This window comes from Edaphobacter aggregans DSM 19364 (assembly GCF_000745965.1).
Taxonomy (GTDB): domain Bacteria; phylum Acidobacteriota; class Terriglobia; order Terriglobales; family Acidobacteriaceae; genus Edaphobacter; species Edaphobacter aggregans.
Genome location: NZ_JQKI01000005.1, coordinates 172,020 through 229,690 on the forward strand (window position 1 = coordinate 172,020; position 57,671 = coordinate 229,690).

Annotated in this window: 50 protein-coding genes and 1 tRNA gene (2 of these 51 cut by a window edge); 20 read left to right on the plus strand and 31 right to left on the minus strand. The window is 62.4% G+C overall.

Features of this window, described 5'->3' with window-relative positions; genetic code table 11:
• The 9 genes from Q363_RS04655 to Q363_RS04695 form a co-directional block, all read left to right on the plus strand.
• A protein-coding gene (locus tag Q363_RS04655; protein ID WP_035348185.1) for a 4-(cytidine 5'-diphospho)-2-C-methyl-D-erythritol kinase crosses the window boundary here: on the plus strand, positions 1 to 135 show its 3' end. Its footprint begins 1,041 nt before the window's first position; only the last 135 of its 1,176 coding nucleotides appear in the window; the start codon falls outside the window, past its left edge; it ends in the stop codon at positions 133 to 135.
• Between the two features lie 28 nt (positions 136 to 163).
• Positions 164 to 237 (plus strand) — tRNA-Gln (locus tag Q363_RS04660).
• A 347-nt stretch (positions 238 to 584) separates the two neighbouring features.
• Positions 585 to 1,622: a ribose-phosphate diphosphokinase gene (locus Q363_RS04665; protein ID WP_483782884.1), complete on the plus strand. Its 1,038-nt coding sequence runs from the start codon at positions 585 to 587 to the stop codon at positions 1,620 to 1,622.
• A gap of 168 nt (positions 1,623 to 1,790) precedes the next feature.
• Positions 1,791 to 2,471: a 50S ribosomal protein L25 gene (locus tag Q363_RS04670; RefSeq protein ID WP_035348188.1), complete on the plus strand. Its 681-nt coding sequence runs from the start codon at positions 1,791 to 1,793 to the stop codon at positions 2,469 to 2,471.
• Between the two features lie 69 nt (positions 2,472 to 2,540).
• Complete coding sequence (pth, locus tag Q363_RS04675) at positions 2,541 to 3,161, plus strand: aminoacyl-tRNA hydrolase (protein ID WP_035348190.1); 621 nt, start codon at positions 2,541 to 2,543, stop codon at positions 3,159 to 3,161.
• 87 nt (positions 3,162 to 3,248) lie between these two features.
• Entirely contained in the window at positions 3,249 to 3,689 is a 441-nt protein-coding gene (gene rpsF / locus Q363_RS04680; RefSeq protein WP_035348194.1) for a 30S ribosomal protein S6, read from the plus strand.
• A gap of 162 nt (positions 3,690 to 3,851) precedes the next feature.
• Positions 3,852 to 4,199 carry a 30S ribosomal protein S18 gene (gene rpsR / locus Q363_RS45340; RefSeq protein ID WP_035348196.1) on the plus strand — a complete coding sequence of 116 codons (348 nt, stop codon included), beginning with the start codon at positions 3,852 to 3,854 and terminating at the stop codon, positions 4,197 to 4,199.
• Between the two features lie 51 nt (positions 4,200 to 4,250).
• On the plus strand, positions 4,251 to 4,736 hold the full coding sequence (gene rplI, locus Q363_RS04690; RefSeq protein ID WP_035348198.1) for a 50S ribosomal protein L9: 486 nt from the start codon (positions 4,251 to 4,253) through the stop codon (positions 4,734 to 4,736).
• 477 nt (positions 4,737 to 5,213) lie between these two features.
• The gene (locus tag Q363_RS04695) at positions 5,214 to 6,236 is read left to right on the plus strand and encodes a methyltransferase (protein WP_035348209.1); all 1,023 of its coding nucleotides are present in this window, start codon (positions 5,214 to 5,216) and stop codon (positions 6,234 to 6,236) included.
• Between the two features lie 15 nt (positions 6,237 to 6,251).
• On the opposite strand, the gene Q363_RS04700 is transcribed toward Q363_RS04695, so the two are convergent.
• From Q363_RS04700 to Q363_RS04740, 9 genes are all read right to left on the minus strand, one after another.
• Positions 6,252 to 6,782 (minus strand): hypothetical protein, encoded by a 531-nt coding sequence (locus tag Q363_RS04700; RefSeq protein WP_035348210.1) that lies wholly within the window; start codon positions 6,780 to 6,782, stop codon positions 6,252 to 6,254.
• A gap of 325 nt (positions 6,783 to 7,107) precedes the next feature.
• Positions 7,108 to 7,821 carry a hypothetical protein gene (locus Q363_RS04705; RefSeq protein ID WP_051978368.1) on the minus strand — a complete coding sequence of 238 codons (714 nt, stop codon included), beginning with the start codon at positions 7,819 to 7,821 and terminating at the stop codon, positions 7,108 to 7,110.
• A gap of 248 nt (positions 7,822 to 8,069) precedes the next feature.
• Positions 8,070 to 9,371 carry an ABC transporter permease gene (locus Q363_RS04710; RefSeq protein ID WP_035348211.1) on the minus strand — a complete coding sequence of 434 codons (1,302 nt, stop codon included), beginning with the start codon at positions 9,369 to 9,371 and terminating at the stop codon, positions 8,070 to 8,072.
• Positions 9,372 to 9,467: 96 nt separating this feature from the next.
• Positions 9,468 to 11,957: an MFS transporter gene (locus tag Q363_RS35705; RefSeq protein ID WP_051978369.1), complete on the minus strand. Its 2,490-nt coding sequence runs from the start codon at positions 11,955 to 11,957 to the stop codon at positions 9,468 to 9,470.
• A gap of 4 nt (positions 11,958 to 11,961) precedes the next feature.
• Entirely contained in the window at positions 11,962 to 13,023 is a 1,062-nt protein-coding gene (locus Q363_RS04720; RefSeq protein WP_157466535.1) for an HPr kinase/phosphorylase, read from the minus strand.
• The gene (locus Q363_RS04725) at positions 13,023 to 13,514 is read right to left on the minus strand and encodes a c-type cytochrome (RefSeq protein ID WP_051978370.1); all 492 of its coding nucleotides are present in this window, start codon (positions 13,512 to 13,514) and stop codon (positions 13,023 to 13,025) included. The genes Q363_RS04720 and Q363_RS04725 overlap by 1 nt, the downstream gene beginning before the upstream one ends.
• A 5-nt stretch (positions 13,515 to 13,519) precedes the next feature.
• On the minus strand, positions 13,520 to 13,873 hold the full coding sequence (locus tag Q363_RS04730) for a cupredoxin domain-containing protein (protein ID WP_035348212.1): 354 nt from the start codon (positions 13,871 to 13,873) through the stop codon (positions 13,520 to 13,522).
• Between the two features lie 55 nt (positions 13,874 to 13,928).
• Positions 13,929 to 14,225: a hypothetical protein gene (locus Q363_RS04735; RefSeq protein WP_035348213.1), complete on the minus strand. Its 297-nt coding sequence runs from the start codon at positions 14,223 to 14,225 to the stop codon at positions 13,929 to 13,931.
• Positions 14,222 to 15,196: a hypothetical protein gene (locus Q363_RS04740; protein ID WP_035348214.1), complete on the minus strand. Its 975-nt coding sequence runs from the start codon at positions 15,194 to 15,196 to the stop codon at positions 14,222 to 14,224. Before Q363_RS04740 ends, Q363_RS04735 begins: the two co-directional genes overlap by 4 nt.
• A gap of 288 nt (positions 15,197 to 15,484) precedes the next feature.
• Between Q363_RS04740 and Q363_RS04745 the strand changes: the two genes are divergently transcribed.
• Positions 15,485 to 18,934 carry a TonB-dependent receptor gene (locus Q363_RS04745; protein ID WP_084080021.1) on the plus strand — a complete coding sequence of 1,150 codons (3,450 nt, stop codon included), beginning with the start codon at positions 15,485 to 15,487 and terminating at the stop codon, positions 18,932 to 18,934.
• Here the strand turns inward: Q363_RS04745 and Q363_RS04750 are convergent.
• The 4 genes from Q363_RS04750 to Q363_RS04765 all read right to left on the minus strand — a co-directional run bounded on the left by Q363_RS04750 (position 18,931) and on the right by Q363_RS04765 (position 23,211).
• Positions 18,931 to 20,265, minus strand: coding sequence for an enolase C-terminal domain-like protein (locus tag Q363_RS04750; protein ID WP_035348215.1), 1,335 nt, complete (start codon positions 20,263 to 20,265; stop codon positions 18,931 to 18,933). The two genes, Q363_RS04745 and Q363_RS04750, sit on opposite strands and share 4 nt — an antisense overlap.
• Positions 20,262 to 21,629, minus strand: a complete 1,368-nt coding sequence (locus Q363_RS04755) for an MFS transporter (protein ID WP_051978371.1) — start codon at positions 21,627 to 21,629, stop codon at positions 20,262 to 20,264. Before Q363_RS04755 ends, Q363_RS04750 begins: the two co-directional genes overlap by 4 nt.
• Positions 21,629 to 22,543, minus strand: coding sequence for a 5-dehydro-4-deoxyglucarate dehydratase (kdgD, locus tag Q363_RS04760; RefSeq protein ID WP_035348216.1), 915 nt, complete (start codon positions 22,541 to 22,543; stop codon positions 21,629 to 21,631). Before kdgD ends, Q363_RS04755 begins: the two co-directional genes overlap by 1 nt.
• Before the next feature lie 125 nt (positions 22,544 to 22,668).
• Complete coding sequence (locus Q363_RS04765) at positions 22,669 to 23,211, minus strand: DinB family protein (protein WP_035348217.1); 543 nt, start codon at positions 23,209 to 23,211, stop codon at positions 22,669 to 22,671.
• Between the two features lie 172 nt (positions 23,212 to 23,383).
• Between Q363_RS04765 and Q363_RS04770 the strand changes: the two genes are divergently transcribed.
• Complete coding sequence (locus Q363_RS04770) at positions 23,384 to 24,340, plus strand: heme-binding domain-containing protein (RefSeq protein ID WP_035348218.1); 957 nt, start codon at positions 23,384 to 23,386, stop codon at positions 24,338 to 24,340.
• Entirely contained in the window at positions 24,337 to 24,825 is a 489-nt protein-coding gene (locus Q363_RS04775; protein ID WP_035348219.1) for a cytochrome P460 family protein, read from the plus strand. The genes Q363_RS04770 and Q363_RS04775 overlap by 4 nt, the downstream gene beginning before the upstream one ends.
• On the opposite strand, the gene Q363_RS04780 is transcribed toward Q363_RS04775, so the two are convergent.
• On the minus strand, positions 24,815 to 25,747 hold the full coding sequence (locus Q363_RS04780) for an EamA family transporter (protein WP_051978372.1): 933 nt from the start codon (positions 25,745 to 25,747) through the stop codon (positions 24,815 to 24,817). The two genes, Q363_RS04775 and Q363_RS04780, sit on opposite strands and share 11 nt — an antisense overlap.
• An 89-nt stretch (positions 25,748 to 25,836) precedes the next feature.
• Here Q363_RS04780 and ychF point away from each other — a divergent pair, with 89 nt between their 5' ends.
• Positions 25,837 to 26,934, plus strand: a complete 1,098-nt coding sequence (ychF, locus tag Q363_RS04785) for a redox-regulated ATPase YchF (protein WP_035348220.1) — start codon at positions 25,837 to 25,839, stop codon at positions 26,932 to 26,934.
• A 78-nt stretch (positions 26,935 to 27,012) separates the two neighbouring features.
• On the opposite strand, the gene Q363_RS04790 is transcribed toward ychF, so the two are convergent.
• The 3 genes from Q363_RS04790 to sseA all read right to left on the minus strand — a co-directional run bounded on the left by Q363_RS04790 (position 27,013) and on the right by sseA (position 29,650).
• Positions 27,013 to 27,531 carry a FecR domain-containing protein gene (locus tag Q363_RS04790; RefSeq protein WP_169746929.1) on the minus strand — a complete coding sequence of 173 codons (519 nt, stop codon included), beginning with the start codon at positions 27,529 to 27,531 and terminating at the stop codon, positions 27,013 to 27,015.
• A gap of 321 nt (positions 27,532 to 27,852) precedes the next feature.
• The gene (locus tag Q363_RS04795) at positions 27,853 to 28,674 is read right to left on the minus strand and encodes a FecR domain-containing protein (protein ID WP_084080003.1); all 822 of its coding nucleotides are present in this window, start codon (positions 28,672 to 28,674) and stop codon (positions 27,853 to 27,855) included.
• Between the two features lie 124 nt (positions 28,675 to 28,798).
• Positions 28,799 to 29,650 (minus strand): 3-mercaptopyruvate sulfurtransferase, encoded by an 852-nt coding sequence (sseA, locus tag Q363_RS04800; protein ID WP_035348225.1) that lies wholly within the window; start codon positions 29,648 to 29,650, stop codon positions 28,799 to 28,801.
• A 148-nt stretch (positions 29,651 to 29,798) separates the two neighbouring features.
• Here sseA and Q363_RS04805 point away from each other — a divergent pair, with 148 nt between their 5' ends.
• Complete coding sequence (locus Q363_RS04805; RefSeq protein WP_035348226.1) at positions 29,799 to 30,995, plus strand: D-alanine--D-alanine ligase family protein; 1,197 nt, start codon at positions 29,799 to 29,801, stop codon at positions 30,993 to 30,995.
• Positions 30,996 to 31,043: 48 nt separating this feature from the next.
• A complete protein-coding gene (locus Q363_RS04810; RefSeq protein ID WP_035348228.1) occupies positions 31,044 to 31,667 on the plus strand; it encodes an energy transducer TonB in 624 nt (207 codons plus the stop codon).
• A 3-nt stretch (positions 31,668 to 31,670) separates the two neighbouring features.
• On the opposite strand, the gene Q363_RS04815 is transcribed toward Q363_RS04810, so the two are convergent.
• From Q363_RS04815 to trpB, 6 genes are all read right to left on the minus strand, one after another.
• Entirely contained in the window at positions 31,671 to 32,912 is a 1,242-nt protein-coding gene (locus Q363_RS04815; protein ID WP_342667385.1) for a threonine ammonia-lyase, read from the minus strand.
• 21 nt (positions 32,913 to 32,933) lie between these two features.
• Complete coding sequence (locus Q363_RS04820; RefSeq protein WP_035348230.1) at positions 32,934 to 33,788, minus strand: prephenate dehydrogenase/arogenate dehydrogenase family protein; 855 nt, start codon at positions 33,786 to 33,788, stop codon at positions 32,934 to 32,936.
• A 15-nt stretch (positions 33,789 to 33,803) separates the two neighbouring features.
• Positions 33,804 to 34,823, minus strand: a complete 1,020-nt coding sequence (gene aroF, locus Q363_RS04825; protein ID WP_035348341.1) for a 3-deoxy-7-phosphoheptulonate synthase — start codon at positions 34,821 to 34,823, stop codon at positions 33,804 to 33,806.
• A 72-nt stretch (positions 34,824 to 34,895) separates the two neighbouring features.
• Positions 34,896 to 35,159, minus strand: coding sequence for a chorismate mutase (locus tag Q363_RS04830; RefSeq protein ID WP_035348342.1), 264 nt, complete (start codon positions 35,157 to 35,159; stop codon positions 34,896 to 34,898).
• Positions 35,160 to 35,350: 191 nt separating this feature from the next.
• On the minus strand, positions 35,351 to 36,502 hold the full coding sequence (gene trpA / locus Q363_RS45830) for a tryptophan synthase subunit alpha (RefSeq protein ID WP_084080008.1): 1,152 nt from the start codon (positions 36,500 to 36,502) through the stop codon (positions 35,351 to 35,353).
• Positions 36,503 to 36,512: 10 nt separating this feature from the next.
• Entirely contained in the window at positions 36,513 to 37,769 is a 1,257-nt protein-coding gene (trpB, locus tag Q363_RS04845; RefSeq protein WP_035348348.1) for a tryptophan synthase subunit beta, read from the minus strand.
• Between the two features lie 340 nt (positions 37,770 to 38,109).
• On the opposite strand from trpB, the gene Q363_RS04850 reads away from it, so the two are divergent.
• Positions 38,110 to 38,994 carry a LysR substrate-binding domain-containing protein gene (locus Q363_RS04850; protein ID WP_035348232.1) on the plus strand — a complete coding sequence of 295 codons (885 nt, stop codon included), beginning with the start codon at positions 38,110 to 38,112 and terminating at the stop codon, positions 38,992 to 38,994.
• Positions 38,995 to 39,101: 107 nt separating this feature from the next.
• Complete coding sequence (locus Q363_RS04855; protein WP_035348234.1) at positions 39,102 to 40,364, plus strand: cupin domain-containing protein; 1,263 nt, start codon at positions 39,102 to 39,104, stop codon at positions 40,362 to 40,364.
• A 108-nt stretch (positions 40,365 to 40,472) separates the two neighbouring features.
• Here Q363_RS04855 and Q363_RS04860 read toward each other — a convergent pair whose 3' ends face one another.
• The 4 genes from Q363_RS04860 to Q363_RS04880 form a co-directional block, all read right to left on the minus strand.
• Positions 40,473 to 40,613 carry a hypothetical protein gene (locus tag Q363_RS04860; protein ID WP_157466536.1) on the minus strand — a complete coding sequence of 47 codons (141 nt, stop codon included), beginning with the start codon at positions 40,611 to 40,613 and terminating at the stop codon, positions 40,473 to 40,475.
• Between the two features lie 458 nt (positions 40,614 to 41,071).
• Positions 41,072 to 42,532, minus strand: coding sequence for a hypothetical protein (locus tag Q363_RS04870; RefSeq protein WP_035348239.1), 1,461 nt, complete (start codon positions 42,530 to 42,532; stop codon positions 41,072 to 41,074).
• Positions 42,533 to 42,618: 86 nt separating this feature from the next.
• Positions 42,619 to 43,389 (minus strand): hypothetical protein, encoded by a 771-nt coding sequence (locus tag Q363_RS04875; protein ID WP_051978373.1) that lies wholly within the window; start codon positions 43,387 to 43,389, stop codon positions 42,619 to 42,621.
• A 54-nt stretch (positions 43,390 to 43,443) separates the two neighbouring features.
• Positions 43,444 to 44,766: a multicopper oxidase family protein gene (locus Q363_RS04880; RefSeq protein ID WP_245632038.1), complete on the minus strand. Its 1,323-nt coding sequence runs from the start codon at positions 44,764 to 44,766 to the stop codon at positions 43,444 to 43,446.
• 217 nt (positions 44,767 to 44,983) lie between these two features.
• Between Q363_RS04880 and Q363_RS04885 the strand changes: the two genes are divergently transcribed.
• Positions 44,984 to 45,349 (plus strand): hypothetical protein, encoded by a 366-nt coding sequence (locus tag Q363_RS04885; RefSeq protein ID WP_035348243.1) that lies wholly within the window; start codon positions 44,984 to 44,986, stop codon positions 45,347 to 45,349.
• Between the two features lie 110 nt (positions 45,350 to 45,459).
• Here Q363_RS04885 and Q363_RS04890 read toward each other — a convergent pair whose 3' ends face one another.
• The 4 genes from Q363_RS04890 to acnA all read right to left on the minus strand — a co-directional run bounded on the left by Q363_RS04890 (position 45,460) and on the right by acnA (position 53,151).
• Positions 45,460 to 47,889, minus strand: a complete 2,430-nt coding sequence (locus tag Q363_RS04890; protein ID WP_157466537.1) for a RelA/SpoT family protein — start codon at positions 47,887 to 47,889, stop codon at positions 45,460 to 45,462.
• A 35-nt stretch (positions 47,890 to 47,924) separates the two neighbouring features.
• Complete coding sequence (locus tag Q363_RS42645) at positions 47,925 to 48,341, minus strand: ATP-binding protein (protein WP_245632039.1); 417 nt, start codon at positions 48,339 to 48,341, stop codon at positions 47,925 to 47,927.
• 83 nt (positions 48,342 to 48,424) lie between these two features.
• Positions 48,425 to 49,624 carry a hypothetical protein gene (locus Q363_RS40175; protein WP_157466538.1) on the minus strand — a complete coding sequence of 400 codons (1,200 nt, stop codon included), beginning with the start codon at positions 49,622 to 49,624 and terminating at the stop codon, positions 48,425 to 48,427.
• A 641-nt stretch (positions 49,625 to 50,265) separates the two neighbouring features.
• A complete protein-coding gene (gene acnA, locus Q363_RS04905) occupies positions 50,266 to 53,151 on the minus strand; it encodes an aconitate hydratase (RefSeq protein WP_051978375.1) in 2,886 nt (961 codons plus the stop codon).
• A gap of 607 nt (positions 53,152 to 53,758) precedes the next feature.
• On the opposite strand from acnA, the gene Q363_RS43735 reads away from it, so the two are divergent.
• Together Q363_RS43735 and purD are read left to right on the plus strand one after the other, a co-directional pair.
• On the plus strand, positions 53,759 to 55,744 hold the full coding sequence (locus tag Q363_RS43735; protein WP_051978376.1) for a YXWGXW repeat-containing protein: 1,986 nt from the start codon (positions 53,759 to 53,761) through the stop codon (positions 55,742 to 55,744).
• Positions 55,745 to 56,930: 1,186 nt separating this feature from the next.
• Positions 56,931 to 57,671: the 5' portion of a phosphoribosylamine--glycine ligase gene (purD, locus tag Q363_RS04920; RefSeq protein ID WP_035348252.1), read on the plus strand. It continues 543 nt past the right edge of the window; the window shows 741 of its 1,284 coding nt (coding positions 1–741); it begins with the start codon at positions 56,931 to 56,933; its stop codon lies beyond the right edge, outside the window.

The window sequence follows — 57,671 nt, forward strand, 5'->3', positions numbered from 1 at the left end:
CTTTACCGGTCCGAGGCGGATGCAAGAGCGGCTCAACGACGCGTTCTGGATGCTCGGATGGACGTTGGGATCAAGGCCCTGATGACGAAGACCTTGCCCCGCGCCGAGTACTGGACGAGAATGTTCGCAGGGTGACCTGGCGTTTCGCGACACGGAGGATTACTGGGCGATCGACTAATGGTAGGTCAAGTGCCTTTGGAGCACTTTGTCTAGGTTCGAATCCTAGTCGCCCAGCCAAAGAGTCGTTCGCCTCGTTCGCCGGCGATGAGTGAGTGAGTTTGGGGTCTATGCGGCAGCAACGTCGCCGCCGAGACAGATGAGTTTGATTCCTGCGGCCCGCAGACAAAAAAGAAGAAACGGGCCGGTGAACAGGAAGCGAGCAGTTGAGAAGAACAGTCTTAGGCAGTTTCAGGGATTCGCAACAAGGATTTTTGAGAAGAACGGAGTCGCAACAAGGCTCCGGCAAGACAAACGCAGCAGGAACTATTCAAGGTCAACCAGCCTCTGGAGGTTTCAACGTGAACGAACAAGACGCGACTGCAGTTCTATCCCCTATTCCGGGTCAGGTTGAGGAGCAGGAACCAATCTCCCAGCCTGAGCCCACGAGCTCCTTGCATGGTCACCCCGTCGAGCAGGCGGGCAAGGCGAGTCCGGAGAAGAAGCGCTCCGGAAAGATTCCAGAGCCAAAGCGCTTCAAGATTTTTTGCGGATCTTCAAACGTCGCTTTGTGCGAGGAGATCTGCAAGTTCGTCGGAGTGCCGATGGGCGAGGCCCGTCTGCAGCGTTTCTCCGACGGAGAGGTTCAGTTTCAGCTGCTCGAGAACGTTCGCGGTGCGGACGTATTCCTCGTGCAGCCGACGTGTTGGCCGGTGGATCAGCATCTCGTGGAGCTGCTGATCATGATGGACGCGCTAAAGCGCGCATCGGCCGGGCGGATTACGGTAGTGATGCCGTACTACGGCTATGCCAGGCAGGACCGCAAGGACCGGCCGCGCGTGGCGATCACGTCGAAGCTGGTTGCCGATCTGCTGACCACGGCCGGTGCGAACCGCGCTCTGCTCGTCGATCTGCACGCAGCGCAGATTCAAGGGTTTTTCAATATCCCGGTGGATCACCTGTTCGCCAGTCCCGTGCTGGTGAGCTACTTCCGGGAGCTGAACCTGCCGGACCTGACGGTGGTGTCACCGGATGCCGGCGGCGTGGAGAGGGCGAGATTTTTCGCCAAGAAGCTGGATTTACCGTTGGCCATCGTGGATAAGCGGCGGACGGACATCAATGTCACCGAGGTGATGAACGTGATCGGCGATGTACGCGGACGGACATGCCTGATCCTCGACGACATTATCGATACGGCCGGAACGCTGGTGAAGACGGCCGATGCGCTGCTGGACCAGGGCGCGAAAGAGGTTTACGCATGCGCGACGCACCCGGTGCTCTCGGGCCCGGCGATTGAGCGCATACGAGAGTCACGGCTGAAGCAGGTGGTCGTGACCAACACCATTCCGCTGCGCGAAGAGGCGCGCGGGCTGGCGAAGATCAAGGTGCTGTCGATCGCAGGGCTTCTGGGCAGGGCGATTGAAAGCATCCACATGGAGACGAGCGTCAGCTCGTTGTTCAACTAGTTGTTAGTGATTAGTTGTTAGTGGTTGGTAGAAGCAAAAAATTTAGCGGCAGCGCCGCGAACGGAGTGGAGAGCAGAAAGGTCGGTCGTGCGTTGGCGTGGTTCTCACTATCCACTAACAACTAATCACTAACCACTGTTCTTCGTGCCCGAAAGGAAGAAGCAAATCATGGCAGCAAAAACCGTCGAAGCAGTCGTCGCCACACCGCGCGAGGGCAAGTTCAACAAGAATGCGGCTCGCCGCGTTCGCGTCGCGGGCAAGATCCCCGCGGTTGTCTACGGCGCAGGCTTGGATTCGGTCGCCGTTACGGTCGATCCGAAGGTGATCACGAAGATTCTGCACTCGGAGTCGGGCCACAACACCATCTTCGATCTCAACATCGAGGGCGGAGCGGCGAGCAAGGCGATGATCGTCGACTGGCAGAATGAGCCGATCAAGGGCAAGCTGCTCCACATCGACCTGAAGCGCATCGCGATGGACAAGGTCATGCGCGTCTCGGTTCCGGTGCAGCTCATCGGCGTTCCCGTGGGCGTGAAGACGCAGGGCGGAATCATCGAACACGTGATGCGCGAGGTCGAGATCGAGTGCCTTCCGGGCGACATTCCGAGCCATATCGACGTGGATGTGACCGGTGTCGAACTGCATGGCGTCGTTCGCATCGCCGATCTTCCTCACTCGGGTTCGATCAAGTTCCTGGGCGATGAGGACGCGACGGTTGCGCACGTGACGATCATCAAGGAAGAGGCTCCGGCTGAGGTTGCCGAGGCTGCTCCGGCTGAGCCTGAGGTCGCCAAGAAGGGCAAGACCGAGACTGAGGCTGCTCCGGCTGCTGAGGCGAAGAAGAAGTAACAGAACAGGGATTAGGGAAGAAGGAGCAGGGAGTAGAACTCCTTCTTCCTTTGTGTTGGAGAACGTGGCGTGAAGCTGATCGTCGGTCTTGGGAATCCTGGAATCGAATATCAGTTCACGCCGCACAACGCCGGGTTTCTGGCAGTGGATCGCATCGCGGAAGATTGCGGTGTGGTGATCACCAATCGGCGTGGCAGGGCTTTGACGGCGAGGGCGAGGTTTGCAGGGCAGGATGTTCTGCTGGCCAAGCCGGAGACGTACATGAACCTGAGCGGGCTTTCGGTGGCCGCGCTGGTTGAGGAACTGGAGATCGAGGACGTCACGAAGGACGTGATCGTTCTCTACGACGAGCTGGCGTTTCCGCTGGGGCAGTTTCGGATTGCACAGCGCGGCTCGGCGAACGGGCACAACGGAGTGAAGTCGGTCTCCGGTGCGCTCGGGACAGAGGAGTGGATCAGGGTCCGAATCGGCGTGGGCAAGCCCGCGCTCGAGGACGGACGAGAGATCAAGGCGGGAGGCAGGGATTATCTGCTGACGCCGATGCGCAAGCAGGAGCTTGCGGTGCTGGATGAGGTGCTCGATCGCGTGAAGGTGGCGGTCGAGACGGTGCTGACCAAGGGGGTCAGTGCCGCGATGAACGAGTTCAACCGTCGCGCAGAGCCGGAACAGGGCGAAGGCGGCGGGAAGTAGAAGGACCAACGCAGTAGATTCCATACCGAGCGAGTGGTACGATGCTCGCCGGTGCGAAGCAGAACTTCGCAGAAAGAAGTGAAGCGCATGAACCGCACTTATGAAGTGATGTACATCGTCCGTCCGGACGTGGAAGAGGCAGACCTCGACAAGCTGATCGAAGGCTTTGAGAAGAACGTGACCGACGGCGGCGGAGAGGTGAAGTCGACCGAGAAGATGGGGCGTCGCCGCCTGGCCTACACGGTTCGCAAGTTCAACGACGGCTTCTACGTGCTGATGACGGTGATCGCCGCCGGCTCTCTGATGGGCGAGATCGAGCGCCGTCTGCGCGTCTCCGAGCAGGTGATCAAGTTCATCACCGTCCGCATCGACGAAGAGGAGAAGCGGCTGGCCAAGGTCAAGGCGATCCGCGATACCAAGGTGAAGCGCAGCACGCTACCGGTCGCCGCGGCACCGGTCGAGAGCGCGGAGGCGCATGCGCATGTTGCCCCTGAGGCGCACCCGACGGAGCCCGCAGCCGCGGTCTAAACGTCGCGAGAGATTCTGCGGTACGGTTTTCGCCATCGCGTGAAGCAGTACCCATCGCCTGAAACCGCTTCCGTGCCTCCGCTGACGCGGAGCATGTCCAGAGACTCCACGGCGTGTCTGGAGCGGTAAGACGGCACCAACGAACGAGAGAGGAAATCGACAATGGCTGACGAGACGACGAGCACGCACTCCACGGAGCACTCCGCTCCTCACGCACCACGCCCCGCAGGCCCTGGCGGCCCGCGCCCACCGCGCCCCGCAGGCGGTCCTGGCGGCGGACCTGGCGGACGGAAGTTCTTCCGTCGCAAGAAGGTCTGCAAGTTCTGCACGGAGAAGATCGACGCGATCTCCTACCGCGACGTTCGCCTGCTTCAGGGCTTTGTGGCCGAGCGCGGCAAGATTGTTCCGCGCCGCCTGACGGGCGTCTGCACGCGGCATCAGCGCCGCCTTTCGCTGGCGATCAAGCAGTCGCGCAACATCGCCCTGCTTGCCTTCGCGACGCGCTACTAATTTTGCTCCGCTTGCGCGGGCGAGCGGCAAGAAGAGATTGGAGAGAGTTCCATGGAAGTCATTCTGAAGGAAGATGTACTGAAGCTCGGTCACCGCGGCGATGTCGTCAAGGTCGCGGACGGCTACGGGCGCAACTACCTGCTGCCGGAGAAGCTGGCCATCGAGGCCACGGCAGCCAACAAGGCCGTGATCGAGCAGATGAAGGGCTCGGCGCTTCGCAAGTCGGCCAAGGAGAAGGTCGACGCCGAGTCGCTGGCGACGACGCTGGACGCGGTCGAGCTGGTCTTCGAGCGCAAGGTGGGCGAGCACGAGCACCTGTTCGGCTCGGTGACGTCGGCCGACATTGCCAAGGAGCTTGAGGCGAAGGGCTTCACGGTCGACCGCCGCAAGATCGCGCTGGACGATCCGCTGAAGTCGCTCGGCGAGTACCACGTTCCGGTGAAGCTGCACCGCGAGGTGACGGCTCACGTGAAGGTGACGGTCAAGGGCGACCAGCCTGAGGCCGAGGCTGTTTCGGCTGCCGCCGAAGCAGAGTAATCACCCTCAACCCCAGAGGTTCAGAAGCACCCGGTTGTGAAGGCTCAGGCCTTCGCGCCGGGTGTTTTCGTTTTGCCCCTCCCCCTCCCCCTCCCCCTCCCCCTCCCCCTTTAATTTGCAAGATATTGAATTAGAACGACTTGCGGGATGGGTTCGATGCAAAATATTGATTGCACATGGGTTATGGGCCAAAATATTGAAATTAAAAGGGTTATAGTGATCGGAAGGCAGCGGACACCCGTTGGGCTGCGTTCCTTTTTCGATCTAGTTCTATTGTAGAAAAATCGACGGTAATTAGTCGGCGCTTTTGCGCGATTTATTAATTGGCGCAGAAGTCGTTGCTTACGTTAGGTTTGTAGCGAACACCTGGCCGTTCGGGCGGTGTCGGGCCCCTTGACAGACTTTTCCGAGAAAGTGAGCGCGAAGAGGCGCTGCTTCGCGTGGAGCGAAGCGTGACCTGCGCTCTGGAGGCATGTTTTGACGACACAGGCGGGTCCGACTCCGGACCACATTCTGCAGACTGGATTCGCGTTCTGGGAGTCGAAGGCGCTGTTGAGCGCGGTGGAGATGGGTGTATTTACCGAGCTGGCAGATGGGCCGCAGCAGTTCGACAAGCTGGCGGGGAGGCTGGGGCTGCATCAGCGCTCGGCGCGGGACTTTCTGGACACGCTGGTTGCGCTGGGCTTTCTGAGGCGCACCGACGACACCTACTCCAACACCGAGGAGACGGACCTGTATCTGGACAGGCGCAAGCCGAACTATATCGGCGGCATGCTGGAGATGACGAACGCGCGGCTGTACCGCTTCTGGGGCAACCTGACCGAGGCACTGCGCACGGGACGGCTGCAGAACGAGGCGAAGCACGGTGAGGCTCCGTTCTTCGAGGCTCTGTATGCGGATCCGGCGCGGCTGCGTGGGTTTCTGAAGGCGATGTCGGGACTGAGCCATGAGGCGAACATCGCGATTGCGAAGCAGTTTCCTTGGGCGAAGTACAAGACGTTTGCCGACGTGGGAACGGCGCAGGGAGACCTGGCGACGCAGATTGCACTTGCGAATCCGCACCTGACGGGCATCGGGTTCGACCTGCCGGAGTGCGGGCCGATCTTCGAGGAGTACGTCGAGGCCAATGGCGTGAGCGACCGCGTGCGGTTTCAGCCGGGAAGCTTCTTTACCGACCCGATGCCCGCCGTGGACGTGATCACGATGGGGCACATTCTGCACGACTGGAACCTGGACGAGAAGAAGATGCTGGTGAAGAAGGCCTTCGATGCCCTGCCCTCCGGTGGCGCACTGGTCGTGTACGACGCGATCATCGACGACGACCGCTCGAAGAACTCGTTTGGCCTGATGATGAGCCTGAATATGCTGATTGAGACGGAGGGCGGCTTCGACTACACGGGCGCCGACTGCATGGGATGGATGAAGGAGGCGGGCTTCGCGGAGTGCTACGTGGAGCACCTGGTGGGGCCGGACTCGATGGTGGTGGGGGTGAAGGGGTAGCGCGGTGGGGCCCAACTAGTCGAGCGAGTCGATGATCTGCTCGACGACATCGGCCCAGCGTTTTTCTGTCTCTTCGCAGAGGTCGTCGAGGGCGTTGATGGCGGAGGCGGAGACGCCCTTGCTGCGGAGGTACTTCTTGAGGACGGCGATGTCGCCGCTGATCTGGTCCATGCTGCTGTGCTGGGCGGTGGTGAGGCGCTCGCGGATGGCTTCGACGTCGATGGCGGGCTTGGCGGGTTTGGCCGGCGGGCGCGGGGTGGGACGGTTGAGGAAGTCGAGATCGGCGATGGAGACGCGGAAGCGCTCGATGTTAGTGCCTTCGAGGTGGAGGTCGACCTGGGTGCCGGAGAGGCTGACGCGGGAGACGGTATAGACGGTGTCGGACTGAGGGAAGGTGACCTTGTCGCCGACGCTGGGCGGCGGGGGTTTGTCTTCGCGGGAGGATCCGCTCTGCGGTCTCTGCGAGAGCGCCTGGGCGAGGCGCTCTTCGACGCTCCGGGTGGGTTCGACGGGCTTCTTTTTACGGGGCTGTCTCGATTTCGCCATTCTGAATGAGCTTATCAGCGACAGGAGGTTTCGCAGGTGCCGAGATCCTGTAAACCCAGGCCTCAGAAGCGAGACACTTCGACAGGCTCAAGGCAGGGCCCTGGGGCACCCGCTTTTGTGGCGGCGCGGGTTGGGGGTCTGGGGAGCAATGGAACAGTGAACCGACTTAAGGATTCACATGCCGGCTGGTTTGGTCAGGATTCGTTTGCGGTTCGGAGTGGTCGCAGTTCGCCCCGAACGACGGCGCTATCCCGATAAAGCCTTATCGGGCGAGGAGAATCCTTTTCCGGGCAAAGAGATATGTCTCACTCGCCATCGCGTGAACCTAGGGATTCAACTGATACGAGTTGGCAAGATCGTCGTTGACCACAATCGCAAGCCCGTTGCTGTTCATCTGGAGGTCTTGCGTGAGCGTACGCGTGGAAAACTGCCAACCGGACGGCAGCCTCAGCTCGCTCGCCAGATTGGGCAAATCTTTATACATGAGTGTCGTGTCCACAATTTGTGCATAGGACTGCATGACATACTCGTTCCCCAAAGGGTCCGTCAAAATGAAAATGGGCTGACCTGCCTTGTAGACAAAAATGGTATCGCGCTGCACTTGGTTGGGCACATAAAACTGATTGCCAACTGTGGGTGTGCCAGTGGGGGTGACGATTATACCGCGCAGTCCCATCTCGATAGTGCCGAACGTGAAGGTCTCGCCCGTGGTGGTACTGCCGGACGCTTGGATTTCATCCATCACCCAATGGCGCGGTCCATTGAGTTGAGCGGATTGAGACCCAAACTCTCGATTCACTTCGCCTTCGGTGATTTGGGACCATTGTCCGCGTGGGCATCTATTGAAAGTTAGCGTGTTGTAGACATAGGTGGTTGTTATGGATCCTGTCACGACCGATGGAATAATTTCACAATAGCGAACGTCGCGCAGGTTGTTGGTGTCAGTGGAGCCTGCTGCGGCTGGAGCCGCGCGGCCGATGAGGAGTGCCACGAACGCACAGACGAGAACCGGCCGGAGTAGAAATCTGATGAGCTTCATTGCGTCTCCTTTCTACTTGGGGAAGCAGGAAGTGATACGTTGGGCGCATTCTAGGCGCGATGGTGCGGTTCTGACAAATGCAACGGGTCAATTTCGGTATGAATAACTGGTTTGTTGAATCAAAAGGTTTCATTTTCTGCCGTCCTGGCGAGTTGCCAAAACACTAGTCGCATTCAACTCATGCCCTTTTTGCGGGGGAAATCAGCTTAAGTTGGTTCACTGTTCCATTGCTCCCCGGACCCCGGTTGCTACTCGTATTTGAGGGTCTCGACCGGGTCCAGGCGCGCGGCGCGGTTGGCGGGAAGGGTTCCGAAGAGGACTCCGACGAGGACGGAGGTTCCGAGCGCGACGACGGCGGACCAGGCGGAGACGGGAATCTTGAACGGCGTGAGGAAGCTGACGGAGAGCGGGATGGCGAGGCCGAGGAGGGTTCCGACGAGTCCGCCCGAGAGCGAGAGGAAGACGGCCTCGGTGAGGAACTGGAGGCGTATCTCGTGGCTGGTGGCTCCGAGGGCCTTGCGGATGCCGATCTCGCGGAGGCGCGCCTGCACATTGGCGAGCATGGAGTTCATGATGCCGACACCGGAGACGATGAGAGTGATGGCCGCCGCCAGCGTGAGCACGATGGTGAGCATGGTGGCGATCTGCGCCATGACGCTGAGCACCTGCGTGAGATTGAAGGCGATGTAGACGGAGGTGGGCCGGTGGCGGCTCTTGATGACGTCGAGGATCTCCTGCGAGGCGGGGATGACGAGCGAGGCGTCCTTCATGGTGAAGAAGATCTGTTTGATGGTGTTGGTACCGGTGAAGTAGCGCGCGACCTCGTAGGGGATGAGGATGGTCTGTTCGGAGATTTCAGACGTGCCGAAGGTCTCGACGCGCTCCTTGAAGACGCCGATGATGACGAAGGGGATACCGGATATGGTGATGGAGCGGCCGATGGCGGCGCGGTCGCTCCCGAAGAGGGCGCGGGCGAAGGGCTCGACCATGACAGCGACCTTGGTGTGGGAGCGGGCGTCCTGATCGTCGAAGAAGCGGCCGGCGAGGATGGCGAGGTTGCGGACCTCTTTGTACTGGGGGGAGACGCCGAGGAGCATGGTCTCCTTGACGATGCCGCCGCCCATGGAGACGCGGTCGTGGAACTCGAGCATGGGGGAGGAGGCGATGATGCCGGGGACCTGCTCCATGACGGCGGCCATGTCATCGCGGGTCATGAAGTCGGGGGTGGAGGTGTTGTCGGGCCCGACGCGGTCGCCGCCGTTGTACTGCATCTCGATCATGTTGGGGCCGATGGAGGAGATGAGGTTGAGGGCGTAGTCCTTGCCGGTGAGGCCGAGGGTGTAGACGAGGATGATGGAGGCCGAACCGATGATCATGCCGATCATGGTCAGCACGAAGCGGACCTTGCTCGCCTTGAAGGAGTCGATGGCGAGCTTGACGACCTCGCTGAACATCATGGTGGAGCGGGCGCTCGCGAGGGTGCGCTCGAAGGAGGAGGTAATCCTTCCTTTGTGGGAGCTGGCGGGTTTGGGGAGATTGGCGGTCGCCATGGGCTGTCCCTGAGATTAGACGCTCTCCAGTATCGCAGTGGTGCGGGAGTTTGCGCTATAGCGGCCGGGCGGGAGTGGTAAATACCCCGATCTGGCTCAGTCGACGACGCGGCCGAGCGCGAGGACCGTGTGCGGCTGGCGCGGGTGGGGTAGTCCGCGGAAGAGGACTGCCGCGATTGCCGCGATTGCCGCAATGCACAGCAGCGGGAGAGGATAGCCGAATCGCGCAAAGGCGCCTCCGGCGAGCATGGCCGCAAGCGCCTGTGAGGCCGACATCACCAGATTGTTCGACGCGGCTGCGCCTTCGCGCTGGTCCTTCGGGACGCGGTCCATCAGGAGGCTGTAGAGGCCGGGCTCGTTCATCCACTGGAAGGCGGTGAAGGCCATGTAGCCGAGCGCGGCGGCAAGCGGACTGTGAATCGCCGCGAGCACGCAGAGGAACGCCGCTGCGGCGAGCTGGGTGCAGACGATGCCGTTGACCAGTCCCAGGCGCCGGAAGAGCAGTGGAGCCGCGAGGACGGCGACAACCTGCGTGATCTGCGAAGCCGAGAAGGCGTTGCCGATCTGCGGCAGCGGCATGTGCATGTGCTCGGCGAAGTAGACGTTGGCGAACGGGCTGAACGAGCCGGTGACGAGTCCCCACACCGCGATGGCGGGAAGATAGCGAAGAAGGAATGGCGACAGGAAGGAGGGCTTCGCCTGTGCGGGCACAGCGTTGGCCCGCTCGAAGGTGAGCCGCGATGCGGGCCAGAGTCCTACGGCGACGAGAGCGCAGGAGAGCAGAAGCACGAGGCGCAGAGGATCGGCGGAGTGCAGCGCGGAGCCAGGGATCGTGTGCTGCGCGAGCCATCCGGGAAGCCTGCCTCCGACGAAGCCGCCGAGCGCGGCGACGCCGATGCCGAGCGCGAAGACGAGCGAGAAGGCGGAGGGACGCTGGCGCTCAGAGGTCATCCGCGCGACCGCGGGCGAGAGACAGACGGCCCAGGTGGAGAGTGTGAGTCCGGAGAGGAACGCGAGCGCCAGCTGCATGGGCAGGGCCAGCAGTAGCGCTCGTGCTGAGAAGACAAGGACAGCGAGAAGAAATGCTGCAAGCAGTGCAGTGCGCAGGCCGAATCGCCGCGCAAACCTTCCGGCGGGAATGGCGCCGGTAAAGCTGCCGGCCGCCATCGCGCTGGCGATCAGGCCCAGAGTCTTTTCGGTGTAGCCGTGGCCGATGAGAAAGAGATTGAAGAGAAAGAAGTAGATGGAGAGGCCGAGGTCGAAGAAGAACGACGCCCCAAGAAAGACCCAGAAGCGGCGCTCCAGACGGTGCCGCGAGAGTCGCCACCGGATGCCGCGTGCGAGCGTCGACGCGTCCATGCGCAAGTGAGCAAGGCCGCGCGAAGCGAGATACGAGAGATAGCGGCCATACCGATGCACGCCCTTCCGATCGACCAGCTTTTTGTCCCACGCTACCACCCGATACGAACTCAGGCGTGTCGTGATCTGCGGGAGAAAGGAGCGCCGGAGCAGAGCCAGCTTCTTCTTCGGCTCGTCAAGCAGTGTGAGGTGCAGCCACACCGAGTCCTTGTTGGGGCCGAACATGCCTTCGAAGGCCGACCAGGTAAAGTGCGACAGCCACTCCGTCTGCTCCTGTGGCAGCGCCGCAATCTCGTCCTCCACCACGGGATGCAGATCGCATCGAAACCACGCCGCCGCGTGAAAGAAGGCGATCGCCTCCTTCGCGCGCAGCGATGCGGAGTGCATGGCCTTCCAGCTCTCCCAGAAGGCGTCGTCGCCGGCGTGCGCGTCGAGAAAGGTGGCCAGCTCGTAGACGTGATGCACGATGCGATCCTGCAGCAGCAGGTTGCGCGCGATGTGAAGCGCAAGGTGTCCCAGGTGATCGGCGGGGCTGAGCGCGGAGAACTCGAGTCCGTCGAGGACGCGGCGCGTCCGTCGCGCGAAGAACCTCTCCGTCTCCGGAAGGGCAAGCAGCGATACAGGCTCGTTCCACAGGCAGTAGTGCAGCTCGATGGAGAGAGGCATCGTGGGATCGAAGTGGTTTCCCTGCCACCGCCAGTCTCCGAGGCGGATCATCGTGGGCGAGTGGTCGGCATTGCGGGTATCCGTCTGCTGATCGGGTCGATAGCCGATGGCCTCGAGCGCGGACTGCGCGAGCGCCATCTGCTCCGCACGACAAACGAAGTCGAGATCGGACTGCTGTCGCAGCCGGGGGTCGGCGACGTACTCCGGGGCCTGCGTGAATCCTTTGATGACGATGTGCTCGACACCGGCCTCGTCCAGCGCGTAGGCGGCCTCGCGGTAGGTGGCCTTGACGCGCTCGAACCGCAGCGCGTTGTCGGTGGTGTTCCGCTCGAGCTGCTCGGCCACCCACGCGGGGGCTCCGTCCACCCGGAGCTGTGCCAGTGGAAACGTGAGGTGCGCGAGCTCGCAGAACTGGAGCAGAGAGCGCCACTCGCTATCGGACAGGCTTCGCAGGCTCTCGGTCTCTGCTCCGCGAAACTGCAGCGCGGCAAGAAGCGCGGCGACCTCGCGCGGGACTCGCGCGGCAAGCGCTTCGTGCGTGCTGGGATAAGGCTTCGACAAAAGACTACCTTCTCGTTAGCGCAAGCTCTTCCAGCCGTTCGACGGCCCAGTCGAGATCGGTGTAGCGCAGCTCAAAGACCTGGACGCCGACGAGGTTCCTCACCACGGCCTCGTGGTCGGCTGCGCCTGCACTCAGCAACGACGTCTGCAGAAACCAGCGCAACGCGGCCTCGCGAGAGAACGGATGAAGGCCCGGTGTCGCGGCGTTACGGCGATTGAGGAAGACGATGTACTCCACGCGTGTCGAATCGCTTGTGGTCAGCTCGGGAAACTCAAGCGTGGAGACTTCAATGGAGGGTTTGCCTGCGGCGCGCGGCGTGATGGAGCGGCCCTCGAGCTCGGGAAAGAGCTGAACACCGGAGTCGCGGAAGCGAATCTGATGCGAGTTTCCGACGACGAGGCGGTCGTCGCGATCGAGCGGAAGATAGCTGGCGTCGTCGCTGATGTAGGTCCAGCCGGAGCGTGCGCCGGCAAAGGCGAGCGACGATTTCCCGGCGCCGGAGTCGCCGCAGAGCAGCATGCCGCGCCCATAGGGAGCGACGCAGGCCGCATGCAGCGCCGTCGCGCGCAGCGTGGAGAGCATCCCCAGGACCGCGGCCTCCAGAAAGTGATAGCGCAGATAGAGCGGCGATTCGGCGGTGGCACGCGTGACCCATCCGAAGGCGAAGCCGCGCCTGAGATCGCAGGCGATGAAGTTGCGCGGGTCGGCCACGATGGTCAACAGGTGCTCGCGCACACGGCATACAGGAGTAGGCGGGTCGGCTGTATCGGACTCATCTTCGGCGACGCCGAGCTCGAGCCGCAGCGGAGGGTGATCGAACTGCGGGCGAAACATGCGCCAGCTCTGTTCGGCGGCGGCAAGCACGGCCGCGGAGTTGGTTGTAATCTCGACGGGAAAGCCCAGAGGGAAGAACGTGGCACGCAGCGGCAGATCTGCATTCGAAAGGACTGGATTCGAGAGGACCGGATTCGAAAGGATCGGGTTCGTTCCCGGTGTCTCGGCCCGGGCGATCAGGCTGGCTTTTGCATCCTGCATGGACATGCTTCCTTGAGTGGAGGGGCTCATTACTTTGCATACTCCTCGCCGGAGTAGGCGCGCGGCTCTCCGAGGCTTCCTGCCGGAGGCAGGTGACGCAGATAGACGACGATGGTCCACATGTCGTCGTCGCTCAGAATTCCCTTGGACGCGGGCATTCCCGACGGCGAGATTCCGTTCTCGATGATCCACTTCAGCTGTCCGTCGGTGTAGCGCTGCACATCGTCGGAGGCGAGCGACGGAAGCGGCGGCGACATGTTCTTCGCGAAGGGAACGCCGGTATTCTGTGCGTCGCGGCCATGACAGACGACGCAATAAAAGCCGAAGGCAACCTTGCCGGCCTCGATCGTCTCCGCCGATGCCTTAATCGGATTCGTGTCCTTTTTCCCCCCAACCGTCACGTTGTGCTTGGTCCACTCCAGGATGGCTGTCTCCGCTTTTCCCGCCGGCGCGACCTTGCATCCCGCAAAGGGAAGACAGAGCAAGCATGCGGGAATGGCGATGAGAGCTCTCCAGTGCATTCGTACTACTCCTTTACGTGAACCGTCAACTTCATGGAGCCGTGACCGCTGCCGCAGAACCGGCCGCACTTGCCTTGAAAGTCACCGACCTTATCGGGCGTCACCGTCACCTCTTGGTCGTGTCCCTTCGAGACCTCGCGGTTGACGCCAAGCTCTTTGATTACGAGGCTGTGCGCGACGTCCTCGGAGACCAGTTTCAGGGTCACCGTCTCGCCTTTTTGCAGCGTGATCTCAGCGGGCTCAAACGAAAAACGCCGTGCGTGAATCTCGATCGTGCGGCCTGTTTCCTGTGCGTTCCCGGTGTGAAGTAGGCCAGTTCCGCCCAGTACCGCAAGGGTCAACGCCATCATCCATTGCATCGAAATACTCCTTCTCCATTGGTGTCGTTCTTGTTTGTGCTGCCGCAGCGCCGGCTTAAGGCGCCATGAACTTCAGCAGCAGAATCTCGTCCTCGCGCGAGAGCCGCGCCCGCGCGCGCATGTGCATGATGATCGTTCCCGTGGTCCTCTGCGAGATGCTCATCGGCGGCCTGTGGCAGCGTCCGCAGTTCGCCTGGAAGACGTCGTCGCCCGTGCGCTCCACATTTTGTTGCTTCGACTGCGTCGTATCCTGCTTGGCCGTCTTTGCATCCGCCTGCGGCTTCGAAGCGGCGAGCCCGATGCTGCCTGAGACCAGCGCAACCATCAACATGAAGAGCAGATAGCGTTTCATTTCTTTCTCCCCGGCCACAGCGGAAACTGAAAGCGATAGGTGAAGCCGACGTTCCAGATGTTGGCGTTTCTCTGCGAACTGAAGGTTCTTCCGTAGCTGGAGATGAAGCGAATATCGTCGCGGAAGTAGTAGTTGAGGCCGAAGTCGAATCGCTGCGTGTCGATGCGCGGCAGGCTGTTGCCTCCGCCGTTCAAGGGAAAGAACTGCTGCATGCGGCCGACGACCTGGGTGCGCTGCACGAAGCGCGGAACCGGCAGCTGGGTGAAGTTATAGGCGGTCTCCAGCCAGTAGCCGCGACCGTTGTAGCTGGTGTCGAACTCGGCCTTCAGATCGATCGGTACCTTTGGCGGCTGCCAGGAGACGTAGGCCGCGACGCTGTTGATGTTGCGGGATTCGAGGAAGCGCTGATACGACGTGCCGATCTCGAGCCGCTTCTTCGGCAGAAAGATGCTGGTGTCGCCGCCCGCCGCGCGTGCTGACTGCAGCTGCTCGATGTTGCTGTGCGCGGAGACGTACGCCGTGTACTGGATGGAATAGGACGGTCGCTGAACCACGACGCCGCGCAGCATGTAGCCATCGCCTGATCCACTGGTGCGCGTGCCGATGGCCGTGGTGATCGGCGCGTCCTGCAGGTTCTTGATCCAGATGGGCTGCAGCCGCTCGTTGTAGATGCCAAAGGGCAACAGGTAACGCCCCACGACCACGGTGAGATGCGTGTCCGCCAGCCAGTCGAGCTGCGCGTACTCCACGTTCTTGAAGACCTGGCCCTTGAACGGACCATCGGGCTGCGGGTTGCGCTGAAAGAAGCCGGTGAAGTCGGTGCGCGATTCGAGCAGAACGTGCGAGCCGAACGGCACCAGCAGCACTGGATTGATCAGCGGCGACAGCGTGGTTACACCGCCGTTGACGTTGTGCACATAGCCGAAGCCTCCGGAGATGACCGGAACGTATCCGGCATGATCGTCCCGCACGTCTGACGACGAGCTCTGCGAGTGCAGGGGAGCGCACAGTGCGAGGCACAGTGCGGTAACCCCAGCGGGGCGAAGAAGTGCGCGTTGTCTCTTCCTAAGCACGAGCCGAGTATAGGAAGCCGCGTCGCAGCGCTTGTCACCGATTCGTCACCGCATTGTCAAATGCTTCTTAACGTGGGCTTTTCACCGAAAGAATGACGTCGCCTTGACAAATTGCTGACAAATGGCGTTGTGGCGCTGGTCGATAATCGCTCTCGACGACACACTCGAGTCATCAAGGACCAGGCCATGAGATCTCCGGTCTTTACTCGATTCCGCATCGTTGTTCTTGTTCCGCTCACGATTGAGCTCACGTTCGCGGTTCATCAACTTCGAGCGCAGACACCGGGGACCGGCGCGATTGCCGGCACCGTCGTCGATCCCACCGGAGCGGTCATCGTGGCCGCGAAGGTCGAGGTCGTCCACGACGGAACTCAGGCGAGGCGCTCTGCCATCACTTCGCCCGAAGGGGCGTTTCGCGTCCCGCTGCTGCAGCCGGGCAGCTACTCGGTGGCGATTGCGGCGCCGGGCTTTCAGATCAGAGAACTGCATGGGGTGAGCGTCGTCGGCAGTGAGACCGCGACGCTCGTGACGAAGCTCGCCATCGGCTCCGCGGGCGAGAACATCGAGGTCAGCGGCATCGCCGAGCTGGCCCAGACGGAGGGCTCGACGCTCGGCCGCGCAATCGATCAGAAGACCATCCAGGCGCTGCCGCTGGCGAATCGCAACTACACGCAGATTCTCGCGCTGTCGCCGGGCGTCGTCGTCGAGCTTCCCAGCGCCACCGCCCTCGGCCGCAATACGCAGAACGTCTCCTCCAATGGCAACAAGACCACGGCCAACAATATTCAGTTCAATGGAATCGACGCCAACAACCTCGCGCTGAACTCCGCCTCAGGCTACCAGTCCGAAGTCGGCACCGCCATTCCAGCGCCCGACACCATCGACGAGTTCAAGGTGCAGACCACGGGCTTCGATGCAGGATACGGCCGTGGCGCAGGCGCAAACGTCGACTTCATCAGCAGGTCAGGCGGCAACCGCTTTCACGGCACGCTCTGGGAGTTTCTGCGCAACGACGCCCTGAACGCAAACAACTTCTTCGCCAAGCGCAACGGGCAGGATCGTCCCGTCCTGAAGCAGAACCAGTTCGGCGGATCGATCGGCGGACCGATTCGCAAGGACACGCTGTTCTTCTTTGGCGCGTATCAGGGTTCGACGCAGCGCAACGGCGGTTCCAGCCTGTCGCTCGTCACCGCGATTCTGCCGCAGCTCACCGACGACCGCTCGGCGCGCACGCTGGGCGCGCAGTTCTGCCCGGAGAATCATCCCGGCAACGCCGGCTATCTTACCTTCGTCGGTGGCAACCAGATTCGTTGCGATGGATCGAACATCAACCCATCCGCACTCGGCCTGCTGAACTTCAAGTTTGCGAATGGGCAGTACGCGATTCCCAGCCCGCAGACGCTGCGACCCAGCGCTCCCGATCAGCTGCCCATCGGCGAGTCGACGTTCTCGATTCCTGCAAAGTACCGTGAGGACCAATACACCGGGAACATCGATTCGATTCTCTCCTCGAGGAACCAGCTCTCCGGCCGCTTCTTCTACTCGCGCGCCACCACCGACGAGCCGTTCTCGCCCTTCGGCGCCAACGTGCCCGGATGGGGCACCAACGAGCTCGATCAGAACACGATGTTCGTTCTGTCGGACACGCACGTCTTCCGTCCCTCGCTGGTCAACGTCGCTCGCTTTGGCTACATGCGGTTCGACGGCTTCTCCGTGATCGCGCAGCCCATCAACGCAGCCGACGTCGGCATGGCGACACCTTCGGGGCTACCGCAGACGCCGGGGCTCGCCATCAACGGCCTCTTCACCATCGGCACGGCAGGCCAGCCCTTCTACTGGCAGAACACCAACTCCTACATCTGGCAGGACACGGTCTCGCTGACGCGCGGCGCGCACAATCTCCGCTTCGGCGCAGAGGTGAAGCGCCACCACGTTGATGTCAACGTCCCCTACGTCAGCGACGGCTTCCTCTTTCTGCTCAGCCTTCCCGACTTTCTGCTCGGACAGAGCGCCGCGCAGAATGGCAGCAGCATCAGCAACGTCTACTCCTCCACCGGATCGTCGGGAATCTTCCGCAAGGCGGAGCGCTACAACGATCTCGCGGGCTTCGTGCAGGATGACTTCCGGTTCCGCCCGTGGCTGACGATCAACGCCGGCCTGCGCTACGAGATCTTCGGCGCGCCCTCCGACACGCTGGGCCGCCTGCCTACGTTCGACCCCACCATCGCCTCGCCTTCCGCTCCACCAACCGGAACGCTGAGCGGCTTCGTCCTTCCGGGAAACTACACGGGGCCTCTGCCGAACGGCGTCCTCAAGTCATCGCACGACGGCCTGTGGCCCACGCGATTTACGGACATCTCTCCGCGCATCGGCTTTGCCGCGCGGCTGCCGGGAAGCCGTCTCACCGTGCTTCGCGGCGGCTATGGCATCTACTACAACCGCATGTCCGGCAATCTCGCCGAGCAGACCGTCGGCCAGCCTCCCTTCTCCTTCAAGCAGTCCCTGCAGGCCGTGCAGAACGCAGGAGCGACCTTGCAGAACCCCTACAGTCCCACGCTTCCGCCCACCTCCGCGTTCCCCATCTTCCTCCCGCGCGTGCCCGGCGGCACGTTGTCGCTGGCAGCCATCTCGCCGCACCTCGTCGATCCCTACGTGCAGCAGTACAACCTCAACGTCCAACATGAGTTCACGCAGAATCTGCTGATGGAGCTTGGCTACTCCGGCGCGAAGTCCACGCACATCCCCGGCTGCTACCAGTTCAACCAGGCTCTGCTGGCGAGCCCTTCAAATCCCGTGAACGGCGAGACGACGAACACCGTCGAGAACGTCGTCGAGCGGCTGCCCTTCACCGGCATCGCGCAGGGCTCCTACATCTGCCAGACCAGCTTCAACTCCAGCTACAACGCGCTGCAGACGAGCCTCACCAAGCGGCTGTCGCACGGGCTGCAGTTTCTCGCCAGCTACACGTGGTCCAAGAATCTGGACTCGCTCAGCGGCTCGGGAGGACTGTCAAACTTCGAGCTTGGGTTTGTTACGAACGACCAGACGAATCCGCGGCAGGCGCGCGGGCTCAACGACTTCGACCGCGCGCAGCGCTTCGTCCTCAGCCTGGTGTACACGACGCCTGCGCTGTCTGCTGCGCCGCGCGCGCTGCGCCTTGCCGCCTCCAACTGGCTCGTCTCGACCGTCGCGACCGCGCAGTCGGGATCGCCGCTCACGGTTCTTGATACGGCCGCCGGCAGCGTCTACGGCAATCTCTCCGGCTTCATGCGCGCGGAGTGCACGGGCGCGAACCCCGCGTCAGGCGGCTCGTTGTTCACGCGCATCAACGGCTACTACAACCCCGATGCCTTCACCTCCGCGCCAGTCATCGGCGACGGCACGGGCTTCGGCAACTGCGGCGTCGGCATCCTGCGCGGGCCTCACCAGCGCAATATCGACATCGCGCTCGAGCGCTCGTTTCCGATTCGCGACTGGAGTTCGCTGAAGTTCCGCGCCGAGTTCTTCAACTTCACCAACACGGCGAACTTCGGAAATCCGATCAATGATGTACAGGCGGGCGCCGCGTTTGGACTGATCACCTCGACCACCACCAATCCGCGCATCATTCAGTTCGCGCTGAAGTACTCGTTCTAGCAGAGGCAAGGGCGCTTCGGGTTGAAGGTCCACCCGGAGCGCAGGTACTGCATCGCCATCGCATCGTTGCGAGCGCCGAGGCCTTCCTTGAGATACAACTGGTGCGCCGCCTCCACCTGCTCCATGTCGAGCTCGATGCCCAGGCCCGGACGCTCAGGAACAGCGATACGGCCGCCGATGATCTTCAGCGGCTCGCGTGTCAACCGCTGTCCGTCCTGCCAAATCCAATGTGTATCGATTGCGGTTACATTTCCCGGAGCGGCGGCGGCAACATGCGTAAACATCGCCAGCGAGACATCGAAGTGATTGTTCGAGTGCGAGCCCCAGGTGAGTCCCCACTCGCGGCAGAACTGCGCCACACGCACCGATCCCTGCATCGTCCAGAAGTGCGGATCGGCGAGAGGAATATCGACGGCGTGAATCTCCGCGGCGTAACGAAGCTGCTGCCAGTCTGTCGCGATCATGTTGGTCGCGGTCGGCAGGCCGGTGGCGCGACGAAACTCCGCCATCACCTCGCGGCCGGAGAAGCCACGCTCCGCCCCGCAAGGGTCTTCGGCGTAGGCGAGCACGTTTTGTTTTCCAGCGCACAGGCGCACCGCCTCTTCGAGTGACCACGCTCCATTGGGGTCGAGCGTGATCCGCGCGCCGGGGAAGCGCTCGGCGAGCGCTGCTGTGACCTCCATCTCGGCAGCGCCGGCCAGCACGCCGCCCTTCAGCTTAAAGTCGTTGAACCCATATCGCGCCTGCGCTGCCTCGGCGAGTCGCAGCACAGCGTCCGCCGTCAGCGCCTCTTCGTTGCGCAACCGCAGCCACTCATCACTAGCTCGGTCTTCGCTTCGGTACGCAATCGGCGTCTTCTTTCTATCGCCGAGGAAGAACAGATACCCCAGTGCCTCCACGCTTGCGCGCTGCTGCCCTTCGCCCAGCAGCTCCGCCACCGGAACACCGAGAAACTGCCCGAGCAGATCGAGCATCGCCGCTTCAATCGCCGTCACGACGTGCACAGTCGTGCGCAGGTCGAAGGTCTGCTGGCCACGTCCCTCCGTATCGTGACCGGCGAACCGCTCGCGCACCGCACGCAGCGTTCGCTGGTAGCGGCCGATGTGCTCGCCTTCGACCAGTGGCCTCGACTCCTCAAGCACCTTGCGAATCTTCTCGCCCCCGGGAACCTCGCCGACGCCGGTGCGGCCGGTGCTGTCGGTGAGGATCATGAGGTTGCGCGTGAAGTACGGCGCATGCGCTCCGCTCAGGTTCAGCAGCATCGAATCCTCGCCCGCCACCGGAACGACGCGCATCGAACGCACCTGCGGCGATCCCAAAATCTCCGTCACGCCGCACCCCCAGCAGGTTCAGGAAGCTTCAGATCTACGCGTTTGATCTCGCCTACAATCGGTAGATAGGCGACGATCGCCATCAGCGCCGTCGCGACGACGAAGATGAGCGCGTCGTTGAACGAGCCTGTGCGCTTCACGATGTAGCCGATGATGATAGGCGTCGTGATCCCGGCGAGGTTGCCGATGAGGTTGAACAGGCCGCCGTTGACGCCGATCAGCGGCTTCGGCGACGTGTCGGCGATTACGGTCCAGCCGAGCGCGCCAAACCCTTTGCCGAAGAAGGCGAGCGACATCAGCACCATGACGACCCACTGCGCGCTGGCGTAGTTGCATCCGATCATCGTCACCGAGAGCAGCATTCCTGTCACGATTGGCACCTTCCGCGCGAGGGTTAGCGAGTGGCCGGACTGCAGGAGCTTGTCCGAGACTACGCCGCCGAGGATGCCGCCGATGAAGCCACACAGCGCAGGCAGCGCCGCCATCACGCCCACCTTCAGGATCGACATGTGCCGCGCCTGGCTGAGGTAGACAGGAAACCATGTGAGGAAGAACCAGGTCAGTGTGGTAATGCAGTACTGACCGATGTAGATGCCTACGAGCATTCGGTTGCTGAGCAGCATGCGGATCGCTGCCCATGTGAGCCTCGGCGCGCGCTGGGCGGAGCTGGTGCCGGGGTCGATATTCACCAGGCCGCCGCCCTGCTCGATGTGATCGATCTCGCGCTGATTGATGCGCGGATGGCTCTTGACGCCGTGGATCATCTTCGCCCAGAGCAGGCTCAGCAACAGGGCCAGTCCGCCGAGGAACCAGAAACACTCCTTCCATCCCCAGCGGTTGGTGATCCAGCCGAGGATCGGGGCGAAGAGCACGAGCGAGAAGTATTGTGATGCGTTGAAGATTGCTGAAGCGCGTCCGCGCTCCGCGGTCGGGAACCAGCTGGCGACGATACGGCCGTTCCCGGGAAAGACCGGCGACTGCGCGAGACCGGAGAGCAGGCGGAGACAAAAGATGACGACGAAGGCCGCGGTAGCGGGAAGGAATCCTGCGAAGCCAGCGAGGATCGCGCACAACGACCAACACACGATGCTGGTTCCGTAGACTCGTTTCGAGCCGAAGCGGTCGAGCAGACCGCCGGCCGGCAGCTGGGCGACGACGTAGGCCCAGCTGAAACCGGAGAAGAGGTAGCCGAGCCGAACGGCGTCCATGTGCAGGTCACTTGAGAAGGCGATACCCGCGATAGAGAGCATTACGCGATCGCCGTAGCTGAACGAGCTGGCGACAAACAGCATCAGCACGATCAGGTAGCGCACATGCGTTGCGCGCTGTTCCTGCGCCAACGCCGCACCCGGACCTGTCGCCATCAGCCGCGGTCTCCGATCAGCTTCGCCAGCTCCTGAAGCTCCGCGTCGCTCAGGTCGACCAGCGGCGAACGCACCGGTCCCGCAGGACGTCCCACCGCCTTCATCCCCGCCTTTACGATCGAGACCGCATATCCCTTGCGGCGGTTGCGAATCGCGATATACGGAAGCACGAACTCGCGCAGATCAGCGTATACGCGCTCACGGTCGCGCCTGCGCACGGCCGCATAGAACTCCTGCGCGAACTTCGGCAGAAAGTTGAAGATCGCCGACGAGTACGTCGTCACGCCCATCTCGAGATACGGCAGCGCGAAGGTCTCCGCCGTCGGCAGGCCGCCGATATACGTCAGCCGGTCGCCCATGCGCGCGTAGATGCGCGTCATCAGCTCGATGTCGCCGTAGCCGTCCTTGAAACCGATCAGGTTCGGGCAGCGCTCGCACAGCTGCTCCAGCGTGCGCTCGTCCATGATGGCGTTGTCGCGGTTGTAGAAGATGACGCCAAGCTTCGTCGAACGGCACACCGCCTCGGCGTGCGCCAGCAGACCCGCCTGCTCGGAGTTCACGAGATACGGCGGCAGCAGCAGAATGCCATCCGCGCCCGCGTCCTCAGCGGCCTTCGCGAACTCCTTCGCCATCGCCGTGCCGTACCCGCAGCCCGCCAGCACCGGAACGCGCCCCGCGATCTCGCTGACCGCAGCCCGCACTACCGCGCCGAACTCGCCCAGCGTCAGTGAGAAGAACTCTCCCGTACCGCCCGCGGCAAACAATCCCGCAGGATCGTGCTCCACCAGCCACGCAATGTGCTCGCGATAACGGACCTCGTCAAACGCCTGCTCGCTCGTAAAATGCGTCACCGGGAACGAGAGAAGGCCCTCGCCAATTCTCTTTCCCTGCTCCATCGGACTCAGCTTCGACATCCTGCGTTCCCAGCCCCCGAAATAACGTTCCCCAAACTATATCGCACGCCAGTGAGCGCGTGATGCGTCTTCGCGCTCGCTGCGCGCAGTGACTTTCGCTATGTGAAATCCTGCCTGCCCGCGCATTACTTCTCGCTGCTGGGCGGCGCAATTCCCTTCAGCAGCAGATACAGCGCCAGCGTCGCGTACTGCTCGTTATCGTGCGATACCGTCCCCCACACCAGGCCCACGCGCGAGCGCCTTCCCTGCCCAAACGGAAACAGGTCCTGCAGGTTCCCACTCGTCAGCGAGGTGAACGCTGTGTCGCACTCCTTGAAGGAGGCCTTGAGCGCCGCGACGATCGCCGCCTTGTCCGCGGTCTCCGCAGGAACCTTCGGCAGCGAGGCCTCCGCCTTGCCGTTCACCGCGCCGCAGCTTCTGAACTGAGCCTCACTGATGTGGTTCAGAACGCGCGCGTAGGTCCTGATATCCGCGACCGGCTTGTAGCTGTAGTTCGCGGCTGGCATCTTATCGGCCGACTTCAAAATGTTCTCCTTCACGCCCGCATAACTCCGCTGCACCTCGGCCACCGCTCCAACCTGCCCTGCCGGGGGAGCCGGCGCCTGCGCCATCGCCGCTCCACTCGCCATCATCAACGCCGCACCACACGCCACAAACATCTGCCGCATTCGTTCTCTCCTTCACGCAACTTCACCAACAGACTAGCTGCCCGCCACTTGGCCCACAATCCACTACCTGGTTCCCTTGCTTCTCACGTCGATTACATCTGCTTATGAGAAATAACTACTTTGAGGGATCTCCTAAGCCGCCGCTCCGTCTAACCTCACATATAGGAAAGTTATGGAATCGCGTTCCAACACTCGCATCATCCTCTGGCTAGCGGCCGCGCTCTTCGCGCTCTTCATCGCCTTCCAGCTGGTTCAGCCGCGGCTCGTTAATCCTCCCGTGACGGCTGAGCTCGCTGCGCCGCCCGAGGTCAAGCGCATCCTCAAGACCTCCTGCTACAACTGCCACTCCAACGAGACGCAGCTGCTCTGGTACGACCGCATCGCGCCAGCATCCTGGCTTGTCGCAAGCGACGTCTACCAGGCGCGCAAGCACCTCAACTTCTCCGAGATCGGCAAACTTCCCGCCGCGCAGCAGAAGGCCGCGCTCTACGAGGCCGTCAACATGATCCAGCTCGGCGCAATGCCCCTACCCAGCTACACGATGCTCCACCCGCAGGCCCACGTCTCGTTTGGAGACCTCGCGGTCCTCAAGAACTACCTCAATCCTCCAGCCCCCACGCTCGCTCCCGACGAGGCCGCAAAGACCGCCGCCGACGCGCAGTACGAGCACTTAATTCACGCCGGAGCCGCACCCCTCACCGTCGAGCCCGCGCCCAACGGCGTCCCCTACATTCCCGGCTACAAGGACTGGAAGGTCCTCAGCACCACCAACCGCTTCGACAACAAGACCCTGCGCGTCATCTTCGGCAACGACGTCGCGATGAAGGCCATCGCCGAGCACCACACCAATCCCTGGCCCGACGGAACCACCTTCGCCAAGACCGCATGGTTCCAGCAGATCGATGCGAATGGGGACACTAAAACCGGAGCCTTCTTTCAGGTCGAGTTCATGATCAAGGACGCACACAAGTACGCCTCGACCGAAGGCTGGGGCTTCGCACGTTGGCGCGGAGCTGACCTGAAGCCCTACGGCAAGGACGCCGCCTTCACCAACGAGTGCACCGGCTGCCACGCGCCCCTTCGCCACAACGACTACGTCTACAGCTTCCCGCTGGAGGGCCAGCAATGACGCCGCGCATGAAAGCTCTCGTCATCATCGCCGCAGCAGCGCTGCTTCCCCTCGCAGGCTGCACCAGCAAGCCCACCGCGTCCACCGTCAACACAGAGGCCTTGCTCACCGGCAAGCTTCCCTACAACCCGCTCGCATGGAAGGTCGTCACGTCGTGGGTCAACGAGCGCAACGGCACCATGTCCACGCTCTACGGCAACGACGTCGCCGTCCAGTACGCGCGCTCCAACTCCGCGCACGCCTATCCCGCAGGCTCCGTGCTCGCACTCGTCACCTGGGCGCAGCGCGACGATCCGCACTGGTTCGGCGCAAAGATCCCCTCCGCTCCGCAGTCGGTCGAGTTCGTCCTCGTCCCGTCCTCGCCTGCAGCCAGCTCGTCGTATCAGCGCTACCAGGGCTCGCCGCTCGCTCTCTCGCCTGCGACCGGCGCAGACGCCGCACGCATCGACTATCTCATCACGCAGCGCGCCGCCGTCATGCCTTAGCCGGCTTGCTGCTCTTGCGCAGGATCAGAAACACGCTGACCAGCACCAGCGCGGCCCCTGCGATGCTGTGCGCCGTAATCGTCTCGCCCGCGGCAAAATAGCCGAGGGCCACCGCCACCACCGGGTTCACATACGCATAGCTCGACACCGTGCTCGCCGGCATCCTTCCCAACAGCCACACATACGCCGTGAACGCCAGCAGAGATCCGCACACGATCAGATAAGCCAGCGCCAGCGCAGCGTCACGCGACACGTGCGGCCACGGGCGCAGCTCACCGAAGGCCGCCGACAACAACAGCAGCACCGCGCCACCGATCATCATCGCGCCGCCTGAGGTCACCGCACGCGACTCCGGCAGCACCATCCTGCGGCTTAGCACCGTGCCCAGGCACCATCCCGCCGCCCCCACCAAGGTCGCGACGCACGGAACGATCGGCAGATGCTGATGCGGGTCCGGCAACAGCAGCACGCCCACACCGCAGAACCCCAGCAGCACGGCACCAATCAGGCTCCAGCGAAACGGCTGCATGCGAAACACCAGCATCTCGAACGCGATCGTCATCAGCGGAACCGTCGCCGCCAGCACCGCCGCAATCCCCGAGGGCACATACTTCTCCGCCCAGAACAGCGGACCATAGTCCACCACAAACATCAGCACGCCCATCAGCGCCAAGTTGCGCCACTGCTCGCGCGTCGGCCGCGCCGCACCCCTCACCCACATCCACCCAAACAGGATCGCTCCGGCAAGAAACATCCGCGTCCCTGCGGCAAACAGCGGAGGCACCTCATGCACCGCGACGCGTATCGCGAGGAACGTCGTCCCCCACAGAATGTAGATCGCGAGAAACGCCAGCACCACGCGCCCGTCGAAGCGCCTCGCCCGCCTCTCGCCCCTCACGACCTCCGCCGCTGCCTCTCCCATAGCTGCCTCTACTCTACCGATGAACTATCCTGTAGAAGACACATCTTCGCGAGGCCCGCGCGGCCGTCGTCACAAAAGGAACCATTCTCTTGCCATTGAACTGTGGAATCGTCGGCCTGCCCAACGTGGGCAAGTCCACCATCTTCAACGCGCTCACCTCGGCCAAGGCCCAGGCGGCGAACTATCCCTTCTGCACCATCGACCCGAACACCGGCACCGTCACCGTGCCCGACGCCCGTCTCGACCAGATCACCAAGCTCGTCGTGCCCAACCGCACCGTCCCCACGACGATGGAGTTCATCGACATCGCCGGCCTGGTCGAAGGCGCCAGCAAGGGCGAGGGCCTCGGCAACCAGTTCCTCGGCCACATCCGCGCCACCGACGCCGTCTGTCACGTCGTCCGCTGCTTCGACGACCCCGAGGTCGTCCACGTCGCCGGCTCCATCAATCCGCTGCACGACATCGACATCATCAACACAGAGCTTCTGCTCGCCGATCTCGACACCGTCGAGAAGCGCGCCCAGCGCGTCGAAAAGCTCGCCCGCAACACCCAGGACGCGAAGATCAAGGCCGAAGCCTCCGCCGTCGCCAAGCTCAAGGCCACGCTCGAGGCCGGCAAGCCCGCACGCATCGCCGACCTCACCGACGACGAGCGCATCGCCGCGCGCGAGCTCTTCCTCATCACCATGAAGCCGCAGCTCTACGTCGCGAACGTCGACGAGGCCGGCCTCACCAACGGCAACCCCTACACCGGGGCCGTCGAAAAACGCGCCGCCGAAGAGAACGCGCAGGTCGTCCGCATCTGCGGAGCGCTCGAAGCCGAGATCGCCCAGCTCGACCCCGCCGAGCGCACCGAGTTCCTCGAGTCCGTCGGCCTCCACGAGCCCGGCCTCAACCGCCTCATCCACTCGGCCTACCGCCTGCTCGACCTGATCACCTACTTTACCTCAGGCGTCCAGGAGGTCCGCGCCTGGACGATCAAGCGCGGCACCAAAGCGCCGGGCGCGGCAGGCGTCATCCACTCCGACTTCGAGCGCGGCTTCATCAAGGCCGACTGCTACTCCTGCGATGACCTCTTCAAATACGGCAGCGAACAGGCCGTCAAAGAAAAAGGCCTCCTCCGCTCCGAAGGCAAGGAGTACGTCGTCAAGGACGGCGACATCCTCTTCTTCAAGTTCAACGTCTAGTACTTGAAGTTTAACGTCTGGCAGGCGCGTAGGCCCGTCACTCTAGTGTGCTGGTTTGGCGGGCCATCCCCCCCTGCGCTAAAAGTAGTCCCACCTACCGCCTGCAGCCCTTCGTGGGTGATGTTCGTGATATTTCATCACGTTCTCCTCCCAGTCATCGTAGGTTCCTTCCTTCAGGTTGTTCTCTAACTGTCCAGGGCCGCTGCCAAGGGCGTCCATCACGAGCGTCTGCTTCTTTGCGACGACGACAGGCGCAGCGTTCGACTGAACAACTGCGCTTCCGGAAAAGACTGCTAACTCCGCCGCTGAATCGAAGAAGCTCAATCGTAGATGCGTCGACCGGTTGACAGTAATCTTTCTACTGCCAACGATCAACGTAAAGTCGTTGTTTTTGGTGTCCTGAAGGTTCACATAAATCGTCCCCACATCTAATCGGATCGCTGAGGACTGCGCGCCTGTGCTACGCAGCACAAGTCGTGGAAATCGAACGCTTGTAGACGGAGTCAGCCGCAGCCTGCTCGTGTCGTCGAACTCGACCTCCGCATAACCGTCAGCCGTTAACAGCTTCAATCCCTCAACAACGGGCATATTACGCATGGCGACTTCAACTCCGCGTCCACGCCCACGGTCGAGACCTACTTGCCCTCTGGCATTGCTGAGCCTGACGATCCGCACATGGGAGTCGCCCGCGCCCAATCCCTTTTGGGCATCTGCGTTCTCTTCATGGTGGACAGACGCATTTTGCGCAGCTTCCTGGCCAACAGAAACCGGCAGCAATGTCGTCATGCAAAGCAGAAGCCGTAGCAAGCTGGTCATTCAGGTTGCCTGGTTTTTTCGATCACAGCCGACTACGTCGTCAAGGACGGCGATATCATGTTCTTCAAGTTCAACGTGTAAACGCGAAGCGCCACGCGCCTCTCATTTCCAGCCCCCCCCAATCGCGCTCCAGCCGTAGAAACTCGGATCATTCGGATCATATCTATAGCCACCCTCGAGCGAGTTACCCTTCGCGTACCGGTCGTGATACTTCTGCGCGACCTTGTCCCAGCCGTCGTAGGGAGCCTCTTCCACCTTCTTCGTCAGCTCACCCTGGCTGTGGGTATCCGCAACGTCTACCGACAGCGTCTGCTTCTTTCCCACCATCACCGGAGCCGTGCTCCCATCCACCGTCACGTTGCCGGAGAAGACCGCCACCTCCGCCTTCGTGCCGTCCAGCTCGAGCCGCATATGTGTCGCGGGCTGCACCTCCATCCTCCGGCCCCCTCCGGCCACCACCGTGAACTCATCGGCCTTCGTCTTCTCGCGGCTCACATACACCGTCCCGCGGTCCACCCTCACCATCGTCGCCTTCGCGCCCGTCGCGCGCGTCACCAACTGCGAGAACTTCACTACCGTCCCCGGCCCCAGACGCATCGTGCTGCCGTCTTCAAACTCCACCTCGGCGTAACCCGCGCCGTCCGCCGTGCCCAGCAGCATGCCCTCCACGATCGGCATATTCTGCGTCGCCTGCTCCATGCCACGCCCCGCGCCGCGATCCATCCCCACCTTGCCCTGCGCATGACTCAGCCGCACGATCCTCACGTGCCTATCCCCGAGCAGCTTCGTCCCCAGCGGATCCGGAGCAGCGGACGCCCCCGTCTTCTCCGCCGTAGGCTCCGTGACAGCCTGTTTCGTCGTCTGCGCAGCAGACCCCGCCGCCAACGCCACAGCCAAAACGCTCAACCCAGCCAGTCTGTTCATAGCCGCCTCGCAGCGACCCAAAGTATACACCCACTCTACGTTGACCGTTCGTCTAAGTTCCCATCTTTCTGATGGATGCCGTACGCAAACGGAACGGCTCGGCGAGGTAATCGATTACGTTGCGCTACGCGTCCTTCTCGATCACAGCCTCGGGCCGCTGCGCATACTCCGCCCACGAGCCATCATAAAGGCTCACCTGCGTCGCCCCGGCAATCTCAAGCCCCAGCGCGATCACCGCAGCCGTCACGCCCGACCCGCACGTCGTCGTCACCGGCTGATCGAGCCTCACGCCCTTCCCCGCAAAGATCTCCCGCAGACCTTCCGGGTCCTTCATGCGGCCGCCCTCGGCCAGCTCTGTAAACGGAACCGAAGTCGCCCCCGGCATATGCCCCGAGCTGATCCCCGCCCGCGGCTCCGGAGCCGTCCCCACAAACCGACCTGCCGAGCGCGCGTCCAGAATCTGTATCGTCTCTTGAGTCCGCCGCGCGATCATCCCCTGCACCTGCCCGAAGTCCCTCACGGCATCGCGATCCAGCCGCGCAGTGAAGCTCGCCGACTCGCGCTTCACCTCGCCCGACTCCACCGGAAGCCCCGCCTCCACCCACGCCGGCAGGCCGCCGTCCAACACATAGACCTCTTTCGCCCCAAACGTCCGCAGCATCCACCACGCGCGCGGCGCCGAGAACACACCCACCTGCTCGTAGACCACGATCGTCATCCCGTCGCCCATGCCCATCTCCGACATGCTCCGCGAGAACTCCTCCTCCGTCGGCAACATATGCGGCAGCGAGGTCGCATGATCCGAGAGCTCGTCGATGTCGAAGAACACCGCGCCCGGAATATGCCCCTCCCGATACCGCGCCCGCGTATCCACCGGAGGAGTCACCCCCACCGGAGGAAGCGTTGCGTCCAGAACGACGACACCCGGATCTTTGAGACGGTCCCTAAGCCACAACATCGAGACAAGAGGATTCATGCAACCAGCTTACAGAACGAGATGCTCCACGTCCGGGAAGATGCTGTCAAGTGCCGGAACGCCAGTGAGGTGGGGTGTACCCTCATGTTCCGGTCCGAAGATCCGCGCCAATCTCCTCTTCACTTATCTAGACTGAAAGAGGACAGCAATGAAGAAAAAACTACGCATCGGAATCCTCTTCGGCGGACGCTCGGGAGAGCACGAGGTCTCGCTCCTCTCCGCCGCCTCCATCCTCAAGGCCATCGACAAGAAGAAGTACGACGTCGTCCCCATCGGAATCACGCGCGAGGGCCGCTGGGTCACCGCCGATGACGCCCACGCCTTGCTCACAGGCTCGCAGCCGCCCGAGAACCCGCGCCTCGCCGGCGATCCTGAGGCCACCCCCACCGCCGCGGTCATCAAACGCGGCGAGGCCATCATCGTCCCGCCCGTGCCAGCCGAGTCGCTCCAGCCGCTCGAACTCCACGCCGCCGCCGAGCTCTCCCCGGCACGCCCAGCACTCGCGCTCGACGTCGTCTTCCCCGTCCTGCACGGGACGTTTGGTGAAGACGGAACGATTCAAGGGCTGTTTGAGCTCGCCGACATCGCCTACGTCGGCTCCGGTGTCCTCGGCTCCGCCGCCGGCATGGATAAGGCCGCCATGAAGAAGCTCTTCGCCGCCGAGGGCCTTCCCCAGACGCCCTACCTCGCCGTGCTGCGCAGCGTGTGGCGGGGCAACCCGAAGGCCGCGACCAAAAAGATTGAGACCGCGCTCCGTTACCCGCTCTTCGTGAAGCCCGCGAACCTCGGCTCCTCCGTCGGAATCAGCAAGGTCCACGACCGCAGCGAGCTCGCCGCCGCTATGGACCTCGCCGCCAGCTTCGACCGCAAGCTCGTCATCGAGCAGGGCGTCGGCGGCCCCGGCGCGAAGCCCCGCGAGCTCGAGGTCGCCGTCCTCGGCAACGACTCGCCCGAAGCAAGCGTCGTCGGCGAGATCGTCCCCGGCTCCGAGTTCTACGACTACGAGGCCAAGTACCTCTCCGACGCGAGCGTGCCCATCATCCCGGCCAAACTCACCGCCGCCGAGTCCAAGCAGATCCGCCAGATGGCCATCGAAGCCTTCAAAGCCTGCGACTGCTCCGGCCTCGCAAGAGTCGACTTCCTGATGGAACCCGCAAAGGGAAAGACCAAGCCCCGCATCTACCTCAACGAGATCAACACGCTCCCCGGCTTCACCAGCATCAGCATGTACCCCAAGCTCTGGCAGGCCACCGGCCTCCCCTACAAGCAGCTCATCGACCGCCTCATCCAGCTCGCCGTCGAACGCCATCGGGAAAAGCACCAAACCCGGTTCACCCGCGTCTAAAACTTCAGACGCCGGGCCAACACCACTCAAGAAGCCTCGGGAGCAGCAGTGGACACCATCGGTCGGCCAGTCGCTCAACCCGTTCGCAGCCCGGTATCCGCCGCAGCGTCGTTCGCGCTGCACGCCTTGGTTTTCTCTGTCCTGCTCTATCACGGCCGCCACTGGATCGCACCCATCCGCTATCCCGGCACCGCGCAGGGCCACAACATCGTCCTCAACTACCTGCCCGGACGCGCCCCCGCCGTCGCACCGCCGCCCAGAGCGCAGCCAATCGAGACAAAGAGCACCCTTGCTCTCAAAAAACCTGAACCGACGACGCCGACCCAGACGTCGCCCAACCGCAACTCACCAGCCTCGGATCATCCCGACTCCGCCAGCGGAGCTGACGCACTCGGCTCCGGCAACATCAGCATCGCGCTCGCAAAATATTTCCCGCGCCCCAAACCCGATCTCACAAAGCTCCCGAGCGGCACCAGGTGCGATGTCATCCTCGACATCACCATCGACGAGAACGGCCGCATCTCGGACCTCAAGCTGATCAAAGGCGTCGAGCAATCCGTCGACGAGGTCGTCATCGCCACCGTGCGCAGCTGGACCTTCAACCCCGCCAACCGCGACGGCCAGCCCGTAGCCAGCGAGCAGGAGCTCCGCTTCCACTACGAAAAGGGCTGAGCGTCAGATCACGCGGCTGTACACATAGCCGCCGTCATCAAGCGCCGCCAGCAGCTCCTGCACCTGCTCCGGGCCGCGCGTCTCGAGCGTAATGTCGATCGTCGTGTCGCCCAGGTTCACGCCGTAGTACGCGCGGTTGTAGAGCGTGTCCACGATGTTCGCACGATGCTGCGCGATCAGCTTTGTGAGCTCGGCCAGCGCGCCCGGCTTGTCCAGCAGGTGAATCCGCAGGCGGATCATGCGGCCGTCCTGCACCAGGCCGCGCTCGATGATGCGGCTCAGCAACGTGACGTCGATGTTGCCGCCGCCGATCACCACTGCCGTGCGCAAGCCATCGAGCGACGTCTTCTTCTGGATCAGCGCCGCCAGCCCCGCCGCGCCCGCGCCCTCGGCCAGCGTCTTCTCGCGCTCGAGCAGTGTGAGGATGGCCGACGCGATCTCGTCCTCGTCGACCGTCACAATCTCATCGACGTAGCGCTCGACCACCGGCAGCGTCACCTCGCCCGCGCGACGCACCGCAATGCCATCCGCAATCGTTGTCCCCGGAGGAATCGTCACCGGCTGATGCTGCTCCACTGCAACCGCCATCGAGGGCAGCCGCGACGTCTGCACGCCAACGACCCTGATCGATGGGTTCGACTCCTTGATCGCGCACGCCACACCGCCGATCAGCCCGCCGCCGCCGACCGGAACCACGACTGCCTCGAGCCCCGGGACCTGCTCGAGCAGCTCGAGGCCAATCGTTCCCTGGCCCGCCATCACCGCCGGATCGTCGAACGGATGGATGAAGGTCATCTCCTGCGCCGCGCAGATGCGGCGAGCCTCTTCGTACGCCTCGTCGTAGTTCGCGCCGTGCAGCACGACCTCAGCGCCGAAGCCGCGCGTCGCCGTGACCTTGACCAGCGGAGTCGCGAGCGGCATCACGATCAGCGCGCGAATCCCGCGCTTGGTCGCGTGATACGCCACCCCCTGCGCATGATTGCCCGCGCTCGCCGCCACCACGCCGCGCCCGGCCTGCTCCGGAGTCAGCAGCGCAATACGGTTCAGCGCGCCGCGCTCCTTGAACGAGCCCGTCATCTGCAGGTTCTCGAGTTTCAGATAAACCTGCTGCCCGGTCAGCGCCGACAGCATCTGCGAGTACGCGCACGGCGAACAGTAGATCGCCCCGCGCAGCCGCTCGCGCGCAGCTTCCACATCGGCCAGGCTGATCATCATGTCGCTCACCACTCGCTCCGTCGTGCTCAAAACTCCACTCCTTCTAAAACATCACCGCCGCGAGCGAAACTTATTCGCCAGCGAAAACTCATCGCGCAGTCCCGGAGTCCGCAGGTTCTCCCGCACATGCCCCAGCCGCTGCTCCAGCGCCAGCAGCGTGTCGGCAATCGAATCCGTGTTCGTCAGTGCGACATCGCGCCACATGCTGTACGGACTTGCGCCCAGCCGCGTCGTCTCCCGCAGCGCGCGTCCGCCGATCGCCGCAATCTCCGGCGCGTCGCCAAACCTCTCCTCCAACAGCGCCGCCAGCGCCGTCGAGAGCATCTGCGGCAGGTGGCTCACCCACGCGCACATCTCGTCATGCCGCGCCGCGTCCATATCCAGCGTGCGCGCGCCGAAGAAGCCCACCCAGCTCCGCCACTCCCTCTCGCTCGGCGTGGGCTCCGCTGTGGCCGGGGTGAACAACCACATCGCGTCGCTGAACAGCGTGCCCTCGGCCAACAACGCGCCGCCCGACTCCTTGCCCGCCATCGGGTGCCCGGGCAGAAACACCGCCTGCCCCTCGCCGCCGTACAGCTTCCTCGCCAGCCCCAGGATCTCGAGCTTCGTGCTGCCCACATCCGTCACCAGCTGCCCGGCTCTCATCACGCCGGACAGGTGCTGCATCCAGTCCTTGATCGCGAGCACAGGAACGGCGAGCACCACCGCGTCGGCCTCCCGCGCAAGCTCGAGCGCGCCCCGCTGATGGTCCGCAATGTCGTCGATCGCGCCCATCTCCTGCGCTGCGCGAAGCTCCAGCAGGCTCTGATCCCAGCCGTCGATGCGGCCCGCAAACCCGGCAGCACGCAGAGCAAGGCCGACCGACGATCCGATCAGCCCTGTCCCGACGATGAGTACACGCTCCATCACGCCTGCCGCTCCCTATGCCACCGACCGCCCGACCACCGGCGCCAGCTGCTTCAGCTGGGCCACCAGCTTCTCCAGCTGGTCAGGATACATGCTCTGCGCGCCGTCGCTCATTGCCTTGTCCGGATTCGGGTGCATCTCCATCAGCAGTCCGTCCGCGCCCGCAGCAACAGCGGCCAGCGCCATCGGAGGAACCAGGTCGCGAATCCCAACGCCGTGCGAAGGATCGCCCAGCACCGGAAGATGCGTCAGCTTCTTCAGCACCGGAATCGCCGAGATGTCCATCGTGTTACGCGTGTACGTCTCGTACGTGCGGATGCCGCGCTCGCACAGCATCAGGTCGTAGTTGCCGCCCGAGAGGATGTACTCCGCCGACAGCAGAACCTCTTCGATCGTCGCCGAGATGCCGCGCTTCAGCAGGCACGGCTTGCGAATGTGCCCAAGCTCGCGCAGCAAATTGAAGTTCTGCATGTTGCGCGCGCCGATCTGGAAGCAGTCGATGTACGGCAGCATCAGCTCGATCTGCGAGATCTCCATCACCTCGGTGATCACCAGCAGACCCGTCTCATCGGCCACATCGCGCAGCAGCTTCAGGCCCTCAAGCCCCATGCCCTGGAAGCTGTACGGCGAGCTGCGCGGCTTGAACGCTCCACCGCGCAGGAACTTTCCTCCCGCCGCGGCCACCTGCTTCGCACTCAGCAAAATCTGATCGCGCGACTCCACCGAGCACGGCCCGGCCATCACGACAACGTCCTTGCCGCCCACAACGACACCATTGGGGAACCTGACCTTCGTGCCCTCGGGCCGGAAGTTGCGCCCCGCAAGCTTATACGGCGACGAGATTCGGTACGCCTCATGCACGCCGGCGAGAACTTTGAACTCCTCCACCTCAAAGTGGTCCGGGGTTCCCACGCCGGCCAGAATCGTCTGCGCGGCTCCCGTGGTCCGGTGGACGTTGAAGCCGAGCTCGACCATCCGCTCAATTACAAGCTGAATATTCTCCTCTGTTGCCGTACCCTGCATCGCTACGATCATCGTCTTCGTCTTCACTTTCTCTCGTGGAACTGAAATGAATTTCAAACTCTGTGTGCCGCCACTTCCGCCCGTCTAGTCGTGATGCCTCTGTAGAGCGCGCATCACATCGATGATCCGCTCATACACATCGACGATCTCGACATCCGACAACGGCCCGGGATTCGCGCGGCGGACGTGATCGAAGACGTCCTTCTCGCGCTGCGGCTCATACACCGGAAGGTTGGCCTTCTGCTTGAGCTCGCCGATAGCCCGCGCGGCCGCCGCCCGCTGGTTGATAAGGCGAACAATCTGTTCGTCCAGCTCATCGATCTTCCGCCGCCAGTCAGCAATCTCCATCGAATGTCCTCGCATCGCAGCGGGCCTCGCTGCACGTTTTCGGGTGTATGTCTCATGATAACTGCCGGTCTCGCGACGTCCGGCACTCTCAACTGCCATCGGTGCAGCCAAAGGCGGCGAAGCTCCGTGAAGCCGGGTGCCCCACATCTCGACTTTGAGATGTGGGTTCGCAGGATGCATGGGTGTCCCATTCATGCGCGCAACCCCGCAACAAACCTGCCCACCGCAGCAGCCGCCTGCTCTGGAGCGGTCTTCTCGATCAACTGCACAATCGCCGAGCCGACAACAGCCGCATCGGCAAACTCACCCACAGCCTTCACGTGCTCGGGAGTAGAGATGCCGAAGCCCACCGCAACCGGCAGCTTCGTGAACTGTCGCAGCCGCCCTACTAACTCAGCCGCATCACCCGCAACGTTTTGCTGCGTTCCCGTAATTCCTAAGCGCGAGATCGCATAGACAAAACCCTCGGACGCTGCAGCAATCGCCTTCAACCGCGCATCCGTGCTCGTCGGTGCCGCCAGAAACACCGGAGCCAGCCCGTTCGCATGCATCGCCCACAGATACTCACCAGCTTCTTCGACGATCATGTCCGTCAACAGAACGCCGTCGACTCCGGCATCCGCCGCAGCCGCACAAAAGCTCTGCATGCCGGCTACAGGCTCAAGCAAAATCGGCCTGGCTTTGCGCGCCGCCTCCTTGAAGGCCATGGAACCAGCAATCTTGAACGCCATCTCGTTGGAGTCGATTTCGTGATAGCTCGCATCCTTGAGCGAGACTTTGATATCGACCATCTCGTTTCCAGCGAGGACGCCTCCCTTCATCGCTTCCTGGATTCCTTCGTTGATTGCCCTGATGTATTCCTCAGGAATCGTGCCTGCTTTGATGTCGCTCGAGAACTCATATCCCTTTCCCGACCGGTTCGGCTCGATGCGAATGTCTGCATGACCAAAGTTGCCCTTCCCACCAGTCTGTCTTACATATCTGCCTTTTCCCTCAGCAGCCGTTATAATCGTTTCGCGATAATTCGCCTTCAACTTACCCATCCGAATAACCGGATTCAGGTAAGAAAAGAGAACTAAGCCGCAGGTAGGCCGAGCCTTGCGAAGCTCCTTCGCCACCTCAAGCACATCCGTCAGCCGCACACCCTTTGCCACCGCACGCTCACTCGCACGCTGAATCACCGGCCCATCGGCCAGCGGATCGCTGAACGGCACGCCAAGCTCAATCACATCCGCGCCGTTATCTATAGCGGCCAGCGCAATATCGCGCGTCGTTGCAAGATCAGGATCACCCGCGGTGAGGTAAACCACAATTCCCGGCTTCTTCTTGAACTCAATCGCCATCTCTCTCGACTTAGCCTTTCGCTGACTCGCTGACTTGCTGACTTGCTGACTCGCTTCCCTTCAGGCTCAACTCCCGCGAAAGAATCCCCATATCCTTATCCCCGCGCCCCGAAAGATTCACCATCAGCACATCCTTCTTCCCCATCGTCGGAGCCAGCCGAATCGCCTCCGCCACCGCATGCGCGCTCTCGAGCGCCGGAAGAATCCCCTCTGTCCGCGCCAGCGTGACGGTCGCCTTCAAAGCATCCGCATCCGTGCACGACGTATACGTCGCGCGCCCCGAGTCATGCAACATCGCATGCTCCGGCCCTACACTCGCGTAGTCCAGTCCCGCCGACACCGAGTGCGTCGCCGCAATCTGCCCCGCGTCATCCTGCAACACGTAGCTGTACGTCCCCTGCAGCACACCCGGAATGCCGCCGCCAATCTTCATGAAGCGCGCCGCATGTTCTCCCAGCGCCGTCCCACGCCCACCGGCCTCGACACCGATCAGCTGCACATTCGCATCGTTCAGAAACTCGTAGAACGCTCCAATCGCATTCGACCCACCACCCACACACGCAACCACGGCAGTCGGCAGCTTGCCCTCATGCTCCATGATCTGCCGCTTCGCCTCCTTGCTGATGACGCGATGAAAGTCGCGCACCATCGTCGGGTAAGGATGCGCCCCCAGCGCCGAGCCCAGGATGTAGAACGTCGTCCGCACATTCGTCACCCAGTCGCGCATCGCCTCGGAGATCGCATCCTTCAACGTCGCCGAGCCCGCGCTCACGCCGCGCACCTCCGCGCCCAGCAGCCGCATTCGGTAGACGTTCAGCTCCTGACGGCGCATGTCCTCCTCGCCCATGTAGACCACGCACTCCATGCCCAGCAGAGCGCACACCGTCGCGGTCGCCACGCCATGCTGTCCCGCGCCCGTCTCGGCGATGATGCGCTGCTTGCCCATGCGCCGCGCCAGCAGCCCCTGCCCCAGCGCGTTGTTGATCTTGTGCGCCCCCGTGTGCAGCAGGTCCTCGCGCTTCAGATAGATCTTCGCGCCGCCCAGTTGCTCGCTCAGCCGCTTCGCAAAGTACAGCGGAGTAGGCCGCCCGCAATAATCCTTCAGCAGCCCCGCCAGCTCCGCCTGAAACGCCTCGTCCTTCTGGGCCTCCGCGTACGCCGCCTCCAGCTCCTCGAGCGCGGCCATCAGCGTCTCCGGCACATATCGCCCGCCGTACGCCCCGAACCGCCCCGCCCCCGACCGTAACGGGCCTGCCGGACTCACCATCGCCGCCGTCGTTCCACCTGTTGCCCCGCCTGTCGCCGTGCCCATATCCGCTCCTGCGCTCAACCCCAAAAAGCAAAAACCGCAACCTTGTCGGTCGCGGCTCGTGTGGATGTCGAATCTTGTCTGAACTTCAGCTTATTCAGCTAATCCCTCAGAAGACCCTACTCCGCCGGAGCCGCTACCGGATACCAGTAGCGGTAAATAAAGCTAATAAATCGGCTGGAGTGAAAGATCATCTTGCTCATCAAGATACACGGTTCCCCCACCCCATCGCAAGCTGTCCCGGCAAAAATGCAGCCCTTCTGTCAATCGACTACCGTAACGTCAGGAGCCGATCACCATGGAATTCAGACAGCTGCGATCCTTTCTCGCCGTGGCTCGCACGCTCAACTTCAGCCGTGCCGCACGCGAGCTGCATCTCTCGCAGCCCGCCCTCAGCACGCAGATCAAAGCCCTCGAGGAGGATCTCGGCGCCGCGCTGCTTGAACGAAACAAACGCACTGTCAGACTCACCCGCGCAGGCGAAGGCTTCCTGGTCGATGCACAGCTTCTGCTCGACAACGCCGTCCAGGCGCAGCGCCGCGCTCACCGCTTTGCCTCCGGCGAGGCTGGCCACCTCCGCATCGCCTTCGTCGCCAGCGCCACCGCACAGCTGGTGCCTGCCATCACTCTCGCCTTCCGCACCCGATATCCGCACGCCTCCTTCGAGCTCAAGAACCTTCCCACCGTCGTGCAGGTTGAGGCCCTCGAAGCCCACACCCTCGACGTCGGCTTCGTACGCCTGCCCCTCACCGCACCAAAGCTCGTCATCACTCCCCTCCACTCCGAGCCTTTCGCGATCGTCGTCTCCAAAAGCCATAGGCTCGCGCGCGAAAAGCGTCTTACCGTCGCCCACCTTGCCGGCGAGCCCTTCATCGCCTACGGCCAGCGCTGGGCGCCGGAGTTCTACCAGACCTGGACCGGTATCTGCCGTAACGCCAGTTTCACTCCGGTCATCGTGCAGGAGGCCGCCGAGATGGACACCGCGATCTCTCTCGTAGCCGCCGGCATGGGCGTCGCCATCCTGCCCGAAGGCGTGGCCAGGCGCGGCCACAAGACGCTTCGCGTCATTCCTCTCCTTCGAGAGAAGATCCGTTCGCACATCGGCATCGCCGTAGCCCGCGACACCTCCGACCCGCTTTGCCAAAATCTCATCGCCCTCGCAAAGAAGGTCACGAAGCGCTGATCAAACAGAACAGTTATCTGAAATTTCGATTACTGTCTTCGAAAATTACAATTGGATTGATAGATCAATCCGAACCTTTAATAAGAGTGGACACCAGGACATGACAGATGATCTCGACAGCACAATCCGAACAGCCCGGCATTAACCGGCGCTCATTTCTGGGAGCTGCAGCAGCGGCCTTGAGCGCAAGCGCCATCATGGCTCCGGACGCGTTTGCGCAGAGCCGCGAACAGATTCGCAAAGGCACCGCCAATCACTCCGCCGACAATCCCGGACCGGTCAACAAGGCTCTGCAGGCCGAGAACAACAGCTCCAACACTCCGCCCGACACCGACCACGGCGACGTCTCCCCCTTCTGGTACTCCTTTGAGCTCTCGCACCGTCGCATCCAGGACGGCGGCTGGACCCGCCAGGTCACCCAGAAGGACCTCCCTGACTCGAAGGATCTCGCCGGCGTCAATATGCGCCTTACCGCCGGCAGCTACCGCGAACTGCACTGGCACACCGCGAACGAGTGGGCGTTCATGCTCTACGGCTCCGCCCGCATCACTGTACTCAACACCGACGGAACCATCTTCATCGACGATGTCCACGCAGGCGACCTCTGGTTTTTTCCCAGAGGCTTACCGCACTCCATCCAGGGCCTCGGCCCCGATGGCTGCGAGTTCCTTCTCGTCTTCGACCAGGGCACCTTCTCCGAATACCAGACCTTCCTCCTCTCCGACTGGGTCGCCCACACTCCCCCATCCATCCTCGAGAAGAACTTCATGCTCCCCGCCAGCGCCATCCGCAAGCTGCCCGACGACGAAGAGTACATCTTTCCCGGAACCGTCCCCGGCCCGCTCGAGGACGACAAGCGAGCCGTCGGCGGTGCTGCCGTCGAATCGAAGATCTCCTATAGCTTTCGCATGCAGTCCATGAAGCCCACCTTTGAGGACGCAGGCGGAAGCGTGCGCATCGTCGACTCCACCAACTTCCCTGCGGCAAAGACCATCACCGCCGCGCTCGTCACCATCAAGCCCGGAGCGCTCCGCGAGATGCACTGGCACCCCAACGCCTCCGAGTGGCAGTACTGGATCCGGGGCTCAGGACGCATGACCGTCTTCGTCTCCTCCGAGAAGGCCCGCACCATGAGCTTCAACGCCAACGACGTCGGCTACGTGCCCGCCGTCGCCGGACACTACGTCGAAAACACCGGAACCGAGGACGTCGTCTTCCTCGAGATGTTCAAGAGCGACGTCTTCTCCGACGTCTCTCTCAACCAGTGGATCCGCCGCCTGCCAAACCTAATGGTCAGGGAGCATCTCCACCTCGACTCCTCCGAGATCGGTCGCATCCCCGACGCCAAAGACCCCATCCTGCCGAGATGATGCCCTCCACCCTGTTCGGCTGGGAAGCAATCGCCGCGTTCAATCCACCGGCGATTGCTTTCCCGGTTGGAGGGTGAGCGATAGGCCTGCTCTATCGCTCCATCCTCATCAGTCCACCCGCGACCGGCCCCAGCTGAACCGCTTCGCAAAGTACAGCGGAGTAGGCCGCCCGGAATAATCCTTCAACAGCCCCGCCAGCTCAGCCTGGAACGCCGCGTCGTCCTTCGCCTGCGCATAAGCAGAAATCATCTTGTCCTCAAAGACACATGGCAGGGCAGCGCTCTGCAAGTATCAGTGTTTGTGAGAGCGACAGCCTCAATCAAATTTGCTCTTTTGGCTGGCTAACTGTCGGCGGTTATCTTTAACGGCAATTCGAACTGCATCGAGAAAAAATATGCCAATTCCATATGCCAGAGAATTAACCGCCAAGTACGCACTCCAACGGATCCAGTCGTTAGCCTCAATTGCCGACCCAGCCGCTAGTCCTGGTAACAGCGCTGATATGAAGAATGGCTTAGGCATCATCGGCTTGTCTCGGTACGGTATCAGCCAGCTAAAAAACATGGAGGCGGCCGAGAGAATCAGGGTTATCCCCAGCCCCCCGGTCAAATATAGGACTACTCGTCGCCTTATAAAGCAAGGGGTCTTGAAGATCTCCATCCGAGTCCGCCTAAGTGTTCCGAATCGCTATTATGAGCCGTCATCGTTCAAGGCTCCAGTACAAACTTCCGTATCGCAATCTGCGCCCCCGTCGTAGCCCGCGCCGGAGCCGAGTGCACCACCACCGTAATCTCATCGAACATCACACCATCCATCGCCGCCGGCACTGGAAACCGCAGCCGCTCCTCCGGCGGACTCCCCGTCGCCGGCCCCCGCAGACTCACCCGCTGTTCGCTCGAAGGAATCACCGCCGTACCCAGATAGTGCGGAGCCTGCGCCGCGGCCACCGCATTCACCCTTGCCTTCTCCGACCTGTCATCAGCCTTCTTCCGCACCCAAAGCTCCAGCGCAATCGTCCCCTCGCGACGATCGCCATTCTGCACCACCAGGTCCATCGCGCTGCAGCACCCCAGGTCCATCGGCGTGTCCAACTTCTGGTGAGCCTCCATCAGCAGCGGATATCGATCCGACGACCGTATCGTCGTCTTCAGCGTGCTTCCCTTCACCACCTTCGCCGTCGGTCGCGGCTGCTTGTCCGGCGCCTTGAAGAACCAGTACTGTCCGTCAAACGGAATCTCCATCGGCTCGGCGATCTTCACGCCGAACGTCGGCACCAGCTCGCGCTTCACCGGCAGCGAGATCTTCTTATGCTCATCGCTCAACGGCAGCAGGATGATCCCCACATAGCCCTCGCTGTTCTGCGGCTGCGCACTGGAAGCTGCTTCGGCTACTCGCGGCCGGGGCGTCCCATGAAGCAATCGAAACGGCGCCACCCGCAGGTACGGCAGCAGCGCAATTACCGTAAACACAAACGCAGCCGCCGTAAGCCAGACCTGTCGCGGCCGCGAGATCATCGGTCCCATACCCGCATCGACTCTCGTCTTCTGTGTCGCCCTCCATCCCAGCACAGCAGCACACACACCCACCGCCACCGAGGCCAGCGTGAACCGCCGTGCCGCCATCAACGCTACAGCCGCTTCAACCAGCACCGCCAGCAGAAACGAAGGAAGAATCATCCGCCGGAACGCCCCCGCCTCAAACTGAAACCCGACGCCATGCACCGGACTCTGCAACTCGCCCGGCACCTCGGCCGCGGCCTCCACATCGCATCGCTTCAAAAAGATGCCAAGGATCGCCAGGCACACGCATCCGGCCAGCAGCATCAGCAGCGACCACGTCTCCACAAACAGCACCCATGCCGGAATCCACAGCGCCGCCAGACACGCCGCCCGTACCACCGGTGTCGCCAGCCGTCGACCTCCCGGAACCGCGCTCGCGCAGATCGTGCGCACCACGAATCCGCACACCATCACCGCCACGAGCAGCAGCGACGCCGCGAGCAACACCGCTCCAAATCTGGGAAGCGTCCCACGCCGCAGCCACGAGCAAACAAAGTCCAGCACCCACGCCGCGACAATGATGCCGGGAATCATCGGCCACACCGGAGCGCGCGCCGCCGCCACTGGGCTCACTCCGGCACTCGTCTGCGACTCCGCACGCTGCGCCATGCGAACCCTCTCCGATGTCGCAAGAAGAATCGCACAGAATGCGTCGCATCCCCGCCTGCCGCAGCAAATATTTTTTTGCGCGCCTGCTAGTCCACCCGCGACCGGCCCCAGCTGAACCGCCGCCCCACAATCGCCTTCACGATCAGGTGGTCCGTCGAAGCCGTCGCCCCCACCCCCACGCCGAAGTTCAGCTCCCACTTCGGCGAGACGTTCAGGTCCGTCACCGCGAAGATCTGCTGCTGCTGGTCGTGCAGCGCATCGAACGACCACACCCGCCCGAACGCCCCGTAGTACTCAAACCCACCCGAGATCTTCTTCGTGAAGTCGTACCCCACCTTCGCCGCCGGCGCAAAGCCCACGCCCTGCTTCGTGTCCGGCCCATGCCACGTCCGCTCCAGCGCCGGGTTCACCGCGAAGTACCACCGCCCGATCGACTTGTCCACGATCGGTCGTATCTCCCACGTCCACGTATCCGGCGAGTACTGCGACCTCTGGTACCCCACCTCCGTCGAAAGGCTCACCCCCACCGGCCAGTGCCACGAGTCCGGCACGCGCACCCGCGGCCGTATATGGTCGCCCACCCACTGCACCCCATGCCCGTCCTGCCAGCTCGTGAAGACATAGAAGCCCACCTCCGACCAGCTGTTCAGTCCCTGCGTGATCTCCAGCGTCTCGTGCAGCTGATGGTTCGTCGGATACGTCCCGTCGTCGGTCTTCGTCGAGCCCTTCGGCGTAAAGTTCGAGTGAATCTCCACCATCGTCGACTTCGGAGCCACCGTGTCCGACCCGTATACCTGAATCTCGTAATTGCCCTGCGCCCGCGCGCAGACCGCGCCCAGCAGAACAATCCATGCCATCAAACGGTGCAGCCTGTATCGTCGCAAAGCGTCTTCCCTTAGCCCTTTTCCGAGTCAGGAGCACCGGAATAGCATCATGAAGCCCATGTCCATGTGGTCCTGCTGATGACAGTGAAACAGTGAAAGCCCCGGCGCATTCGCCGTGAACTCCACCTCTGCCTCCGTCCCTGCCTTCACTAAAACCGTATCCTTCATGACCCCGCGCGTCTCTCGCCCGGCCATCTTCTTCAGCTCAAACGTGTGGCGATGCAAATGCACCGGATGGTCGTCCATGCTCTTGTTCCGAAACACGAGGCGGTAGCGCTGCCCCTGGCGCAGCGCCACCGTCTCGGTATCGGGGAACGACTTTCCATTGATCATCCAGCGGTCCATCGCTCCATGCCCTGCAAACTTCGACTCAAAGACCAATGGGATCGAAGTCACATTAACCGGCGCTGAAGGCACCGCCGCACCATCCTGCGGCGCACTCGCGCCAAATTGCAGATAATCCCAGTCGAGCGTCTGCGGCTGCTGCCACACCGGCTTGCCCGTGCGCCCCGCATACTCCACCACCATCCCCATTCCCGCGGCCATCACGCTCCTGCGGACCTCGCCCAGCGCCCACACCCCGGGGTTATCCATCACCAACTCGGCCGACACACGCTCCGCCGGCGAGAGATGCAGCATCGACACCTCGCACGGTGTCGGCACCGCACTTCCATCCAGCGTCACCACGCGAAACTTATGCCCCGTCATCGCAATCCAGTGCGGGTCCGTCGCGCTCGTGTTCACCACGTGCAGCAGCACACGCTGCCCCTGCTTCACCCTCAGCGGCTCGCCAAACCCCAGCCTCTTCCCGTTGATCGTCGAGTGGCGATACACCGGGCTCATCGATCCGTCATCGCTCCCCACCATCACGCCGTCCCAGTCGTGCAGCGCCAGAAAGACCTCCTGGTCATACCGCGCCGGATTCTCCCTCGGCTCCACCAGCAGAAACCCATGCAGCCCCGTGTACAGCCCGCGCTTCAGGTCGTGCCCCGCCATCACATGCGTGTGATACCACCGAAACCCCGCCGGATACGGCGTAAATGTGTACCGCGCGCTAGCGCCCGCCGCAATGTGCGGCGTCCCCTCCTCCATCGCGCCGTCGACCTCCGGCGGAAGAAACAACCCATGCCAATGAACGACCTCATCGTCCTCGCTGCGGTTGGCCACCTCCACCGTCACCGGCACGCCCTCCTTCATCCGCAGCACCGCCCCCGGAACCTGCCCGTTGTACGCCATCGTCTTCACGAACTTCTTCGGCGCAACCTCCAGCGAATACGGCGCAATCGTCAGCGAATAATCCGCCGCCGCCAGCGCAAGCGCCTTGCCCACCATGGACGCGCCCGCTGCCACGCCCGCCAAACCTAAAAATCTACGTCGGGAGACCACCGCCAAATTCTAAACCCGCAACAGGCAACCCCGGCGCGCCTGCCAACCATCGCGACATTGGCAATCGAACGGTTCTCAGGCAACCATTTCTCCGGTTGTCGAAATTAATCTTTCGCCGCGCGGCCAGCCCACCACAGGCGGCATGCAATCCAACGTTCTCAGGAAACGAACGGAGGATATCATGAAACTCCGAAACACGGCCGCTTTTGCAACACTCGGCACCATCCTCTCCCTCCCCCTCTCGCTCGCAGCGCAGGACTACGCCCTTCTCCAGCGCGTCTCCCAGTCCCAGTCTCAGTCCGCGCATGATCGCGCCGAGCGTGAGCAGACCGAGAAGGACCACCGCAACCACACCGGCGCCAAGATCGTCGGAGGCTCCGCCGCCGGAGGTGCCATCATCGGCGGACTCGCCGGAGGCGGTAAAGGCGCGCTCATCGGCGGCGCCGCAGGCGCAGGCGGAGGAGCCATCGCCAACAAAGTCCGCAAAGATAAAGCCGTAAAGAAGCGCGAGCAGCAGCAACAGCGTGAGTACGACCATCGCGAATAACGCGCCAAGAGAGGACCGCATGGCAATCTACAGCAACACGATGCTCGGAAATGTGAATGCGCGCGTTCGCGTCAGGGGAGAAGTTAGGGCGACCGCGTGCTCAGCGGGTGCTATATCTTTTGCACCCGCTGGACCTCCCGAACACCAGGCACACGCCGCAGCCGCTCCACCAGACGGTTCAGGTGCCGCACGTCCACCGTCTCGATCACAAAGTCCACCACCGCCATCCCATCCCCGGCGGCCTTCGAATCCACGCTTCGAATATTTGTGTCGTCATCCGAGATGATCGCCGTAAACTCCTTCAACATCCCCGTGCGGTCCTCGCAGATCACCGTCAGCTTCACCGGATACGTCTGCGCCTTCGCCACCCCTCGCTCCGCCGGCGTCGGCGCCCACTCCACCTGAATCCTCCGGTCCGACTCATACAGCAGGTTCTGCACATTCGGACAGCTCCGCGCGTGCACCGCCACACCCTTGCCTCGCGTCACGTAGCCGATAATCTCCTCGCCGCGAATCGGATTACAACATCGCGCGCGATACACCAGCAGATCGTCCTGCCCCTCCACCTGCAGCGACTCCGAGCCCCTGCCGAAGAAGACGCGCTTCACCGCCTCCGACATCTGGCCGATCGTGTTCCCTACGGTTCCCGGCTCAGGGTGCGCGGGCTCCGGAACCATCGTCGAGCCCGGCTCCAGCTTGTTCAGCACCTGCCGCGACGAGTACTTCCCAAACCCCACCGCCGCCAGCAGCTCCGCCTCGCTCGTCATGCCGTACTCGGTCGCTACGCGGTCGTAGTCCGCCGTCGTGAACTTATGCAGCGACAGCTTGAACTTCCTCGCCTCGCGGTCCAGCAGCTTGCGCCCGATCTCCATCGCGCGCTGCCGCTGATGCTCGTTCAGCCAGTGCTTGATCTTGTTGCGAGCCTTGCTGCTCTTCGTAAAACTCAGCCAGTCGCGGCTCGGAGTATGCCCTGCCTGCGTCGTGATCTCAACGATGTCGCCGTTCTTCAGCTTCGTCCGCAGCGGAACGATGCGCCCATTCACCTTCGCCCCGACTGTCGTGTTCCCCACCTCGGTGTGGATCGCATACGCGAAGTCCACCGGGCTCGCGTCTTTCGGCAGAACAACAACCTTGCCTTTGGGAGTGAACGTGTAGACCTCCTCCGGGTACAGGTCGATCTTCAGCGTCGACATGAACTCGTTGGGGTCGGACATCTCCCTCTGCCACTCCATCAGCTGCCGCACCCACGCCAGCCTCTGCTCGTCCTTCGCGCTGACGTTGTCGTCCGCCTTGTACTTCCAGTGCGCCGCGATGCCCTCCTCCGCGACGCGGTGCATATCCTCCGTGCGAATCTGCACTTCGAACTGGTGCCCACCCTCCGCGATCAGCGTCGTATGCAGCGACTGATAGAGATTCGGCCGCGGCATCGCAATAAAGTCCTTGATGCGCCCCGGCACCGGCCTCCATATCGAGTGCAGCAGCCCCAGCAGCGCATAGCAGTCCTGCACCGTCTGCGTGATCACCCGGATCGCCAGCAGGTCGTACACCTGGTCCACCGGAATCTTCTGGTCCTGCAGCTTCTGCTGGATCGAATAAAGCCGCTTGATCCTCCACTCCACGCGCCCCGGAATCTTGAACTCGCGCAACTTCTCTTCCATGCGCGTCACAATCTTCTTCAGGAACTCCTCGCCCGCACCGCGCAGCGCCTCCACCTCATGCGACAGCTGCTCGTATGCAAATTCGTCCGTGTACCGAAACGCCAGGTCCTCCAACTCGCCGCGCAGCTTGCCCATGCCCAGCCGGTGCGCCAGCGGAGCGTAGATCTCCAGCGTCTCTCGTGCTATCTTCTGCTGCTTCTCCGGCTTCAGGTGTTCCAGCGTCCGCATGTTGTGCAGCCGGTCCGCCAGCTTGATGATCACCACGCGAACATCCGTCACCATCGCCAGCAGCATCTTGCGGATGTTCTCCGCCTGGTGGTCCTCGCGATTCGCAAACTTGATCTTGTCCAGCTTCGTCACGCCCTCGACGATGTGCGCCACCTGCTCGCCGAACTTCTTCCCAATCTCCTCCGAGCTGACGTCCGTGTCCTCCACGGCGTCATGCAGCAGCCCCGCCGCAATCGCCGTCGAGTCCATCTTCAGCTCCGCCAGCACCTGACCCACCTCCAGCGGATGGATCACATACGGCTCGCCGCTCGCCCTCTTCTGCCCCTCATGCTGCTGCAAACAAAACGCCCACGCCTTGCGAATGATCTCCAGATCATCCGCCGGCCGGTTCGCATGCACCGTGTCCAGCAGCCTCTTAAACTTTTCGTCGATGGTCCTGACATCGCTCTCAGACAACCCCGCCAGGCGCGACGCCGAGGACTCCCAGGACTTCCCCTCCGGCGCAGACACCTCCGCACCCGAAGCAGCCCCTCCAATCTCAGCCGGTGGAGTCACGTTCAACTCGACACCCGCATCGGTAACTGGATTCAGCGGCTGGCTCTCAGGTTTGTCCTGCATCCCTGGCTTCGTCGAGGCCGGGTGAGCGATTGCCATAGTTCATTATAGGCCGCGACGCAAACTTCGGCCCGCTACCCCAGCGCCACATGCCGGCAGAACCGGCAGGATTCAACACGCACCGGAGCGTTCGTCGCCACAATCACAAGCCCCGCATGGCGCTCCATCCGCTGCAATAGATAGTTGATCTCGATATTGGCATAGCGGTCGTGCCCGTCCTTCACGTCCGTCCGCTTGCCAAACAGCGCGTCCGCCTCGTCGAAGAACAGAATCGCCCCCTGCCCCTCCGCCGCCTCGAACACCCGTTCGAGATTCTTCTCCGTCTCCCCGATGTACTTCGACACCACCGCGCTCAGGTCCACGCGAAACAGCCCGCGCCCCAGCTCATGCGCCACCGCCCCCGCCGCAGCCTTCGCTGACCCTCCCGAGAGAAACAGCGCCCCCGCCGGCTTCGCACCCGCCGACTCCACAAAGCCGCGAAGCTCCTTCACCGCGCCCCCCCCGGCAAACCAACACTCGCCAGCGGCCCTATCGAGACAACAGGACGAACGAAACTCAAAGTGGCATTGAGGATTTATTTCCAGAAAGCCCAGTGAACGCTTCGGAGCTCCGGACCATGGCCAATCTCTACTATCTTGCCTATCCCTTCGCCATTTATCTCTCCCTCGAAGATGGAATCATTTACTCGATAGCAAATATGGTTATCCGTAACATCCAATACCTCGCTGTCCTCCTCCCCTGTTTTTATCTCTACGTGGGTTTTGGTTTCGAGATTGTCGAGGAGCAAAACGCCAGGGATATTTGCAAATGCCCCCTCACCATACTTGAATAGTCTCGCCACGTCCGCGCTCTCACTCTCCTCCCTTCCGGGATTCGACACGTTATCGGACTGCCATGACTCCTCAATCGAAGCCAGCCAGTCGCCGAATAATCTTGACCTGGAGACATTTCCCTTTAGGCGAACTTCCCTCCATTGGTTCAGACGACGATCCTTGACGAATAGAGTTCTGAACGTTTCCCCGTGCTGGCTTTCAAGGTCAGATCGACGACTAGGCAGCGACAGTACTACAAAATTCTGAGAGGCCGCCACGACACCGATCTGTTCTCCCTCGTGACCACTTTGGAGTCGTGTTGGAAGATCGGATAAACGCTCGGAAAAACCCTCGATCGAAAAGACTACATGCCCGTTGGCTATCCTTCCGATCGGCGAATAGGCACCCTCCGGGCCCCCTGGCACCCCCGTAAAAGTCAACTGCTCAAGTGTTACCGATGAAAGCGGAATTTTTTGTGGTTCACCACTCTTGTTGAGAGGAATCACCATAACTGAGGGCGGCCCACCTGCGCCAGTTCGGTGTACTGGAACTATCAAGGACGTATTGAATTTATCGCCGATCATCAAGAGCTTTGAGTCAATCCCTTGTGCAATTCCCCCATCGATCGAATAGTCCGCTGAGGATAGTGAAGGTCCCGTTCTCAATATCCGAACACGCGATGGAACGCCGTGAGGCGAAAATATTGCATAACTTCCGCTAAGGTCGCTTTGGATGGAGTAAAGCCCATCGCGAGCCGACACTAGAGTGTCTTCGAGATGAGGTTTTCCTTCAGTCAAGGTGAAAAGCTGAACTGCAACTCCTTCCGGCGAGTAGTTGGTTGGAGTCCCGCTAATAACATAAAGCGTCCTTGCCCCTCCGTCTAAGATCGAGCTAAAAAGAAAAGCTAGTGCAAGTGCGCTCTTTGAACTAGATCGGAGAGTGCTTGCAAACATCCTCAACATAAGTTCTGACTCCCTGTTGTACCGTCCACGCGCCTTGAACGCTAACATGGGTAGGCGTGTAAAAGACATAGTAATGAGGTGGATAAGTGCCATTACCACCTACGCCATTCTCATGGCGTAGGTACATTTTTTTCCACGACCTTCAGCTATGGAGGCGACGGCTACGCACTCGTGGTTTCCTTCACTGACTCACATAATGCGTCGCATCCTGCACCAAGACATTTCCTGCAGACTCGCGTACCTAGTCATCGCACACACCTCACGCACAGAATGTCCTTCAGCTCAGCCTCACCAGCCTAAACCCGCCCCAGATATCCGTCATGCTCCCGATATCCGTCATTCTGAGCGAAGCGAAGAATCCCAGTAGTTCTTCCGGCCGATCGAAAATGACCGCCATCACAATGTTCGTTCCAAATCGAAGCCGGGTGCCGGGTGCCCCATTCATGCAGCTTCATCGCATGAGTGGGACAATCGCGCGAAAAGCGAGATCCGCCTTATAACTCGATCACCACCACCTCACGCACAAAACCCCCGCGACAACTTGGGCTGAAGCGCCGCGAGGGCTCAAGATTCTAAGCCCTGGAGGACGATAGAATCTTGAACCCACTATAGACAACACACCGCACGTTAGCCCAGAGAAATTATCCCTTCGCCGCCAGCCGCCGCAGAACGTACTCGAGAATGCCGCCGTTCTGGTAGTAGAGAATCTCCTGAGGCGTATCGATCCGCACCGTCGCGCAGAACTCCGTCGTCTTCCCGCGGTCCGACTCGGCAAACACAGCGATCTGCTTGCCGTTCGCAAACTTACCGTCGAGCATCGCCTTCAGCTCGCCCGGCTCGCCCACGCGGAAGACCTCCTCGCCGGTCAGCCCGAGGGACTCGACATTCTGCCCCGGCAAGAACTGCAGCGGCAGAATCCCCATCCCCACCAGGTTCGAGCGGTGAATCCTCTCGTAGCTCTCCGCGATCACAAACCGGATGCCCAACAGCCGCGGTCCCTTCGCCGCCCAGTCCCTCGACGAGCCCGACCCATACTCCTTGCCCGCAAGAATCGCCAGCGAAGTCCCCCGCTTCGCATACTCGACGGAGGCGTCGTAGATCGACATCGGCACATCGTCCGGAAGCAGGCGCGTCACGCCGCCCTCCGTCCCCGGAGCAAGCTTGTTCCGCAGCCGCACATTCGCAAACGTGCCGCGCACCATCACCTCATGGTTGCCGCGGCGCGAACCATAGCTGTTGAAGTCCGCAGGCTTCACCCCATTCTCCGTCAGGTACTTGCCCGCCGGGCCGTTCAGCTTGATCGACCCCGCCGGCGAGATGTGGTCCGTCGTCACCGAGTCGCCCAGAACCGCCAGCACCCTCGCCCCGTAGATGTCCTCCACCGGCTCCGGCTCCTGCTTCATGCCGTCGAAGTAAGGCGCCTTGCGGATGTACGTCGAGTCCGCCTCCCACCCGTACGTCTTGCCCTCCGGGAACTGCAGCCCGCGCCAGTTCTGGTCGCCCTCCGTCACGCGGCTGTACTCCTCGTGGAACATCGACGAGTCGATCGAAGCTCCCACCGCATCCGCAACCTCCTGCTGGGTCGGCCAGATGTCGCGCAGGAACACCGGCTGCCCATCGTGGCCCTTGCCCAGCGCGTCCTTCTCGAAGTCGTGCCCGATGTGCCCCGCCAGCGCATACGCCACCACCAGCGGAGGGCTCATCAGGTAGTTCGCCCTCACCTCCGGCGAGATGCGCCCCTCAAAGTTCCGATTGCCCGACAGCACCGAGACCGCAACCAGCCCATGGTCCTCGATCGCCTTCGACACATCCGTCGGCAGCGGCCCTGAGTTGCCGATGCACGTCGTGCATCCATATCCCACAACCTGGAAGCGCAGCGCGTCCAGATAAGGCATCAGCCCAGCCTTCTCGTAATAATCGGTGACCACGCGCGAACCCGGAGCCAGCGACGTCTTCACCCACGGCGGAGTGTTCAGTCCCTTCTCCACCGCCTTCTTCGCCAGCAATCCAGCCGCCAGCATCACGTAAGGATTCGACGTATTCGTGCAGCTCGTGATCGCCGCAATGACAATCGAGCCATGAACCAGATACGGCTCCGGATCCATGCCAAACCGGCTGCGAATCGAGACCGCCGGAGCATCCAGCGCCCCGCTGTTCAGTGTAGTCACCGGAACCTCCGGAGCAACCACCACCGGAGCCGGCGCACCCACCGGGCTCGTCACATCGCCCGTCAGCGAGGCGTGCCCGCCCTCGCCCTCCCAGCGAACCAGCTGCCGCACCGACTGCCCCTTCGCATTCGGCCCCAGCAGCGACGGAAGCTGCTGCCTGAAGCTCTCCCCTGCCTTCGAGAGCGCCACGCGATCCTGCGGCCGCTTCGGCCCCGCCACGCTCGGCTCCACCGTACTCAGATCCAACGCAATCGTCGCCGAGTACTCCGCCTCAGCCGCGTCCGCCGTGTGGAACATCCCCTGCTCCTTGTAGTACGTCTCCACCAGAGCGATCTGCTCTTCCGGACGCCCCGTCAGCCGCAGATAGCGCAGCGTCTCCGCGTCCACCGGGAAGATGCCGCACGTCGCCCCATACTCCGGAGCCATGTTCGCAATCGTCGCGCGATCCGCCAGCGGCAGCTCGCTCACACCCGGCCCGTAGAACTCCACAAACTTGCCCACCACACCAAGCTTGCGCAACATCTCCGTCACGGTCAGCACCAAATCCGTCGCCGTCGTGCCTTCCTTCAGCTTGCCCGTCAGCTTGAAGCCCACCACCTGCGGCACCAGCATGCTCACCGGCTGGCCCAGCATCGCCGCCTCAGCCTCGATGCCTCCCACACCCCATCCCAGCACGCCCAGGCCATTAATCATCGTCGTGTGCGAGTCCGTCCCCACCAGCGTGTCCGGATACGCCACGCCGTCCTCCGTCGTGAACACCACCCGCGCTAGGTGCTCCAGATTCACCTGATGACAAATCCCCATCCCAGGAGGCACCGCCGAAAAGTTCCGAAACGCCGTCTGCCCCCACTTCAGAAACGCATACCGCTCGCGATTGCGCTGAAACTCGAGAGCAGCATTCAGGTCATACGCCCGCTTCGTTCCAAACTCGTCCACCTGCACCGAGTGGTCGATCACCAGCTCCGCCGGCTGCAGCGGATTGATCCTCTCCGGATCGCCGCCCAGCTGCTTCATCGCATCCCTCATCGCCGCAAGGTCGACGATCGCCGGAACTCCCGTGAAGTCCTGCATCAGCACACGCGCGGGCATGTACGCAATCTCGCGCGAGGGCTCCGCCTTCGGGTCCCACTTCGCCAGAAACTTGATATCGTCCGCCGTCACGCTCGCGCCGTCCTCATGGCGCAGCAGGTTCTCCAGCAGGATCCGCAGCGAAAACGGCAGCCGCGAAAGGTTCACGCCTTCGCTCTTCAAAGCATCCAGCCGGTAGATCGTATAGCTCTTCGCGCCCGACTTCAGCGTCGCCTTACTCTTGTAGGTATCAGGACGGGAGGAATCAGAAACAGTCTGTGTCGTCGACATCGTTTATCTCCAAAGGAAGCGCTCATCACGCGCTGGTTGAAGGGCCTCGCTGCACCAGCAGCCGGTCCGACAGGAAAAATCCTAACAACTCTCAGAAGGGAATGGCCTGCGACGCTCCATCAGCGCCCACGGTCCGGGCGGCCATGGCGAAAGCGCTTCAGCAATGGCGAACGTCCTTCCATCGCCAATAATTCTACGACTGCCCATACGCCAGCTCAACTCCGCCACCCCACCACAAAAGCGTCATCGTTCTTCAAAAGCGTCATCGCTAACCTGAAGCCGTCATCGCGACAAGACCCTGAGCAAGCGAAACGCGTCGAACGGGGAGTGGAGAGCCCGCTGCATTTTTTGCCGGGGTACCCCATTCATGGGCGCAGTCTAATCGCGACATGAGTGGACCATCGCGCAAAAACGCGATCCGCCTCTGGGTACGCCAAGCCTTCAGGCTTGGCCCTCTCCCCACACAAACGGAAAGGGGGCTTCAGCCCCTGGGGTATGCTTCTTTTTCCGGCACTCCCACCAAAGGATCACCCATCCGCCACCCTGCCATGAAAGAATCGCATCTCATATTAAGGAATGGTGTTCTAAACACCAGGAGCACGACGCAATGACCCCGCAAGTCAAAACAAGAAGGATCCTCCCCCTCCTCTCCCTCGGCCTCCTCCTCACTACCTTCACCGGCTGCCACAACGACCTCTCCGACCACGTCTCCGCCGCCGAAGCCCAGCAGCCCCAACAGCCCCAGCAGAGCGACCCCAACGACGACCCCGCCGCCGCGAACATGGCCCCCGTCACCGGCGACGACCCCATCGCCCAGGCCGCCCCGCAGGGCTCTCCCGGCCAGCCCCAGCAAGCCCCGCCCCGCTCCTCCACCGTCCCCAACGAGAGCATCCAGCGCGCCCAGGAGTACAAAGACACCGGTGCCCAGCAAGGCGTGCCGCCCCCCGACCAGCAAGACGCCCAGCAGCCCTCCCCCAACCAAAACCAGCAACCCTACGATCAGGCCCAGGAGCAGCCCGATCAGCAGCAAATGGACCAGCAGCAGCCCGCCGACGAACAGGAGCAGCAGACCTACAACGACGACCAGCAGCAGACCTACAACGACAATGGCCAGCCCCTCTCCCCCAGCGAGCAAACCTCCCTCGACGAGCTCTCCGCCAACCAGCCCCCGCCCCAGCTCCCCGCCTACGAGCAGCCCCCCGCCCCTGAGCCCAACTACCTCTGGACCCCCGGCTACTGGGGATACGCCCCCGCCGGATACTACTGGGTTCCCGGAGTCTGGGTCGCCGCCCCCTGGCCCGGAGCACTCTGGACCCCCGGCTACTGGGGCTTCTACCGTAACCACTATCGCTTCCATCACGGCTACTGGGGCCGCTACGTCGGCTTCTACGGCGGAATCAACTACGGCTTCGGCTACCCCGGCTACGGCTTCTGGGGAGGCTACTGGCGCGGCCCGCACTTCTGCTATAACCGCGCCGTCACCCGCGTCAACGTAGCCCGCGTCACCAACGTCTACGACCGGACCGTCTACCTCAATCGCAGCTACGTCAACACCACCCGCGTCGCCTACAACGGCGGCCCCCGCGGCGTCCGCGTCCAGCCCCGCCCGGCCGAGATGGCCGCAATCCGCCAGCCCCACCTCGCGCCCATGCAGACCCAGCTAGCCATCCGCCAGCAGGCCCTCCAGAACCGCCAGCAGTTCTACAACGCCAACCGCGGACGCCCCGCCAACATTGTCGCCTCACAGCCCATCCCCGCCGACCGTGGCATCCATAACCCCATCGCCCGCCCCATGCCCGGGGCCCAGCGCGGATACACCGCCCAACCCGGATACACAGCGCAACCCGGATACACCACACGACCCGGATACACCACACGACCCGGATCCGCAGCCCAGGCCGGATCCGCGACGCAGCCCGGATTCACTCCGCCCGCCCAGTCCCAACCCCGCCCAGACGGATACCAGCAGCAGCGTTCGGGCCAATACCAGCAGCAACAGCCCACCGAATACCAGTCCCGGCCCGCACAGCCCGGCTACGCCCGCCCCATCCAGCAGCAGCCCACGCAAACCGGCCAGCCCAGCTTCCAGTACGGCCGCCCCGCCAACCCCAACCAGCCCGCCTACCCCAACCGATCCGGCCAGCCCGGTATCCAGCAGCAGCAACCCAACCAGCCCTACGTCCGCCCCGGCCCGCCGCCTGGCCAGCCCTACCTTCGCCCCACGCCGCAGCCCATCCAGCCCTACGCCCGGCCCGCGCAGCCCATCCAGCAGCCCGTCGCTCAACCCCAGAACCGGCCCGAGTACCAGTCCCGCCCGGCCCCTGTAAACCCCACCCCGCAGCCCATCCAGCCGCGGCCCCAGCAGTTCTACCGCTCCACCCCCGAACCCCGCCCCGCCCCACAGGCCCAGCCGCAGCCACGCCCGGCCCCGCAATACCAGCCGCGCCCCATGCCCGAGTCACGCCCAGCCCCCCAACCCCGCAGCTTCCAGCAACCCTATCAGCCGCGCCCCTACTCCCCGCCACCCCAACCCCACATGCAGGGAGGAGGAGGCGGTGATGCTCGCGGAGGCGGCGGCAACCCCCATCGCTAGCCTGCCAGGAGGCGTCCAATCGCCCGCAATGAAGGGCTTCCGGTGAGAAGCTTGCAGGCTGGTTCATTTCTCGACAGTTTTGCGATGCCCAGTACTGCGCGCAACACCCTCGAGAAGTTGGTTCCGGACCGTTGGAGTGTCCTCCAGGGCTCCGCAACGAGTCAACCCAATGAGGTCGGACTGCCCATGGGTTTCTTCATCGAGGTAGTACGTTATACGAGATAGCAACGTTTGCCGATTGTTAGGTGTTCTGGAGCGAAGTTATCCTGCTCGCTGCGTTCTCCTCGAAAAGGGTGAACCCGGAAAACATGTCAGGATTTCCAATGAGTTGAGCTCTTAAGCACCTCAAGCAGTTTTACAGTGTCAAACTCACCTTGTCCGTAGCCCTCGTCTGCGTAAGTTCCGTCCGTTGGCTGAGTGGAAAGAGCCTCCACACGCAGGATGTGAATGGCGCCGTGCCCAAGTTCCATTGGTGTGGTGCGACACGATTCGGGGCTTGCCGACTTCTGATCCACAAACTGCGCAAGAGCAGAGGCAGAACTATGACGAACAGAGGCAGGAGGCGTGCGGCGTTCATTGCGGCCAGTCTATCGCTGAAACTGAGTTGCAAGCACGTGAGTTCCTCATTGATATATCGCCGGGCATCAGGGATTACCAAAATCAGTAACGGCGTGGCGTGTGCCGACCATTGGCGCGAAAAGCACAAACCGCCTCTGGGTACGCCGAGCCTTCAGGCTTGGCCCTCTAAGACCCCAAAAGAAGAAAAGAAACCGCCCGCGAAGCGCGCGTACCGCTCTGCCGAAGGCAAGCTTTCCCAGCGAGCAAAGCTCGCTGAATCCAAAGACCGGAGCGAAGCGACCGGGATACTCATCGAAAAACCCCAGCAAAATCCCATATCAATACCCCTGAAACTGCCCCCAAACCCACAACCCAAACCCCCACAAGCACTTACACCCAAAAAACAATCTTCCCAAAAGCGCCGATTTACCCCCTCCACTTTGTTAATCTGGAAGAGTAGACAAGAAAACGGCGATCAGCCCTCATTACCACCAGAGCTAACCCTTTTCGAATCTATAGTTTGACAAACTAACCCCTTTGTTTCGAATATTTTGCACCCTTAGTCCCCGACTAAACCATGCAAAATCGATACTTTGCACAAAACATAGGGGAGGGGGGAGCAAGGCAAATGAAAGTTCTCGTCATCGGAGGAGGCGGCCGCGAGCACGCCATCATCTGGTCGCTCAAGCAGTCCCCCGAAGTCACCGAGATCGTCGCCGCCCCCGGCAACGGAGGTATCGCCGCCCTCGCCCGCTGCTCTCCCGTCGACACCAACAACCTGCATCAGATGGTCAACCTCGCCGCCATCGAGCGGCCCGACCTCACCGTCGTCGGCCCCGAGGTCCCGCTTGCCCTCGGACTAGTCGATGAGCTCCAGAAACGCAAACTCCGCGTCTTCGGCCCCACCAGGGACGCCGCGCAACTGGAATCCTCGAAGGCCTTCGCCAAGGCCTTCATGCAGCGCCACCAAATCCCCACCGCCGAGCACGCCCTCTGCACCACGCTCGACGACGTCCGCACCCAACTGGCCCGCTTCACCGTCCCCGTGGTCGTCAAAGCCTCCGGACTAGCCGCCGGCAAAGGCGTCGTCATCTGCAACACCCATCTCGAGGCCGAGCGCACCGCCGCCGAGATGTTCTCCGGAGTCCTTCTCGGCACCGCCGAAACCGAGGTCGTCCTCGAGGAGTTCCTCACCGGCGAAGAGGTCTCCTTCTTCGCCCTCTGCGACGGCCGCCGAGCCATTCCCATCGCCGCCGCCCAGGACCACAAGCGCGTCGGCGAGGGCGACGCCGGCCCCAACACCGGCGGAATGGGAGCCTACTCGACCGACGGCCTCCTGACGCCCGCGATGCGCCAGTGGATCACCCAC

Excerpts from the sequence above, each read along its gene's own strand:
- Q363_RS04765 (WP_035348217.1), bottom strand. The coding sequence starts at position 23,211 with ATGCGGCAGATGTTTGTGGCGTGTGGTGCGGCGTTGATGATGGCGAGT.
- Q363_RS04790 (WP_169746929.1), bottom strand. The coding sequence starts at position 27,531 with ATGCGTAATATGCCCGTTGTTGAGGGATTGAAGCTGTTAACGGCTGAC.
- Q363_RS04775 (WP_035348219.1), top strand. The coding sequence starts at position 24,337 with ATGACGCCGCGCATGAAAGCTCTCGTCATCATCGCCGCAGCAGCGCTG.
- Q363_RS04875 (WP_051978373.1), bottom strand. The coding sequence starts at position 43,389 with ATGGCATGGATTGTTCTGCTGGGCGCGGTCTGCGCGCGGGCGCAGGGC.
- Q363_RS04725 (WP_051978370.1), bottom strand. The coding sequence starts at position 13,514 with ATGCACTGGAGAGCTCTCATCGCCATTCCCGCATGCTTGCTCTGTCTT.
- Q363_RS04710 (WP_035348211.1), bottom strand. The coding sequence starts at position 9,371 with ATGGCGACCGCCAATCTCCCCAAACCCGCCAGCTCCCACAAAGGAAGG.
- Q363_RS04805 (WP_035348226.1), top strand. The coding sequence starts at position 29,799 with ATGAAGAAAAAACTACGCATCGGAATCCTCTTCGGCGGACGCTCGGGA.
- Q363_RS04855 (WP_035348234.1), top strand. The coding sequence starts at position 39,102 with ATGATCTCGACAGCACAATCCGAACAGCCCGGCATTAACCGGCGCTCA.
- Q363_RS04700 (WP_035348210.1), bottom strand. The coding sequence starts at position 6,782 with ATGGCGAAATCGAGACAGCCCCGTAAAAAGAAGCCCGTCGAACCCACC.
- trpA (WP_084080008.1), bottom strand. The coding sequence starts at position 36,502 with ATGGCGATTGAGTTCAAGAAGAAGCCGGGAATTGTGGTTTACCTCACC.
- Q363_RS04780 (WP_051978372.1), bottom strand. The coding sequence starts at position 25,747 with ATGGGAGAGGCAGCGGCGGAGGTCGTGAGGGGCGAGAGGCGGGCGAGG.
- Q363_RS04770 (WP_035348218.1), top strand. The coding sequence starts at position 23,384 with ATGGAATCGCGTTCCAACACTCGCATCATCCTCTGGCTAGCGGCCGCG.
- Q363_RS43735 (WP_051978376.1), top strand. The coding sequence starts at position 53,759 with ATGACCCCGCAAGTCAAAACAAGAAGGATCCTCCCCCTCCTCTCCCTC.
- Q363_RS04755 (WP_051978371.1), bottom strand. The coding sequence starts at position 21,629 with ATGGCGACAGGTCCGGGTGCGGCGTTGGCGCAGGAACAGCGCGCAACG.
- Q363_RS04705 (WP_051978368.1), bottom strand. The coding sequence starts at position 7,821 with ATGAAGCTCATCAGATTTCTACTCCGGCCGGTTCTCGTCTGTGCGTTC.
- Q363_RS04890 (WP_157466537.1), bottom strand. The coding sequence starts at position 47,889 with ATGGCAATCGCTCACCCGGCCTCGACGAAGCCAGGGATGCAGGACAAA.
- sseA (WP_035348225.1), bottom strand. The coding sequence starts at position 29,650 with ATGAATCCTCTTGTCTCGATGTTGTGGCTTAGGGACCGTCTCAAAGAT.
- rpsF (WP_035348194.1), top strand. The coding sequence starts at position 3,249 with ATGAACCGCACTTATGAAGTGATGTACATCGTCCGTCCGGACGTGGAA.
- kdgD (WP_035348216.1), bottom strand. The coding sequence starts at position 22,543 with ATGTCGAAGCTGAGTCCGATGGAGCAGGGAAAGAGAATTGGCGAGGGC.
- aroF (WP_035348341.1), bottom strand. The coding sequence starts at position 34,823 with ATGATCGTAGCGATGCAGGGTACGGCAACAGAGGAGAATATTCAGCTT.
- Q363_RS04860 (WP_157466536.1), bottom strand. The coding sequence starts at position 40,613 with ATGATTTCTGCTTATGCGCAGGCGAAGGACGACGCGGCGTTCCAGGCT.
- Q363_RS04795 (WP_084080003.1), bottom strand. The coding sequence starts at position 28,674 with ATGAACAGACTGGCTGGGTTGAGCGTTTTGGCTGTGGCGTTGGCGGCG.
- Q363_RS04745 (WP_084080021.1), top strand. The coding sequence starts at position 15,485 with ATGAGATCTCCGGTCTTTACTCGATTCCGCATCGTTGTTCTTGTTCCG.
- trpB (WP_035348348.1), bottom strand. The coding sequence starts at position 37,769 with ATGGTGAGTCCGGCAGGCCCGTTACGGTCGGGGGCGGGGCGGTTCGGG.
- Q363_RS04830 (WP_035348342.1), bottom strand. The coding sequence starts at position 35,159 with ATGGAGATTGCTGACTGGCGGCGGAAGATCGATGAGCTGGACGAACAG.
- Q363_RS04885 (WP_035348243.1), top strand. The coding sequence starts at position 44,984 with ATGAAACTCCGAAACACGGCCGCTTTTGCAACACTCGGCACCATCCTC.
- Q363_RS40175 (WP_157466538.1), bottom strand. The coding sequence starts at position 49,624 with ATGTTGAGGATGTTTGCAAGCACTCTCCGATCTAGTTCAAAGAGCGCA.
- Q363_RS04670 (WP_035348188.1), top strand. The coding sequence starts at position 1,791 with ATGGCAGCAAAAACCGTCGAAGCAGTCGTCGCCACACCGCGCGAGGGC.
- rpsR (WP_035348196.1), top strand. The coding sequence starts at position 3,852 with ATGGCTGACGAGACGACGAGCACGCACTCCACGGAGCACTCCGCTCCT.
- Q363_RS04730 (WP_035348212.1), bottom strand. The coding sequence starts at position 13,873 with ATGCAATGGATGATGGCGTTGACCCTTGCGGTACTGGGCGGAACTGGC.
- Q363_RS04735 (WP_035348213.1), bottom strand. The coding sequence starts at position 14,225 with ATGAAACGCTATCTGCTCTTCATGTTGATGGTTGCGCTGGTCTCAGGC.
- Q363_RS04820 (WP_035348230.1), bottom strand. The coding sequence starts at position 33,788 with ATGGAGCGTGTACTCATCGTCGGGACAGGGCTGATCGGATCGTCGGTC.
- Q363_RS04720 (WP_157466535.1), bottom strand. The coding sequence starts at position 13,023 with ATGAGCCCCTCCACTCAAGGAAGCATGTCCATGCAGGATGCAAAAGCC.
- Q363_RS04850 (WP_035348232.1), top strand. The coding sequence starts at position 38,110 with ATGGAATTCAGACAGCTGCGATCCTTTCTCGCCGTGGCTCGCACGCTC.
- Q363_RS04870 (WP_035348239.1), bottom strand. The coding sequence starts at position 42,532 with ATGGCGCAGCGTGCGGAGTCGCAGACGAGTGCCGGAGTGAGCCCAGTG.
- rplI (WP_035348198.1), top strand. The coding sequence starts at position 4,251 with ATGGAAGTCATTCTGAAGGAAGATGTACTGAAGCTCGGTCACCGCGGC.
- acnA (WP_051978375.1), bottom strand. The coding sequence starts at position 53,151 with ATGTCGACGACACAGACTGTTTCTGATTCCTCCCGTCCTGATACCTAC.